Raw genomic sequence first — 57,671 nt, 5'->3', positions numbered from 1 at the left:
CGACAGCGCGGCACCGGCCATGAACGTCGACGACCCCCGACCGTCAACGACTAGCAACGACACGTAGGCATCGGCCTGGAAGAAGCACCACGTGAGCAGGCCCTTCACCGCGACGGTGGCCGGCACGCCCGCGGCGAAGCGAACCGTGCCCGCAGGTACCAAGCCCACGAAGGCCCAACCGGCCGCCACCGGCCCCATCGTCGCCAACACCACCGCCGCAGCCATCGGAACCCCTGTGGCCACCACGAAAAGCGCGCCCACCCCCGACACCAGCACGGCCACCCGGGCCACCCGAGCCGCGGTGGAGGTGCCGCCTGCGGAGGCGTCGACCGTCGGCGAACTGACCGGCGCACCGTCGGCCAGGCCACTAGAGGTTTGAGAGGATCCAACCGCCCGGGGCACCCGCGACAGGGGCCTCACACACATGGCCGCAGCCACCGCCACGAACGGCAACAACCCGAAGAACACCCATCGCCACGACAAGGCGTGTTCCACCCAGGCCGCCACCGCCGGGCCCAACAGGCCGGGAACAACCCAGGCCGTGGACATCATGGCGAAGATCCGCGGTCGTTCCTCACTGGTGAACGCCCGTGCGATGGCGGCATAGGAGGCAGCCGGGACGGCTCCCGCACCCAGGCCTTGAAGCACCCGGCCCACCACCAGAACCTCCATGGAGCCAGCGGCACCGGCCACCACAAGGCCAACGGCGAACAGCCCAAGTCCACCGCCGTAGGGCACCACCAAACCCCGGCGGTCCGCCGCCGGTCCCCCCACCACGATGCCCACCAGGCTGGCCAGGAAAAACCCGCTGAACACCCAGCCGTACAGGTCGTAGCCACCCAGGTCGGCGCGCACCTGGGGCATGACGGTGGCCACGGCCAAGGACTCCAACGCCACCAAGGTGACGGTGAGCAGAAGCCCAGCCGTCAACGCTCGACGCTCAGAGGAGTCTCGAACTCCTTTCATCACCGATCCCGCGGAATGATCAGAATCGACGCCGCGGCCCGAAGCCGCCCCGTGCCCGTCACCCGCGTCAATTGCGCCCACGGCCTCGGGGGAGGAGGGAGGCTCGTCGGCTTGGCGCACCAGCGCAGCCTACGGATCGACGGGCGTGGGTCGAACGGCCCTGATCTCGAGCCGTATGGAGAACGTCGCCCTCCAGCCGGTAGCTTGTCCAGTCCCCAGAGGCGGGACGCATCACCAGCCCGCCCATTGCAGCGCCCGGAGGCCTTCAACTCATGACCACCTCGCTCACCGTCGCCAAGCATCGTTCCAACCTCGACAAGCTCCGCGCCGAGACAGAGGCAGGCATCATGGCCCTCCAGGCCGCCTACGACGAGCTCGACCCCGAAGAGGTGGCCAGCGACGTGGGCGCCGGCGAAGACGAAGGCGGCTCCGAAGGAGACCTGACCCGCTTCGAACGGGACCGGATACGCGCCCGTATCGCCGAGGAGCAGGCCTTCCTCGAGGTCATCGACGCCGCTCAGGAACGCACCCACTCCAAGAAGTGGAAGAACTGCACCCGCTGCGGCAACCCCATTGGCGACCCGCGCCTCGAGGCGCTGCCCGCCACCGACCTCTGCGTCACCTGCAAGGCCGACCGCGGCACCTGGTGAACAATCCGGCGCCCGGCTCGGGCATCGTGGTCGTTCGACGCAGCTACCCGGTGGTGGTGGGCGACCAGCCCGGCGTGGTGGTCGAGATCGATGCCACCGGTGAACCTCGAGCCCTGGCCGTACAGCAGGCGGGACTGCACCCATTGGCCCCGGGTCACCGACTCGGATATGGCTACGACGTGACGCCGTGGGGACTCGGTGCGTGGGTTGGCGATCGTCGCGTCCAGCTTCGTGTCTGGCCGGTGGAAGCTGACGGCCACGGAGACATCGTCGAAGAAGCCGACCCCGATGACCCCGACTCCGAGGTGCTGGTCTTGCACTTCCACCCCGAGGTAGACCGGGATGCCCTGGTCCAACTGGTCGAGACCGGTCGCCTGTTCGTCGCCGGTCCCGATGCCGGACCGGTGCCCCTGGTTCTCGACCTAGACCGAGACCTAGTGGCTGAAGTGGTGGCCCAGGTGTCGCCCCACCCCTAGGACCCGAGCGGATAGGTCCGGTCGTCGTCGCTACAGGTCAGCTGCCGTGGGCGTGGTCGCACAACTGGGTCTCGCCCTCGGCCACCTGACCTCCAGCCACGCCCTCCAACGCCGCGAACGGCCCACACCGATGGGGGCTGATCCAGACGTGGATCATGGGGGTGGGCTGGAACTTCTTTAGCGGCGGTTGACACTGACCCCCGACGCTGGTCACCCCCGCCACCCGGGGCGCCACCGGGTCGTCGGTGAAGCACAGGTCGTCATGGATGTGCCACTGGGTGAGCGCACCACCCACATCTGGGACCTGGTCGAGTGTGGCCCCCTGCTTCATCATGAACATGGCCGACACCAGCCTGCGGGACCCTCCCGGCCCGGCCTCATAGACAAGCGATTCGGGATAGTCGGGGTTCAAGATGTGGTCGTCGTTGATGTAGTTCCAGTTGATGAAGTGCTCGTGTCCGGTGAAGCCATCACCGATCGAGCGGAACCCGTCTGCCTCGGCCACGGCGGCGTCGGCGTAGCGGGGCAGGCGATCCAAGGTGATGGCGATCAAGTTCTCAGCTCGCGCCTGTTGGGCCGGCGTCACGCCCGGGGTTCCCGACAGGTCGATGGGAAGGGTCGGGTCATAGGGCTTCGGTACGGCGGCGATGTGGGTCCCGTCATCGCCGTGGGCTTCGCTGTCAGCGTGGGTTGCACCGTCGGCATGGGCCGTCGACTCGTCGTGAGCCTCGGACGATCCATGGGTGCCGGCGTGGGAATGGCCTCCTGCGGTGACCATGGCCACAATCGCCACCGCCAGAACGCCGGCGCCCACCCCCGCCAGCATCGACGATCCCGGGCCCTGGGATCTGACTCCCGAAAGACCTGACATCAGATGGCGAAGGGCGATCACCGTCGCGGTGAGGGCCAATGCCGCGGCGGCGGCGTCTGCGAACTGGATCGCCTCGGACTCGCCCAGCCCATCGACGAAGGAGATCCCTGAGGTCTTGGCCAGAACCCAGCCGCTCACCGCGGCCGCACCCAGGATCGCACCGCTGACGCAGACGGCGCGTCCCGATGCCACCAGCGCCACCGCTCCCCAGGCCAACTGGAGCGCGGCCAGCACGGCGAAAGTGCGGGCCGTAGCAGCGTGGTCGCCATGCACTCCAATGGCGGTGGCGTGTATCGCACCTGCCCCCAACGATCCCAGCCCGGCTACGGCCAAGGCACCGAAGCGCACCTTGGACTCCGATGAGGTCGAGACCCCCGCGGCTATCGGCATGTCGGTGGTGGCGACCATGTTCTGACCCCTAGATATCCCCTGAACGAATAGCCAGGCTACCGCTGAACGCTCACCGGTTTCAGGCGGTCGGTCCGCCCGCCCCGGGATCGGACCCATGTACCGGTGCTGGCACTCAGCCTCGATCCACCGATCGATGGCCCAGGCTCAGTCGCTGTCAGGTTCGGCCAACAGTCCAGCAGCGGCGGCCAGAGCCGAGGCCAGCAGGGCCGAACGGCGTACCACCAGCTCGAAGGCATGTTCAGCCTGGGACCCCTGGCCTTGAAGAGGGGGCGAGCCGAGCGACCGGAGCAGTATCCCGGGGTCGGTAGCGGCGGCGATCGGTTCTGGGTCTGGGAGCTGGGGAACGGGGCGCCAAAGGTCACCCGACCGGGGCCGTACCTGTTGACGTCGCCGCTTGTTGCGGCGCGATCCGCCCCCTCCCCCGCCCGCGGACTGGGCTGGCTGGTTCGGCTGGGCTTGTTGGTTCACTCGTCGTCCTCCGTGAGGAGCTCGTCGGTGCGCAGCCCGAGAGCGGCGCGGAGCTGGGTGGCGTCCAGGTCGGCCAGCGAGGAGGACTTGGGCAGCACCAGATCGGCGATGTGGCGTTTGCCGGCCACCACCTCCTCGACCCGCTCGTCGACGGTTCCGGGGCAGACCAGACGGTGTGAGATGACGGTCTTGGTCTGGCCGATGCGCCAAGCCCGGTCTCGGGCCTGATCCTCCACCGCTGGGTTCCACCAGCGGTCGTAGAGAACCACATGGTTGGCGGCGGTGAGGTTGAGGCCCGTGCCGCCGGCCTTGAGCGACAGGACCAGGGCGCCGGCCCCGCTCCCCTGCTGGAAATCCTCGACCATGCGATCTCTGGTCCCGCGGGCCAGACCACCGTGGTAGCAGGACACGGCTACGCCGGTGACGTCGGTGAGGTGGGCGGCCAGCCTCACACCCCACTCGGCGAAGTGGGTGAAGATCAAGATCTTCTCCCCGGCGGCGAACACCGTGTCGACGATCTCCTCGAGCCGGTTCAGCTTGCCCGACCGCCCTGCCAGCGGGCGATCGTCGTCCTTCTCGTAGGCGGACGGGTGGTTGCAGATCCGCTTGAGGGCAGTGATGGCAGCCAGGATCGCGCCCTGCTTGGGCTCGCCTCCCACCTTGGTGGCATCCACCACCAAGCTGTCGAGCACCGCCTGGTAGAGGCCGATCTGCTCGGGGGTCATCAGGCAGTGGTCGAGCTCATCGATACGGTCGGGAAGCTCAGCGGCCACGTCGGGCTCGCTCTTCGTGCGGCGGAACACCAGCAGGCCATTGAGAGCTTTCAGCGCGGCCTCGCCCTCACCCGACAGTTGGGCGATGAACTGGGGCCGAGGACCGACCAGGCTCGGGTTGCAGAAGTCGAGGATGGCCCACAGGTCGCCCAGACCGTTTTCGATGGGGGTCCCGGTCAGGGCGATACGGCTCCGGGCTGGCAGGCGACGGAGCTGTTGGGCCGTCTCGTTGGCCGGGTTCTTGATTACCTGGGCCTCGTCGAGCACGACCCGGGCCCACTCGATCTCGGCGAGCTGGTCCACGTCTCGCACCGCGGTGCCATAGGTGGTGATCACCACGTCGGCCCGCTCGATGGACCGCTTCAGAGCCGCCCCGCTGGCCCGGCCCGCGCCGTGGTGGACCACGACGTTCAGAGCTGGGGTGAACTTGGCCGCCTCAGCGGCCCAGTTGCCGACCACAGCCGGCGGGGCCACCACCAAGGCGGTACCGGATCCGGACCGAGCGCTGCGCCCCAGGTGAGCGAGCATGGTGGGCGTCTTGCCCAGGCCCATGTCCAAAGCGAGGCATCCGCCCAACTCGGCCACGTCGAGGAAGCCGAGCCAGGCCAGGGCTTCGGCCTGATAGGCCCGTAGCTCACCGGAGAACCCCTCGGGACTGGTGGGAAGGTCGGTGGGCAGCGATGACGCCGACGCCAACAGGTTGGATGCCCAGCTCGTGCCGTCGACCTGGAGACCACCGGCCAGAGATGTGCCTTCCAACCCCACGGAATGGCGGAGGATCTCGGCCCCGGTCAGACGGGTCTTGTTGGCCCGCTCGGCGAGGGCGGCGGCCGCCTCCTTCAAGTCGACCTTGTCGAGCTCCACCCATCGACCGTGCGACATGACCAGTGGCCTGGCCTCCTCGGCCAAGCGCGCGATGTCGGCCGCGCTCAGTTCGACATCATCGAACAGGACCGACCACCGCACGTTGGAGAGCTGCTGGGCACCCACCACGGTGTCTCCGGTCGGTTCGGTGAACATGCGAAGACCGGCGGCGGGCTTGCGACGCGACAACGCCGGAACCCGAACCTCGAATCCGGCGGCCTCCAGGGCCTGACCGGTGATGGTCATGAACTCCCAGGCCTCGTCCTGGCTCAGATAGACCTGTCCTCGACGCATGGCCCCGGGACGCAACAGCGCGGGCACCACCCGCTCCGCTCGCACCAGCTCGTCGACCAAGGCCTTGGTGGCCTTGCCGTCAGCGATAGCGGCCTCGATGGGAAGGAGCCCACCTTCTGCGCCTGGGCCCAACACCGACAAGAACCAGGGGTTGCCAGAATCGGGTGGGTCGAGCTGAAGTACGAGGCGGGGGGTGAATGTCCCCAGGACCGGCCTGGCCCAGCGATCGAGTCGCTTGGAGATCTCGGCACCAGCGGCCAGGGGGGCCACGAACGCGGATCCGTCCACTCGGGTCACCACGGCCTCGGCCACCTGGGCGGTGCTCTGGACGTTGGGCGGCGGGGCGGGAAGCTCCAGACGGCTGGCGGCCTCGTGGACGACGGCGTCGACTACCGACCCGATCACGTCCATGGTCACCACCCGCGGGTCCTGCTTGGTGTTGGGCAGGGCCGTGACCGGACCGGGCATCGCGTGGGTGAGTCGTTCGACCACGTCCTCGGGAAGCAGCGCCGGAACCCAACGGACCGACAGATCTAGCCCACGCCCGTCGTTGCGCTTGTGGGCGGGCAGGGTGGGAACCACTGCCCCCCTGGCCACCAATCGGACCGCGGCGATGGCGGCGCGGCCCAGCCACGCCACGCTGGCACCCACGCCTTCTCGACCCAGGCCACCTCCGACGGCCACCAGCCATCCCAGGGCTTCACCGACCGGGATGGCCAGCGCGGCGGCACGCTCGCCTGATGGCAGTGGAACGGCCGGGAACGGCGTCCACCCCACGGCCGGCCCGCCGATGGCCTCCAGCCGATCCGACAGCTCTTCGGCCGATGCCGGCGATGCCCCCGGTCCGGCCGCCCACACCACGATGTTCCCGCCACCCCATGACGCCTGGAGCCTCACCTCACCGGTTGGGTCTGCAGCCGCGATGGCAGCCACCACCGAGGAGCTGTCTCCCACCTTCGTGAGCAGGTCGTAGGCCGCTTCAAGCCGGGCCAACTCGCCTTCGAAGTCGGCCACGACCTGGAGACGTTCGGGGCCGGTGAGCTTGCGAACCGCGTCGAGACGATCCTCGGTGTCCTCGAGCAGGTCCTCGAGGGCATAGCGCCACCGGCGCGGGTCGGCCTCCAGAGCCGCGAGCTGGTCGGATGTGGCTGAGCCAGTCGCAGCGGCCCATGCCGCTGCTTCCAGAGCTGTTGGGTGAGACATTCGGTGCGGCACTCCCTGCGCCGTCGGCCGCCACCGAGGTGGCGGAGCTGTCATCCGTGTACCGGCATCGCGGAACGACCCTCGGACCGGGCCACCCCCACCGTCACCGCAGACGGGACGCCGTACCGAGATCATACCCTCATGGCCGAGGCGTCCCGCACATCGACGCCCCTCCTTGACGACCGTCTGCGCACAGAGGCCCACCTACAGCGAATGGCGAAGGTGAACGTTGACGACTCGCACCCACGGGCAGACACTCACCGGTAGGGATACCGCATCGACAAGGGGAACAGTCGTCGGCAACCCGGAGGGAACGAGTCCAGGCCACGGCCTGCCCACCTCCAAGGAGCCACCATGTACCTGTTCACCAGAAGCGTCCGCCTACGACCTGGCCCCACGAGAGATGCAGCCGCGTGGGCCGGGGAGGTGACCGAAGCGGTCAGGCACACGACCGACCTCCACGTCCAGCTGTGGTCGCGCACCTTCTCACCCCAGCTCGGCACGCTGGCGTGGACCACTGCCGTCGAGGACCTCACCCAACTTGAGGCCGCCGATGACAAGTTGATGGCCGACGAGGCATACCAGGACTTGGTACAGCGCGGGGCGGCCTACGTCGAACACCTACCCGACGATTCCCTGGCCATGTACCTGACGGGCCTGCCCGATCCGACGGCCACCGTCGAGTACGCCGCGGTGGTTACTTCGGTATGTGCCGTCGGGTGTACGGCCAAGGGCGCCGAGCTTGGCGTTCGAATCGCCGAGGAGGCGGGTCGAATCGGGGGCAACCCGTGCAGCTTCCTGATCGGAGCATCAGGCAACTACGGCGCGGTGGCGTGGATCACCCCGTTCCCGAGCCTCGCCGAGATGCAACGGTCAGAGCAGAGCGTCTACGCCGACGCCGATTTCGTCAAGATCGTCGACGAGGAAGCGGCTGGCATCTACTCCGGTGACCTGGGTGCCACCGTCCAGCACTACTACCGCAAGATCATGTAGCCAGGATCCGCCCTATCCACCTGCTCCAGCTCGTCACTCAGCCGAACACCATCGGTGAATCCAGGTGTAGGTGGCGAGCGGAGAGGCGAGCCTGTGGCCAGGCGGGCGGTACCCGGTCCCCCGAAACGCCCCTGGCCAGGGCAGACACAGGGGCCCGGGGTCAAGTGACCCCGGGCCCCTGTGCCGTCACGAGATCTCTGGAGCAGCCAGAAAAGGCAGGGCTGCTCCAGACAGATCAGCTACAGCCGCTGGTGCTGCCACAGCTCGGGCAGGCATGGCAGGATCCCGCCCGTTGCATCTGGACGCCGCACTGCATGCAGTATGGGGCATCGGAGTGAGCGGCCGAAGGCTTGACCTGTGGGGGTGTGGCCGTGACCGGGATCGGGTTGGTGACCCCGGCCCGGTCCAACAGGCTGCCCTGCGCCGGGCCACCGTCGTCGGCCAGCGAGATGGCCAGCTCGTTCGCCGACGGGATCGACTTGGGGTCCGGGGCCATGTCGGTGCCCTGGCGGTTCTCGACCACGGTCTCCTCCACCCCGGGAAGGGTGGGCTGGGTGCGCTCGGACACGGTGAGGATTCCGAGTTCCTGACGTTCCTCGAGGGTCAGGTAGTCGACCGCCAGGCGACGGAAGATGTAATCGAGCAGTGACGAGGCGATCCTCAGCTCGGGATCGTCGGTCATCCCCGCCGGCTCGAATCGGGTGTTGGCGAAGGCCTCGACCAGGGTGCGCAGCGGCACGCCGTACTGAAGGGCGTAGCTGATGCTGATCGACAGCGAGTCCATGACGCCGGCCAGGGTGGAACCCTGCTTGGCCACCTTGAGGAACACCTCGCCGGGGCGACCGTCGTCGTACTCGCCCACGGTGACGAAGCCCTTGCAGTCGGCCACCCGGAACTCGAAGGTTCGCGACGTCCGGTTGCGGGGCAGCTTCTCGCGGGTCGGGGTCTTGACGACCTTCTCCACGATCTTCTCCACGATGACCTCTCGTTCGACCACCTGAGGCGCGGCCGCGACGGGTGCCTCGGCGTCGTCCTTCTTGGCGGTGGCGAGAGGTTGGGCCACCTTGCAGTTGTCGCGGTAGATGGCGACGGCCTTCACGCCCAGCTTCCAGGCGTCGATGTGGAGCTGCTCGACATCTTCGACCGAAACGTCTTGGGGCATGTTCACGGTCTTGGAGATGGCCCCCGAGATGAAGGGCTGCACTGCCGCCATCATGCGCACGTGACCCATGTAGTGGATGGTGTTGTCACCCATGGAGCATGCGAACACCGAGATGTGCTCTGCGGCGAGGTGGGGGGCTCCCAGGATGCTCTTCTCGGTATCGATGTAGGCCACGATGTCGGCCACCTGCTCCTCGGTGTAGCCGAGGCGGGCCAGGGCCCTGGGAATGGTCTGGTTGACGATGGTCATGGTGCCGCCACCGACCAGTTTCTTCAGCTTCACCAGACCGAGGTCGGGTTCGATGCCAGTGGTGTCGCAGTCCATCATCAGACCGATGGTGCCGGTGGGCGCCAGTACCGAGGCCTGGGAGTTGCGGACACCGAACTGTTCGCCCAGCTCGCACGCCTCGTCCCAGCTCTGCTGAGCAGCCGAGAGCAGCTCGGCGGGAACAAGCTCTTCGTCGATGTGGGCGGCGGCATCGCGGTGGAGGTCCAACACGCCGAGCATGTGCTCACGGTTGTCGGCGTATCCGGCGAAGGGCCCCATGCGGCTGGCGGTGCGGGCCGAAGTGGCGTAGGCGTGCCCGGTCATGAGGGCGGTGATGGCCGCGGCCCAGGCCCGACCGTCATCTGAGTCATAGGCGTGACCGAGTGCCATGAGCAGGGCGCCGATGTTGGCGTATCCGATGCCGAGCTGGCGGAACTTGCGGGACGTGTCACCGATCGGGTCGGTCGGGTAATCGGCCCGGCCCACGAGGATTTCCTGGGCGGTGAAGATCACCGCCACCGCAGCCTTGAAGCCCTCGACGTCGAAGGTGTCGGTGTCATCGAGGAACTTGAGCAAGTTGAGGCTGGCCAGGTTGCAAGCCGAGTTGTCCAGGTGCATGTACTCCGAGCACGGGTTCGAACCATTGATGCGCCCGGTGTTGTGGGCGGTGTGCCATTTGTTGATGGTGGTGTCGAACTGCATGCCCGGGTCGGCGCACTCCCAGGTGGCCTGGGAGATCTGGCGCATGAGGTCGCGTGCCGGCATGGTCTTGACTACCGAACCGTCGGTGACGGCACGCAGGTGCCAGGGGGCGTCGTCTACGACGGCCTGCATGAAGTCGTCGGTGACGCGAACCGAGTTGTTGGCGTTCTGGTACTGGATCGAGTGGCTGTCCTTGCCGTCGAGATCCATGTCGAACCCGGCGTCGGCCAGGGCCCGAGCCTTCTTCTCCTCACGGGACTTGCACCAGATGAACTCTTCGATGTCGGGATGGTCGACGTCGAGGATCACCATCTTGGCCGCACGTCGAGTCTTGCCACCCGACTTGATGGTGCCGGCCGAGGAATCTGCTCCTCGCATGAAGCTGACCGGTCCCGACGCGGTGCCACCCCCCTTGAGCAGCTCCACCGATGAGCGAATGCGGGACAGGTTGACGCCGGCACCCGAACCACCCTTGAAGATCACTCCCTCTTCCCGGTACCAATTCAGGATCGAGTCCATGTGGTCGTCGACCGACAAGATGAAGCAAGCCGATGCCTGCTGGGGAACACCGGCCACACCGATGTTGAACCAGACCGGGGAGTTGAAGGCGGCCTTCTGGTGGACCAGCAGGTGCTTGAGCTCGGCCCGGAAGGTCTCGGCCTCCCGGTCGTCGATGAAGTAGCCACCCTCGATACCCCAGCGGGTGATGGTGTCGGCCACCCGGTCGATCACCTGGCGCAGGGAGACCTCGCGTTCGGGTGTGCCCAGGGTGCCGCGGAAGTACTTCTGGGCCACGATGTTGGTGGCGTTGAGCGACCAGTCCACCGGGAACTCGACACCCAGCTGCTCGAACGCGACCGAACCGTCCTTGTAGTTGGTGATACGGGCGTCTCGCCGCTCCCACGTCACCTCGTCGTAAGGGTGCACACCCTCGGTGGTGAAGTGGCGGGCGATGCCGATACCGGTCTGCTCGGGGGCCATGGCCATGGGGGCGCTCCTGGGTGGAAGGTTGGTCGGGAGGGGTGGCCTGGGACTCCGGGGCCACGGTGCCCTGGAAACTGTCTGACCACAACCACTTGTGGTCGGTGCGTCCCCTGATGCGCCGACACCACAAGATGTAGAGGCAAACTACAGCACGGGAATTACACCGCTGTCAACGTGCTCGGACGGATTTTCCGCCGATCACGGGCCCGTTCCCCCGCCGACCACGCCGGGGCGAGGATTTCGACAGTCGCAGCGGGCGCCGGCTCTGGGTCAGGTCGAAGGGAGCGTTGCCGTGGGTCCACGGACTCGGGGGTTGCTCCCTTAGATCTACCGCCCCACCCCCTCGGGACCGTGGTCCCTCGGCGGTGAAGCGCCCCACACCTCTGTTCCGACACCGTCTCCGGCGCCCGCTGTGGCCGCCGTTCAACCTACGTCCACTTCCTTGTGGATCGTAAGGGGAACAACCCTGTGAATTTCGCGGGGATTTGTCCACCGTTCGTCCACATGCCGGTGGAAACGCAGTGAGACGCGTGGCGGGAAGGTCCGGTCGCCGTCGCTGCGGGCCTAGGAGGCGAGCCAACGACGACCGGAGACCACAGGCGTGTTCTCCCAACCGCCCCCGATCGGCTCCGGTAGGGTTGCTAGCCGTGCCGACCGCAGCCAACGCCGCCGTCCCGCGGGCCATGGAAGACGGACTCGACGACCCCGTTCTGACCGCCCTCGGGCTTCTAGTCGAGACCAGCGGCGGGCTTCTGTCGATCCTCGGCCCCGAACTGGAATCCTTCGGCTTTTCGGTATCGGCCTTCGAGGTCGTGCTCCGCCTGGCCCGCTCCCCCGGCCATCGCCTGCGCATGTCCGAGCTGACCGCCCAGTGCACCGTCACCAGCAGTGGGCTGACCCGGGTAGTTGACCGTCTCGAAAGAAGTGGTCTCGTGGTACGCCAACCCTGTCCGTCGGATCGGCGATGGTCGTACGCGGTCGTCACCGAGCAAGGGCTCGAACAGCTGGCCAAGGTGCTGCCAACTCACACCGCCACCATTCGGCGGTACTACACCGATCTGCTCGAACCAGCCGAGCTGGAAGCCTTCGTGGCAACCCTGCGAAAGATCCGGGCCGTGGTCTCGCCGGGCAGCGACCCCGCCATCACCGCCCTCTCGGCGCCCTGAGGCAAACCCCGCCGAGGCATGCCCAGGGTCTACCCCGCCGCCGTCAACCTCACCGGGATCCCGTTCAGCACCGCGTTCCCCGACGGTACGTCGACCACCTGGTCATCGGTCAGCACGTTGGAGTTGACGCCGGCGTGGCGCGCCGCCACCGACAATCGACTACCGGCCAGCCCGTGGCCCCACCCGTGAGGCAGGCTCACCACCCCGGGCCTGACCGCGTCGGTGACCTCCACCACCACATCCACGCTCCCGGTCCGTGCCGTGACCGTGGCTAGGCCTCCCGGGCTCAGCGACCACCTCTCGGCGTCATCGGGGTGGACGTGCAAGGTGCACCTCGGCCGCCCCTTCACCAAGACCTCCACGTTGTGCATCCAGGAGTTGTTGGAACGCAGGTCACGTCGGCCAACCAGCACCACCTCGGCTACAGGCCGATGGAGAACCGACGCCAGACGATTCAGGTCAGCCAGCAACCGCTCCTCATCGAGCTCGATCAGCCCCGACGCCGTCCGTAGCACCTCGGGAAGCCGAGACTGAAGCGGCCCCAGATCCACGCCATGGGGGTTGGCGATCAAGGCGTCGAGGCTCAGAGGCACCACGCCGGGCGCGACCTCTCCTTCCACCGATCCGAACCCGTCGCCATAGGGGCCCGTACGCAACAACAGATCCAGCACCCGCTCCGGGCCCCGCCGAGGCTCTAGCGCTGCCATCAGCTCGGCCGGCGACCGGCCGTACACCGATGACGACACATCGCCGACCGCGGATCCCACCAGGGTCGCCACCACCAGATCGTCCACCACCGACGGATCGGAATCAGCACCCATACCCTGGGCGATCAGGGCCAGACGGGCCAGAATCTCCCATTCGTCGGGCTGATCGTCATCCAAGGGCAGTACCGGCGGCGAGTAGTTGGCCACGTTGCGCACTGCGAGCTGGAGCAGCGCCAGGTCGTAGTGGCCCTTCTGGAGAGGACTGGGGGGAGGGAGCACGACATCGGCATGGCGTGTCGTCTCGTTCAGGTAGATGTCGACGGCGACGTAGGCATCCAGTCCGGCCATGGCCCGGTCGAGGCGAGCCGAGTTGGGCGTCGACAGCACCGGGTTGCCCGCCACCGTGAACATCGCCCTTATCTGACCCGGCCCGGGCGTATCCATCTCTTCGGCCAGGCACGCCACCGGCAACTCACCCAGGGTTTCGGCCAAACCCCTTACCCGGCTCTGGTGGCGACCGATCCTCACTCCGCGCCCGACTCCGGGACGACCCCTGGTGTTGGACGCTCCCGCCGCGGCCTTGGTGAACATGGCCCCACCCGGTCGGTCGAGGTTGCCGGTTACGATGTTCAACACGTCGACCAGCCAGCTCGCCACGGTGCCGAACTCGGCGGTGGTAGTTCCCATCCGGCCGTACACCACCGCGGTCGGAGCTTCGGCCAGCTCGGTTGCCAACTGCACGATCGCCGCCGCTTCCAACCCGACTGCGGCGCTCACGGACTCGGGGGTGAACGGGGCCAGCGCCTCGATAACGGTGTCTAGACCCCGGACCAAAGGACCGAGGTGGTCCCCGGGATCGACCAGACCCCGATTGGCCAGAGCGGTCACGACCGCGGCCAACAAGAGAGCGTCGGTGCCGGGACGAATCGAGAGGTGAACGTCGGCGGCCTCAGCGGTGCGGGTACGGCGAGGGTCGACCACCACAAGTCGACCGCCACGGGCCCGCATGGCCTCGATGCGCCCAGGCCAGTCGGGGGCGGTGGCCAGGCTTCCATTCGATGCGAAGGGATTGGCCCCGAGCATCACCAACAGGTCGGTCCGATCGATGTCGGGTACGGCAACGGTCAACCCGCCCCCGTACAACCACGCCGAAGCCAGCTCCTTGGGTCTCTGGTCGACCGTGCTGGCCGAGAACACGTTGCGGGTCCCAAGGGCCTTGAGGAACGGTTTGAGGAACACCAACGCCGACAGGTTGTGTGCGTTGGGGTTTCCCAGGTACACGCCGACCGCTTCTCGGCCGTGATCGGCGATGACCTTGTTCCACAGTCGTTCGACCTCGGCGAAGGCCTCTTCCCAGCTCGCCTCCACCAGTTGGCCGCCTTGCCTGATCAACGGGCGACGCAATCGATCGGGGTCATCGTGGATCTGCCGCAGGGTCGACCCCTTCGGGCAGATGAAGCCGTGGCTGAACACGTCATCGACATCGCCCCGGATGCGGGTGACGACTCCGTCGTCCACGGCTACTTCCAGCCCGCAACCGGCCTCGCACAGCGGGCAGGTGCGGAAGTGGGTGGATCTGGTGGCCGGCTCGGTCATGAGTTCATGTTGCACCCCTTTGGCTCTGAGTGCTCGCCATCTGACCTACCGTCGGCGGATGCGTCAGATCCTGCCCACGGCTGCTGAGGTTGACGTGGCCACCGCCCACGCCGAGGCGTCCCGCCCGTCGCCGCGCCACCGCCCCTGGCTGATGCTCAACGTGGTGTCCAGCGTCGACGGTGCCACCGCCGTAGGTGGGGTGTCGGGCCCGCTGGGATCAGCCGCCGACCGGGCGGTGTTCTCGGCGCTGAGGGCGGTGGCCGACGTGGTGCTGGCCGGGGCCGGAACCGTGCGGGCTGAACGCTATCGACCGCCCCAAACCTCAGGTCACCATCAATCTCAACGCCAGGCCCGGGGACAGCGGACCAAACCACGGGTGGCGGTGGTGAGTGCCTCGCTGGATCTCGACATCGAGTTGGACCTCTTCGGCGATCCCCAGGAACGCCCCCTGGTGATCACCACCAGCGATGCTCCCGCCGACCGCCTCGCCCGCCTCGGCGAGGTCTCCGATCTGATCCTGGCCGGCACCGGACGAGTGGATCTCTCGGCCGCGCTCACCACCCTCTCCGAGCATGGGTCGGTCGTGCTCTGTGAGGGTGGATCGTCACTGAACGGTCAACTCCTGGCGTTGGACCTGGTGGACGAGGTGAACCTCACGCTGTCTCCGGTCATGGCTGGCGGCACCAGCCCCCGTTTGGCCGCGGCGCCGGTAGAGGTTCTCCGGCCGCTGACGCTGGCACACCTGTGGGAGGCCGAGGGGATGCTCTTGGCCCGCTACATCATGGATCGGGACCACCCCTGACCGACCACCAAGTCTGGATCCGAGCGGAGTGCGCCGGTGGTCGTCCTACTGACCGAGCCCCTTGGGTCGGGTGGCTTTGGTCAGCGGCGTCGACCGGGTCAGCTCCGTCAGTTCGCGTTCGAAGTCAGCGAGGTCCTCGAACTCCTTGTAGACGCTGGCGAATCGAACAGCCGCCACCGCATCGAGGCCACGCAGAAGATCGAGTACAGCCCTACCGACCACCTCGGTGCTGACCTCGCTGCCTTCAAGCCGGACCGACTCCTCGACGGCAAGCGCCAGGTCGTCCAGCTGGTAGCGCTCCACCGGACGGGCCTTGGTGGCAGCTTCTAGACCCGAGATCACCTTGGCCCGATCGAAGGGCTCTCGGTCACCAGAACGCTTCACCACGGTGAGTGGAACCTCCTCGAGACGCTCGAAGGTGGTGAACCGACGCTGACAGGCCAGACACGACCGTCGGCGTCGAATCGAGGTGCCGTCTTCTGACTGACGCGAGTCGACCACCTTGTCGTCGAATCCACCACATCCCGGACAGCGCACGCACCGACGCTACCAACCAGACCCCCTGTGCCCGAGACCGCCCCCCGACCCTTCCCGAGCTGATCAGGAAGGTATGAGGATCTCCATCCCGGGCCGGAGCTGGGCCTGAGAGTTGAGCACCTGTATCTGGTGGACCAGTGAGCGAACATCTCCGTGCGGTTGCAGCTCACGGGCGATGCTCCAGTAGGAGTCACCGGCTTTGACCACGAGGGAGCTGTCTCCCTTGACCGCTGAGCCCGCGGTGCCGCCGGCTCGAGACGGGGTTGCACCTGTGGGAGACGCCGGCAGCGCACCACTGGCCAGGACCACGGTCAACCCGATGGCCAAGGCGATGATGGCCACCATTGCCATCACCGCCGAGGGTGACAGCCACGACCCGACGCCGCCTCGCGCCGGAACGACACCATCTACCAAACCTGGCACCGAGCTCAGGTGGCGTGGCGAGGGCCGTGCTCCGACGATCAGGGTGGGTTCGAAGGAGCGAGGTTCGATGATCGCAGCCATGGGATCGATTCTCCGTGGGAGGGGTGACAACCTGGACGACACTGAGACGGTGGAGGTGAGCGATGCAGAACATCGCCACCACGGCCGGAACGTCCGTTCGGCGAACGTTCGTTCGGTACACCCCAATAGACCACGAACGGCTGTTCGATGTCAAGAACAACTGTTCGGCCTTGCCCCAGGGGGCCGGCACATCGATCTCGATCGAACAGATGTTTGCCCGAACACGCGCGCGGTGCTACCGTTCAAGCACCACCGATCCGTCCGGCTCGGAGGCCCGTCCCACCGGAGGCAACCGCAATGACCGATCACGTGCTCACCGCCCGCCAGCGCCAGATCCTCGATTGCATAGACACTTCCATGCGTGAGCGGGGCTATCCCCCTTCGGTCCGAGAGATCGGTGAGAGCGTGGGTCTCGGCTCTCCTTCCACGGTCCACTCCCACCTCTCCACCCTTCAACGCCTTGGTTACCTCCGTCGAGACCCAGCCAAGCCACGGGCTATCGAGGTTCGCTTCGACCCTTCCAGCGGTGCGGTGGTGGAGCGTCGTCCGGTTCGACACGTTCCCCTTGTGGGCGAGGTTGCTGCCGGCACCGATGTACTGGCCCAAGAGAACGTCGAAGAGGTCATGCCGGTCCCGGCCGACCTCACCGGAGACGGCGACCTCTTCATGCTCAGGGTCCGTGGAGACTCAATGGTCGATGCCGGGATCCTGGACGGAGACTTCGTGATCGTCCGGTCTCAGGCCACCGCCAGCAACGGCGAGATCGTCGTGGCCGGTATCCCTGGAGAAGAAGCCACGGTCAAGACCTACGAGCGCAGCGGAGACAAGGTCGTCCTGATCCCCCACAACGAACGGCTCAAGCCCATGGAGTTCAACCCAGACGAGGTCCAGGTCTTCGGTCGGGTCGTCACGGTCATGCGTCGCCTCTGATCCACCGCGCTGGGCGAGGCCGCAGATCACGCGATCATCGTGACCGTGGCATCTCGTCTCACGATCCTGGTCCTGGTGGTCTCGGCGCTCGGATCGTCGTTGGTGACTGACGGGGGCGTTCGGGTCGATGCCTCGCCCTCTGTCTCGGTGGCCACAAAAGAGTGGCCTCCACTCGTGGTCAACGATCCTGCGGTCACCTCGGGAATGGCCTGGCACCTCGACGCCACCAATGCAAGGGCGGCGTGGAGGGCCAGCCTCGGCGGTGGCGTCACGGTGGCGGTGATCGATACCGGGGTCGACCACGCCCATCCCGACCTGCTCGGTCAGGTCGAGGACCGGGCCACCTGTCTCGACACCGGCGGTGACCGCAACAAGTGCCGAGCGGGGGGATCCGATCCTGACGGGCACGGAACCCACGTGGCTGGCCTAATCGCGGCACGGGCTGACAACGGCGAGGGCTCGGCTGGTGTTGCTCCCCGGGCCCGCCTCATCTCGGTCAGGGCCGCGGTGTCCAAGTGTAAAGCCGCCGACTGCCTGGCCTCGGCCGACCCGTCCGATCTGGCCGCCTCGATCGACTGGGCGGTTGCCCACCATGCAGACATCATCAACCTGTCGATCGATCCCGGCCGGCGAACCTCCTCGATCGTGGCCGATGTCTTGAATCGGGCCTGGGACGCCGGGGCAGCAGTGGTGATGGCCGCCGGAAACTCCTCGGAGGGGCCCGTGCTCTTTGCCACCGGCGCGGCGTTGCTGGTCACCGCCACGGACCGTGCCGGCAACCTTGCCCCATATGCCCCAAACCTGGACAGCGCCAACGTGGCCTTGGCCGCTCCGGGCGGGCGCCAAGGAGACACGCCCTACACCTGCCACCTAGATGGCCGACCTATCGGCGTCCTCTCCACCTACGCCCGCTCCCGCGGGGACAGATCTGGCTACGCCTGCCTTTCGGGCACGTCGATGGCAACAGCTCAGGTATCGGGGGGCCTGGCCCTCCTTCTATCCATGGGCTACTCACGAGACGACGCTCTGGAGCGCCTGGTGGACACGGCCCGCCCTGCACCTGGTCTGGCCGACGGGTTGATCGACCTCGCCGCCGCCGTGGCCGAACCCCATCCGCTGGGAGTCAACTACCGCCACGACAGCCTAGACAACGGTGCCGCCCAGGTCATCGCCGACCAGGTCCCAGTCGTGGGGCCATTCGCCCGCGAGACCACCGGGTCAGGACGAGATGTAGCCCTCTGGCCGTTCCTCCTCGGCGGAGCCGCCCTGGCTGGAGCGCTGGCCGAGATGGTTATGCGGACCAGCCGGAGAGACCGGCGCCGGCCGGCCCGGGACACCCCGGACCGACCGACGGCCTGAAAGCCTGCTGGTTGGTTCAGGCAGGTCAGAGCTTGGACAGGGCCTCGTCGTAACGGGACTTGTCTCGGGCCTCGCCCAGGCTCTCGGTGGCGAAGGCATCGACCACCACGCCGTTCTTGTCGATGAGGAAGGTGCCACGGTTGGCACAACCCACTGCCTCGTTGAACACGCCATAGGCCTGGGCAACAGCACCGTGCGGCCAGAAGTCAGACAGAACCGGGAAGGTCCAGCCCTTCTCCGCGGCCCACACCTTCTGGGATGGCTGGGTATCACAGGACACCGCTATCAGCTGGACGTCTGCGGAGTCGTACTGGGCGACGTCGTCTCGCAACTCGCACAGCTCGCCTTCGCACACGCCGGTGAAGGTGAACGGGTAGAACACGAGGGCCACTGCCTTCTTGCCCCGATAGTCCGACAACGAGATGGTTTCGCCGGTCTGATCCCGGAGGGAGAATTCGGGAGCGGTCTGGCCGATTTCGATGGTCATGGGTGCGAGCTTCCTCGAGAGTTGGTTGTGAACGGTTGGGAGGCAAGCGGGCAGCCGGGCCGATCCACGAACACGGCCGGGCCGGAGCCTTGCTCAGCAAAGCCTCCAGTCAACCGTGAGCAGGACGAGGCGTGACCGAATCCGCTAGACGCCTGAGTGTACGGAGCGCGACCAGCCCTCAGGCGCGCCCGTCGGTGAGGGCAGCGCGGCATCGCCAGACGACCTCATCGAGGTCGAGACCCAACTGGTGGCGGATCACCGCCGTCACCTGCCGGCGACCATCCCAGATGGTGAGGTACTCATAGACCACAACTGCGGTCGGGTCGTTGCGCCGGGCCGGGTCACTGGCGGCGGTGTGGTCTTCGACCCGCACCCAATCCCAGCCCATCATCGCCTCAGGTCCACCGCCCTGGGCTGAGGCCTCGACTCGGCGGGCTTCGATCCAACCGGGTTCGCTCCCCCGTTCCCGCCACCGATCCCGCCACGTCTCCTCCAATGCCGCGGGTCCATGGGTACCCCACGCCCCGCGGTGAGCATCGGCCACGCCAGGTTTGTCATCGGCGTAGACGTCGGTCCGGAGTACCAGCAGGGTGCCGGCATCACGGTGTCTCCAGGCCCGGCCTTCGTCCAGACCTGTGGGATGTCGACTCACCCTCGCCTGTTCCACCACGTCGGACGCGGGGCCGTGGCCAAGCGGTCGGAGGCGTTCGACGTTGTTGACCATCGATGCCGGGATCCAGCCCCGACCCAGGTCCTTGCGGGTCAACACCTCGCGTTCAGCCGAGGCCTGGTCACTCGGAACCCACCACTGGTGTTCACCTGGTGGTCCGCTCCGGCGACGGGGAAGCGGATCCCGACGCCACATTCCCATGGTCAGGTCCCGGTGGTGAGCAGGTCTAGCAAAGCTCGGTGACAGCTCTCGATCGGAGCTCGGGCAACGCGCTCCTCGGCGGTGTGGGCAATGGTGGCGTCGCCGGGGCCGAAGTTGGCCGCCGGGATGCCGTGTTCGGCGAAGCGAGCGACGTCGGTCCAGCCCAGCTTGGCTCGCACCTGGAGTCGGTTGCGGTCGACCAATGCCCGCAGCACCGGATGATCCAAAGACGGCGCCGCGGCCGGTGCCACGTCGACCACTTCGAAGGAGTCGTGGTCCTCGAGCACGGGGGCCAGCAGATCACGAAGCTCGGCCTCGGCTTCGAGCGGGGTGCGGTCGGGCGCGAAACGGTGGTTGAGAGTGACCGACGCCCGGTCGGGAACGACGTTGGCGCTGACCCCTCCCTCCACCGCGACCGCTTGAAGGGCATCGCGGAACTCACACCCGTCTATGACCGGGGTTCGCACCGGCCGGGACTCGACGAGGGCCAGCAGGTGGCCGAGGCGGTGGATGGCGTTGCGTCCCATCCACGGGCGAGCCGTGTGGGCGCGTTTGCCGGTCAGGGTTGCCACCATCCGAAGCGTCCCCTGACAGCCGGCCTCGACGAGGGCATCGGTTGGTTCCCCGAGCAACGCCACGTCGGCCGCCAACAGGTCGGGACGGTCCCGGAACAGGTGGCCGAGACCGTTGTGGACGGCCGCCACCTCCTCGCCGACGTAGAACACGTAGGTGACGTCGACGGCCGGATCGAGGACGGTTCGGGCCAAGTCGACCATCACCGCCAGCCCGGCCTTCATGTCGGTCGCTCCCAGTCCCCACAGCACGTCGCCTTCGATGTGTGGGGTTTGGTTGTCGTTGGCGGGGACCGTGTCGGTGTGGCCGGCCAGCAGGATTCGGGTGGAGCGACCGAGGTTGGTGCGCGCCACCAGGTTGAGGCCCACCCGTTCGAGGGTCAGGCCGGGCACGGTCGACAACTCCCCTTGAAGCCAGTCGACCAGGGGGGCCTCGTGATGGCTCTCAGAGGGAATCGCCACCAGGTCACGGGTGAGCGCCAACAGGTCGGTGGAGCCGGGCATGGCCGTGAAGTTCGTCACCCGACCAGCCTCGCGTGGGACAGACGGTCAGCCAGGTCCCGGAGCACGTCGGTGGGCTGGACCATGGCTAGGCGAACATGGGATGCCGCGGCATCTCCGTAGAACTCGCCGGGGCTGACCAGGGCACCGCACTGTTCGGCCAGACGTCGGGCCAAGCCCCAGGAATCACCGGCCGGAGCCGGTACCCACAGGTAGAAGGCACCGTCGGGATCGGTCACCTCCAGGCCCGTCGAGCGCAAGGCATCACCCACCAACGACAGTCGTTCCCGGTACCGGTCGCGTTGCTGTTCGACGTGGACATCATCTGACCACGCCACTGCGCCGGCGGCCTGCTCGGGCCCCGATGGCATGAAGCCGGCGTGCTTGCGCACCTCCGACAGGTAATGAACGAGTTCGGCGTCTCCGGCGTAGAAGCCGATCCGGGCGCCGGCCAGGTTCGACCGCTTGGACAACGAGTGCACGGCCAGCACTCCGGTGGTTCCGTGTTGGAGGATGGAGCGAGGTGGGCCGGCCCAGGTGAACTCCACGTAGCACTCATCTGATACCACCGGTACGCCGCGTTCTCTGCCCCACTGCGCCGCCGCGCCCAGGTCGTCCAGGCCTCCGGCCGGGTTGCCCGGCGTGTTCACCCACAGGCACAGCGCCCGGGCCGCATCGGTGTCGGCGATGGAGTCGAGGCGGATCCGCCACCGGTCATCGACCGGGACGGGCACGGCCCGACAGCCAGCCAGGGTGGCGCCCATGGCGTAGGTGGGGTAGCTCACCGCCGGGTACAAGACGGTGTCCCGATCGGGTTGGCGAAGACGAAGCCAGTGCGGGAGCCCCGCCACAACCTCTTTGGTTCCGATGCATGCCGCCACCTCGCTGTCGGCGACGGTCACGCCCAGCCGACGTTCCAGCCAGCCCGCTGCCGCCGCCCGATAGGCCGCGGTGCCGACCGAGGGCGGATAGGAGCGGGCCGCGGCTGGGTCCGCCAGCGCCGCCAGCACCGCCGGCGGTGGCGGGTCTATAGGGGTACCCACCGACAGGTCGACCAGGCCACCCGGTGCGGCTTCGGCTGCGGTCTTGAGAGGGGTCAGCCGGTCGTAGGGATAGGGAGGCGGCGAGAAGCCTGACATGGCAGATCGGCTCAGTCGTTCTGGTGGAGCGCAGCGTTGAGCTTGCCCCACTCGACGGTGTGGCTGAGCACCTCGACGGCCCCGGTGGTGGAGTTGCGGCGGAACAACAGGTCGTCTCGGCCTGACAGGTCAGCCGCCTTGACCACCGATCCATCGGGCAGAGAGACCCGCGTTCCCGCCGTCACGTACAGGCCGGCCTCCACGGTGCACCGGTCACCCAAGGAGATTCCCACGCCACCGTTGGCACCGATCAGGCACCCCTCGCCTACCGAGATCACCTCTTTGCCGCCGCCCGAGAGCGTCCCCATGATCGATGCACCACCGCCGATGTCGCTACCGTCGCCCACCACCACACCCGCGCTGATACGGCCCTCCACCATGGAGGCACCCAGGGTTCCGGCGTTGAAGTTGCAGAACCCCTCGTGCATGACTGTGGTGCCTTCGGCCAGGTGGGCACCGAGGCGGACCCGGTCGGCATCGGCGATTCGTACGCCGGTGGGAACCACGTAATCGACCATGCGTGGGAACTTGTCGACGCCATAGACCGTGACCGGCCGTCCCGCGGCCCGGAGTCGAAGCCGGACCTGTTCGAACCCTTCCACCGCGCACGGCCCCTGATTGGTCCAAACCACGTTGGCCAACAACCCGAACACGCCGTCCAGGTTGGTGCCGTGGGGGCGGATCAGACGATGCGACAGCAGGTGGAGGCGCAGGTAGGCGTCATGGGCGTCGACTGGTGCCGAGGACAGATCGTCGATGAAGGTGACCACGGCTCGGGTCTCCACCTGTCGCTCCGGATCGACTCCCGCCATTGCGGCCAGGCCCACCCCGTGCGCCGCAATCAGAGCTTCCGAGGACAGTAGATGGGTGGCGGACCCGCCGTTGTGTCCGACCTTGTCTCCGTGTTCGGCCACGCCTCGGGCAACCCCCCGGTGGACCTCGGCGTACCAGGTGTCCAGCACGCGTCCATCGGCGGCGACGGTGGCCAGGCCCAGTCCCCAGGCCCCGGCGCCAGGTTCGATGTCGGTCTCAAGTGCGGAGGTCACGTCGTTCACGGCCGACAGGGTACAAGCGCGGGTCGCGGCGGCTTCAGGCCACGACCCAGGGGGCCAGTCGGGCGGCGGCCGCATCGTCGAGACGGGCCGTCAACGCCATTCCACCTTCCACCGCTTCCTCGGCCAGTACCTCACCTTCACGGTGAGCTTCGGCGATCAGGTCCCCCCGATCGAAGGGGATCAACAAGTCGACCTCGGTGGTGGTGGCCCTGAGTCGCTCGGCCACCGCCACCAACAATTGCTCGACACCCTCGCCGGTGTAGGCGGAGATGCCCACCGAGCCGGGGTTCCGGTCCACCAGGCGGGCCACCTCATCGGATCGGTCGGACTTGTTGAAGCACAACAGTTCGGCCACGTCTCCGGCCCCGATCTCGGCCAGCACCTCCCGCACGGCCCTTATGTGACCCATGGGGTCGGGCCCAGCCCCGTCCACCACGTGCACCAACAGGTCCGCTTCGGCGGCCACTCGCAGCGTCGAGCGAAACGACTCCACCAGCTGGTGGGGCAGCTTGCGCACGAAACCGACGGTGTCGCTGAGCAAAACTGCTTCCCCGCCCGGCAGTTGGAGCCGGCGGGTGGTGGCATCGAGCGTGGCGAACAGACGGTCCTCCACCAAGACACCGGCACCGCTGAGCCGGTTCAGCAGGGTGGACTTGCCGGCGTTGGTGTAGCCGACGATGGCCACCTGGCTAGCCCGGCTGCGTGAGCGCGCCTTGTGCTGGACATCTCGGTGCGCCGATATGGAGCGGAGGTCGGCCTCCAGCTTGTGTATCCGGCGGGTGATCCGTCTCCGGTCGGTTTCGAGTTGGGTCTCACCGGGGCCACGGCTACCGACGCGAGCGCCACCCCCTGCCGACATGCCACCAGCCTGCTGGGACAGACCCTTGCCCTTGCCTCGTAGCCGGGGTTGGAGGTAGCGGAGCTGAGCCAGCTCGACCTGGGCCCGACCTTCGACGCTGGATGCATTCTGGGCGAAGATGTCGAGGATCACCGCGGTCCGATCCAGTGCCGTGCGGCCCAGGATCTTCTCCAGGTTTCGCTGTTGGGCCGGAGTCAGTTCGTCGTCGAAGACGACGGTGTCGCAGTCGAGGGACTCAGACAGCGCCTTGAGGTCCTCTACCTTGCCCTTGCCCAGGTAGGTGGCGGGATCAGGGGCACCCCGGCGTTGCACCACCCGACCGACAACATCGGCGCCGGCGGTGTCTACCAGCAGGGCCAGTTCGGCGAGATCGGCGTCGGTCTGTTCGGCATCGGCACCCCCGAGGGTGACGCCGACGATGATGATGCGCTCCCGGAAGGTGCGATCGATGAGGGCTCGATTCTCGCCTCCGTAGTCACCAAAGGCACCACGGTGGCTGCCCAACTCCTCATCCATGTCGGTGTCGGCTGTGGTTTCGTCCCACTCGTCGTCGTCCCAGCCGTAGGGGTCACCCGGGTCGGTGATCCACTCGATCCCCTCGGACTCGGTGCCGGTCCAGCTCTCGGCCATCGGGTCGATGTCGAGGCCGTCCCCGTCGGTGACCGAGGTCGATTCGGGTTGGTCGGCTGGTGTCATCGCTCGACCTCGATGCTTCCTATGTAGGTGGCTGGACCATGAAGCGTCATCGATGGCCCGACGTCAACGGTCACATCTCCGCCAGGCATGTGAACGGTCACCTTCGGGCCGGTCAAGCCCCAATCGTGGGCGGCTCGGGCCACCGCGGTGGCTCCGGTTCCACACGCCTCGGTGACCCCGGCTCCCCGTTCCCACACCCGCATCGTCATGGCATCTTCCTCGCCGGGGGTGGGAGCCACGAAGTGCACGTTCATGCCCGCCGAATAGGCGGCCTCGTGGGTGGAACCTGCCGCCACCAAGTCGATGGCGTCGGGGTCGTCGACCAGGATCACCAGATGGGGGTTGCCGAGGTCGAAGGTGGCTTGACGGGCTCCGTCCAAACCCAAGGCTGTGGCCGATGCCGGGGGCAAGTCGCCAGCGGACAGTTCGATGGCGTGATCGGCCTGTGGGCCCGGACCAGCCGGGCCCATGTCGACGCTGGCTTCGATGGTGGCAGGATCCCCGGCAGGGTCCGGTCGGTGATGCACGGTCCGGACGCCAGCGTCGGTGGCGACGGTCACCACCCCTTCGGACCCGAGCCCGGCCATGACCGCGGCCTGAGCCAGACAGCGGATCCCGTTCCCACTCATCTCAGCAATCGAGCCATCGGCATTCACCAGGGTCATGACCACGTCCACCGCCCCATCGCCTCCGCCGTCATCGACACCAGGAGAGGTGAGACCGATCAACAGACCATCGGCCCCGATGCCTCGACGTCGGTCGCACCACCTCTGGGCGCGCTCGATCCAGGCCTGCCCGTCGAAGGCCGAGGTGGAATCGTCGGTGAGCACGACCAGGAAGTCGTTGCCCAGCCCGTGGTGCTTGGTGAGGTGGAACGCCATGGTCCCCTAAGTGTCGCAGCCCAGACCCCTGGGACAACCCTTGATTCCACAATCGCGCCGCCACAACCCGTCCCACGCTATGGAGCGTTGTGAGCGAGGGCACGACGGTGGCGGGTAGCACCGCGGCTTCACGGCGTTCGCTCCGCCCCATCAGAGAAGCCCGACATTTGGTCATCGGCGTGTGACATCGGACGCAGGACTCAAACGGTCACTACCATGGGCCGGAGAATGCCGTGGGGGGGACGACAAGGGTGGAACTGCCGTGAGATTCTCCGTTCACAAGCCGCTACTCGGTCTGGCTGTGGTGGCCGCGGCCACCGCGGGGTTGACCTCGTGCAAGTTCGGAGTGACCGAGCCTGCCTCTCGAGTGCACGACACATCCGCGGTACTCAACGGTCGCGCTTACAGCGAAGAGGCCGGGACCACCCGCTGGTGGTTCGAGTACGGCCCAACGCCGGCGCTGGGATCGTCGACGCCCGAAGTCCAGACGCACGTGAACGCCGATAACGCTGTGCCGGTGAGCAGCCTTGTCGACGGCCTGAACGAGGGGACCACCTACTACTACCGGACATGCGCCGGACCGGTGGGAGGGTCGGCCAACTGTGCCACCACCTACCAACTGACCACCGGGACCGGACGGGACTCGGTGACGGGGACGGGAATCGTCGAGGAGATCCCCCAACTCGGCTACGTCAAAGGCGTCTACACCGATGTGTCCAGCGATCCGTCAGGCGGGCTCATCGACGGAATGGTCCAGGCCATGCCCGGGGTCGCCTACTTCCGGGTCCCAGACGAAGGTCCCATCACCTGCATGCGCGTCGTCGGCAACCAGGCGGTGATCGGCTTCATCGCCGATGCGACCGAGTACGACCCCGAGATCCCCTTGGTGCCGAGGATCATCTTCGTAGAAGACAACGGCGCCACCGGCGACAGAGTATCGACCACGACCATCGGTGCACCCGTTGACGTCTGCCCCGAACCGTCGGAGTATGCGGCCACCGGCCAGGTCACAACCCGTGGAAACATCGTCGTCCACGACCACCCTGCTACCTGATCTGGCCACCGCTTTCGGGCCTCGGCGCAGAGCCAACCGGCCCTCGGCCCATCTCACGACTCGACCCAATCGGTAGGGCCGTCGTCGCTGCCAGGGTCACCTGAACGCGGGTGATGCCTCGGTTCAGCTCACGTGACGCCAGTGAGATTCGACCAGGTCGATCATCTCGCCGATGACAACGTGGGGATCGGTCGCTGCGTCGAGCCATCTGATGCGGGGATCACGCCGGAACCAGGCCCGCTGCCGTCGAGCAAAGGCCCGGGTACGGCGTATGGCCTCATCCACGGCCTGCTCGATCGTGGGCGTGCTGTCACCGTTGTCGGCGGCGGTCAGGTGGGCCAGGAGTTCTCGGTAGCCGAGGGCCTGACCGGCGGTGCGACTCAAGGGCGGACCCGATCTCAGCCCCTCTACCTCGGCGAGGAACCCATCGGTCATCTGCTGGTGGTAGCGCTGCTCGATCCGATCTGCCACCACTGGCTGTGGCAGGCGAATGCCGACCAGGTGGACCGGCGTGTCGGCGTAGGCATCCAGCCCGGGCCCGAACGAGGAGAACGGTCGACCACTGCCGATGCACACCTCCAGGGCCCTGATCACCCGGCGGCGGTTGGTGGGTTCCATACGTGCCGCGGCAGGGGTCGACCAGCGCTAACCGCTGGTGCAGAGCCACCGTCTCCGCCTCGGCGTCAGGTGTGGAATCGAGTTCGGCCGCAACTTCTGGGAACCGACCGGGGATCTCGAATCCGTCGATCACTGCCCGCAGGTAGAGGCCGGTTCCCCCCACCAGCAACGCCCGCCGACCACGAGCCGAGATGTCGGCGAGTGCGTCGGCCACCGCCCGCTGGAACGAATGGACCTCATATGGCTCCCACGGGTCCACCACGTCGATGACATGGTGGACGACCTCGGCCTGATCGGCCTGAGTCGGCTTGGCCGTGCCGATGTCCATTCCCCGGTACACCTGCATCGAGTCGACCGACACCAGTTCCACATCACCGAACCGTCTCGCCACCTCCATGGCCAGAGCCGACTTGCCCGACGCCGTGGTACCGACCAGTGCGATGGGGCGCATCCCGTCTGGGACGACCATCGGCTCAGCCGGCCACCACTGCAATACGGGTGCGGTGGGTGGCCGCTGCGGTCACACCGACCAGCTCACCTCTCAAGAAGTGAGGGGCCGCCCCGGTCACGGTCACCTCGGCGTAGGAGCCGACACGGATCGGCGCTACCCCGGCGAAGTGGACGAGCTTGTTCTGGCGGGTGCGGCCGGTGAGGACCGAGGGGTCCTTACGGGATGGCCCTTCGACCACCACCTCCTCCACCCGTCCGATCCGTGCCTCGTGCTTGGCCAGAGCCGAACGCTCCAGCACCACCTTCAGCCGGTCGAACCGGTCTGCGACCACGTCGGGATCGACGAACTGATCGACCATCTCGGCCGCCTCGGTACCAGGGCGAGGCGAATAGATGAAGGTGTACGCCGAGTCGTACTCGGCGGCCGCGGCCACAGCCAGCGTCTGGTCGAAATCGTCCTCGGTCTCGCCCGGAAACCCGACGATCAGGTCGGTGGTGACCGCTAGGCCTGGAATGGCTGCTCGAGCGTCGGCAACCCGCTCCAGATAGCGCTCGGCGGTGTAGCCACGGTGCATCGCGGCCAACACCCGGTTGCTGCCCGACTGGAGCGGCAGGTGGAGGTGTTCGCACACCTCTGGGGTCTCAGCCATGGCTGCAATGGTCTCGGGCCGGAGATCCTTGGGGTGCGGGCTGGTGAATCGAACCCGACGAATCCCTTCCACCGCTCCGACCGACCGCAGCAGGTCAGCGAACAGCGGGCGCACTTTCACCGACTGGTCTCCGGCCTGACGGGCAGCGAGGGTGAGGTCTCGGCCGTAGGAGTTCACGTTCTGACCCAACAACGTGACCTCGGTGACGCCATCCCCAGCCAGGTCACGCACCTCATCGACCAGCCGCTCGTAGGGCCGGGAGATCTCCTCGCCTCGTACCGCGGGGACGATGCAAAAGGCGCACGAGTTGTCGCAGCCGATCTGGATGGTGACCCAGGCGGCGTGGCCGAGCTCACGCCGGGCCGGCATGGCCGACGGGAACAGTTCGGCGTCATCGGCGACGGTCGCTTCGAGAATCTCGGTGAGAGGTCCTTCCTTGCGAGCCCGGCGAAGAAGCTCGGCGGCCCGGTGAACGTTGTGGGTCCCGAACACCAGGTCCACATACGGTGCCCGCTCGCGGATCGAGGTCTGGTCCTTTTGAGCCAGGCAGCCGCTGACAACGATCTCCAGACCAGGCCGCTGGTCCTTCAACGACTTGAGGTGGCCGAGCGTGCCGTAGAGCTTGTTGTCGGCGTTCTCACGGATGCAGCACGTGTTCAACACGATCACGTCGGCATCGTCCTGATCGGCTGCGGCCACCAGCCCGTCGGCCTCGAACAGTCCCGCGATCCGCTCGGAGTCGTGCTCGTTCATCTGACATCCGAACGTACGGATGAGGTAGCGGCGAGGTTCGCCCTGGATGTCAGACGGTGCGGTCATGGCCCCGGAAGTCTAGGAGGAGGACCTTGCCGAGCTTCAGCCTCAGCCCCAGCCACATGGTTGACTAGTTCCATGACCGGTGGGGAGGCCGATGACGAGCGAGGTCGGCGCGGCCTGTTGGTGGTTTCGGGCATCACCGCCCTGGCAGTGATCGGGCTGATGGTGTTCTTGTTGTGGCCCCGAAAGCCCGGTCATGTTCTGGTGGTGGGTGACTCGGTCACCTACATGAGCTTCGAGGAACTTCGGGCCGATTTCGATCCCGACACCGATCTGGAGGTGTACGCCAGACCCGGTTGGCGTTCCACCGACCTCTTACCGCTGGTGGTGAAGGCCGTCGATGACCGAGCCGAGGCGGGCAAGCCGCTGGACCGGGCGATCTTCCTGGTCGGATACAACGATGTGTGGCGAGATCAGATCGACCACGACGACCTCGAGACCATGGTGAAGGAGTCGGCCCGGTACCGGTGTGCGATCTGGTTGACCCTGCCCACCCGACCAGGGGGCAAGGCTCCCGCCAGCCGGGACTTCGATCCGGATCTGGCCGAGGAATGGAACGACCGCCTAGCCCGACTGGTGGGAAAACATCGGTCTCTTCACCTGGTAACCGCCTGGCAGAGCTCCATCGAGGATGCACCAGTGTCCCGATACCTGGAACCTGACGGCATCCATCCCAACCCCGAGGGGCAGAAGCTCATGGCCGGGATCATGCATGACGGTCTCATGTCTGCCTGCCGCCGTTCGTGACCCCGACCTGACCTCCCAAAACGCCATGTGCGCCCGGCCCCAGCGGTCCGAGCGCACATGACGGGTGTGGTTGGAACTTCGGCCGGCTCAGCCGAGGGGAACGATCGAGCCAGCCGCTGGGTTCCTGCCGACCCGGGCCTGGACGCCCGGGTCAGATCTCTGGTTTTGCTCGAAAGCGGCGAGAGACCGGCTCGGGTTCAGTCCAGCGTGATCGGCAGATCGTCAGGATCTACCTCGGTGTCGTCGTCGATCTCCCCGTCTACCGAGTCGATACCGACCTGCTGGCGGATCCGTTCGGAGATCTCGACCATGACCTCGGGGTTCTCGAGAAGGAACGCCTTGGCGTTCTCTCGGCCCTGTCCGAGCTGCTCGCCCTCGTAGGTGTACCAGGCACCGGACTTCTTGACGAGCCCGAGATCGACGCCGATGTCGAGCGCCGAACCCTCACGGCTGATGCCCTTGCCGTACATGATGTCGAACTCGGCCTGGCGGAACGGCGGGGCCACCTTGTTCTTGACGACCTTCACTCGGGTGCGGTTGCCAACGACCTCTACACCATCCTTGATGGACTCGATACGGCGGATGTCGAGCCGGACCGACGAATAGAACTTGAGCGCCCGCCCACCCGGCGTGGTCTCGGGTGAGTTGTGCACCATGACCCCGTCTACGAAGTAGTTGTGGTTGCCCTCTACCTCGATGTCGAAGCGGTGCGAGGCGCGACCGGCAGCAACGTTGCGAATGCTGGTGATGGGCAACGGGACCAGCGCGTCCTTTGGCTCCGAGAACACCGGTTCCACACCGAAGCGACCCTGGTACTTGGGCAACAGCTTGAATGCCATGGACGGGTGGACGAAGGGAGCGATGAGCGCATGGAGCTTCGCGGTCTCGTCCTTTGCGAAGGTGAGTACGGCCGTTCCACGAGCTCCCAGCTCGCTGAGCGTGGCTCGAATGCCCCAGGTGTCGGCAAGGTGGTCACGCAGCCGCACCTGGCTGGCCGGGTCGAAAGCCTCGACGCAGATCTCCGAGCGCCCGGAACCTTCTTCGGTGCGGGCCTGCACGCCCTTGGCCCCCATGGTGAAGCCACCGTTGTCCATGTACCAAAGCGCCAGAGACAACGGCGTGAGTGCCTTGAGGTAGTCGTGACTCAGGAACTTCTTGCCACCGACGTAGACAGACTTGCGGAGCTCCGCTAGTTCGGCGAGAGGCGCCATGTCGTGGAACACGGCACCCTGGGCTTTGGTGGAACGGGAGGTTCCGATGTTGGCGAAGAGCGATCCCTTCCAGTCCGAGTACTCGGCCTGGGCCGCGCCGTGCCCCCACCCGAAGCGCGCGCCGTGTCCGCTGCGAGTGGGCGAAAGGGCGCCGTCACCCATCAAGCTGCCGACGATCACCTGCCACTGGAAGTCTGACAGGCGATGGGTGACGTTCTGGAGGACGTTGTCGCCCACGATCAACTCACCGGCTTCACGCCATCCGCCGGGCGTGCGGACCAGGTGGTTGGGGGTACAGGCGAACTGTGCCCGCCCGTTGCCGGACGGCTTGGCCACCGAGAAGCGAAGGAACGATTCGGTGCGGCCGTTGTCGAACCAGTTGACCACCTTGCGGGGCACGATCCGAGTCGGTGACCGGGTCGTAGGACATCACCTCGACGTCCATCTTCTGGTTGACGATCTTGCCGATCTTCTCCTGCGTTCCGTCGGCCAGCGTGACCCGGGTACCGTAGGAGAAGCACCCGAACATCACTCCGATCTTCTCTCGGAGTTGGTTGATGAAGATGCAGATGGTGTCGGTCTTGTTGAGGTTGGCGGTGAGCTTGCGCAGCGCCTGGGACATGAGCCGGGCCTGGAGCCCGACGTGGCTGTCTCCCATCTCGCCTTCGATCTCGGCCCGGGGGGTGAGGGCGGCGACCGAGTCGATCACCACCACATCCAAGGCCCCGGAACGGACCAACATGTCTGCGATCTCGAGGGCCTGTTCGCCGGTGTCGGGCTGGGAGATGTAGAGAGAGTCGATGTCGACCCCCAGCGCCTTGGCGTAGATGGGATCCATGGCGTGCTCGGCGTCCACGTAGGCACAGATTCCGCCGTTGCGCTGAGCCTCGGCCACCACGTGCATGGCCAAGGTGGACTTGCCCGATGACTCGGGGCCGTAGATCTCGACAACCCGACCCCGGGGAAGACCACCAACGCCGAGCGCCAAGTCCAGCGCCAATGCCCCGGTGGGGATGGTGCCGATGGCCATGGAGCCCTTCTCGCCCATCTTCATGACCGAGCCCTTGCCGAACTGCTTCTCGATGCCGGCCAGTGCCAGTTCGAGTGCCTTCTCCTTGTCCTGAGCCATCTGTTCGTTCCTTTCGTGTTGCCACGGGGGCGGGTGCTGGGTGGCTGCCCGGTGGCAGCGTTCGTGCTGAGACCGTACGGAGGGGGTCTGACAACGAAGCCGTGACCACTTCCGGTCCAACGGCCCAGGCGACCCCGGAACAACAGCGATGGTATTTCGAACGTTCGTTCGATGCAAGGACCACGTCGACATTTCGTGGATGCCAGATTCCCGGTTCCAGAGGGTCTCCCCCACGGCGGGAGCGAACGAGGGCAAGCATCCCGATGGCCCGAAGCGCTACCCAGCACCGGCCCGGAACAGTCGAGGCCAGGGCGACCGACCACTCCGACGCCTGGTCAGGTCACCCAACGACCGAGGCGCTGGATGGGCCGTAGGGATCAGACCGCTGATATGGCGAGGAATACGGCGCCGAGGACCACGAGCGAGGCGCCATAGAAGCGCTCCAGCCGGGCTACGTCAGCTCGCAGAGCGACCCGCGCCCCCAGGCCCGACAGCGGGATCGAACCGATGGCGAACAGGACGACAACGGCAAGGTCAAGGTGTCCCATGGCCATGTGGACCATCGTTCCGGGGATGGCCAGCACCGATGCCGTCGCCAAGGATGTGCCGAGGGCGGGCCTGATCCCCAGACCGAGGACGGCCACGAACAGTGGGGCGAGCAAGAACCCACCGCTGTTGGCGAGCAGACCAGCGGCAACGCCGGTCACCAATGCGACGGCGATGGTCCGGTTCCTGTCGGCCCCCTCGTCGACATCGTTGTCGCTCTGTTTGGCGGTAGAGGTCCGCAGCATCCGCAGACCGATCACGATGATCACAAGGTCGGTCAGCAGCACCAGTGAACCGGCGTCGATCCAGCGAGTGGCAAACGCTCCGAGGATCGTGGCCGGAACGCCGGCGATCAAGGACCAGCGCAGAACCGTCCTGTCGATGTGGCCGTGTTCGCGATAGCGGTTCGCAGCCACCATCGCACCGGGCACGGTGGCAGGAAGAGGAGCAGCCAAGGCAACGATCGGTGGCAGCCCCAACGCCACCAGTGCCGGCGTGGCGATGGCCGATCCACCCTTGCCCAGCAACCCGCCCAGGAAGCCGATCACTCCACCGATGGCGACGATTCCGACGACGGTGATCAGGGTCAGCTCGGGCACAGACCCATGCAACCCGGGATCGACCCACAAGTCCAACAAATGCTTCGGATATGCTCCATAAGTAGATGTTATGGAAAGCCGGAGGCACCGCGCTGTGGGTGCTCGAAGCGGGCCCAATAGCGGGAGCAGAAGGATGGACCTGAGACAGGCCCAATACGTGATCGCAGTGGTGGACCACGGGAGCTTCACCGCCGCCGCAGCATCGATACCGGTTACCCAGCCCGCGCTCTCTCAGTCGATCTCCACCCTCGAAAGGGATCTGGGCGCCCCCTTGTTCCACCGACTGGGCCGGTCGGTCAGGCTCACGCCTGCCGGTGAGGCCTTTGTTGCTCCGGCCCGTCAGATGTTGCGAGATGCCGAAGTAGCCCGAAGCGCGGTCACCGCGGTCGCTGGATTGGCGGCTGGTCGCCTGGACCTGGTGTCGCTGCCGACCCTGGTCGTGGAACCGTTAGTCGACCTGGTCGGGCACTTCCGACGGGCCAGCCCGGGGGTGCTCGTGCGGATCAGAGAGCCGGAGAACCCGGCGGACCTCCTCGGTCAAGTCCGCTCCGGAGAAGCCGAACTGGGCTTGGGCGACGAGGTCCCCGACGAGGATCAACTCGAGGGTCACAGCATTGGGAGGCAACGGATGCTCGCTGTCCTCCCACCTGGCACCGACCTGGGCGGTTCCGCGTCTCTGCCAGCGACCCGGCTGGCCGCCTTTCCGCTCATCACCACCCCCCGTGGAACCTCGACCCGCCGTCTGCTCGCCACGGCCCTACGACCGTGATCCCAGTGCAGATCCTGCGATCGGTGTCGTCACCGAGCATCGTGAGGCGATCATCCCCCTGGTCATGGCTGGCGCAGGTGCCGCCGTGTTGCCCGAACCTCTCGCTCGTGACGCAGCGGTTCTGGGGGCCACCGTCGCTCCCCTCTCCCCGCGGGTCGACCGTGACGTGGTGCTCGTCCACCGGCGGGGCGCCATGTCTCCGGCAGCCCAAGCCTTCCGGGCTCTCGCCCTGGGGAACAAGAACCGGGCGAACGAGTAGCCCACAGGAGGCCCCACCAGTCACCACCGACGACTCCCGACCGATCGAACAAAGGCCGAACATCGAAAGGCATCAGAACCCAGATGGGACTCGGGGGCGGCTCGACGCGGAGCCCGCGGGTACGGTCCGACCATGACGACCACACGCTCGGGCGAGATGACACCCACCCAGACGGTCACGGCGCTTCTCGCCGCGCTGGAAGACCTCGACGTAGATGCCGCGCTGACGTTCTGTTCGCCTGACGTGGTGTACCAGAACGTTCCGCTGAAGCCCGCCCGCGGTCAGCGTGAGGTAGGTAAGGTCCTAAGGTCGATGATGAAGTTCGCCAACGGCTTTCGTGTCGACTACATCAACCTCGCCGCCAACGGCCCCGTGGTCCTGACAGAACGTACCGACGTGATCAGCGCGGGACCGGTTGCTGCGGGGTTCTGGGTGTGTGGAACCTTCGAGGTCCACGACGGACTCATTACATTGTGGCGCGACCGCTTCGACTGGGTCGACTTCACCACCTCGTTCGTGCGAGGCGGTGTGAAGGCCGTGGTCCGCAAGGTGCGACCAGGCTGAGCGGACGCCCCAGACGGCGATGGCCACTGTGCCCGACACCAGAGCGCCGATCACCTGACAGACAGGAGCCTGGTCCGCAGGGCGTTCATGGCGGTGATCACGCTGAACTGGCGGACCTCGGCTCGACCGCCGGGTAGCTTCACCTCGAACGCCTCGGCGCCCTTCGGTCCATCGAGGTCGCCCAGGTCGAGCCCGACGTAGACCGTGCCGGGAGCGAGCCCCCCTTGTGGGTCGGGTCCCGCAACCCCCGTAACCGCCACCGCCACGTCGGAGCCCAGCACCCGCCGGGCACCGGTGGCCATGGCCATGGCTGCTTCAGCGGTGACCACCGGACCTTCCGGTACGCCCAACACCGAGAACTTCACATCTGAGGCGTAGGACACGATCGAGCCACGGAACACGTCGGATGCGCCGGGTACGTCACAGATCCGGGCTCCCATGAGCCCACCGGTGAGCGACTCAGCCAGCCCCAGGGTCAGTCCTCGCTCGCGCAAGGCGACCAGAACCGCATGCTCGATGGTCTCGTCGTCCACCCCGAACACGAGCTCCCCCAGTTCGGCGCGGACCCGTTCCTCCTCGACCGCCAGGACCGCCAACGCCGCACTCCGGTCTGGCCCCTTGGCGGTGAGACGCACCTTGATGCCCTCGATCCCACTGGCCAAGTAGGCCAGGGTGACAGAGCCGGATCGGTCGAGGTCGGCCACCACCGGAGCCAGCCGTTCGGCCAGACCCGACTCGCTCTCACCCCAGGTGCGCAGGGTGCGGCTGACGATGGTGGAGGTGACTCCGGCCCGGCGCACCAGGTCGACCAGCACGGCCTCGCCGATCAGGATCTTCATCTCCCGGGGCACGCCGGGTACGGCGTAGATCACCTTCTCGGATCCGGGCCGGTCCGGTTCGCCGGTACCCGGCACCGGGCAGATCAGACCAGGTGCAGTTCCAGGCTGGGGGTCAGCAATGGCGACGGCCCCGCGCGGTACCTCCGCCTGGCGGAAGTTGTTGGCGGGCATGCGCCGCCCCCGCGACGTGAACATGGCCTCGATCCGGGCCGCCGTGTCCTCGTCGAGCTCCAGATCCACGCCCATCACCTCGGCGATGGCATCTCGGGTGATGTCGTCGTGGGTGGGGCCGAGCCCTCCACACACGATCACCGCATCGCTGCGGTCCAGAGCCAGCTTCAACGACGACACGAGCCGGGCGTGGTTGTCGCCGACCTTGGTCTGAAAGAACGAGTCGATGCCGGCCAGCGCCAACTGCTCACCGATCCACGAAGAGTTCGTGTCGACGATCTGGCCAAGCAGTAGCTCGGTCCCCACGGCCACCACCTCACAGCGCATCAGCGCACCCTAGGCCGGTGGGGCAACGTGCCCATCGCCAACGATGAGGGGGGATCTCACCACCGGGGTCGCGTCATCGGCGAACCGGGACGAAGGAACAGGAGATCTGAGCCTCCCGCGACCACCAGACCACCTTCCCAAGTAGCAACCTTGTGGCGCTTGGTCACCGAGTGCGGGATCGGCTGCGAGCCGATGAGGCGGAACCGACGGGCATCGAACTGGTCTATCGAGTCACCGTCCACCGTGAAGATCGTCTGCCCCACACGCGTCGATGCCCCGGGCCCGATACGAGCCAGCGGGAAGCCGGCCAGTGGATCGATGATCTGACCGTCGGTCGCGTGGATGACCTCACCCGACACCGAGAGATCGACATAGAAGCTCTGCCACATAGCGGGCGTCTCTGTGACCACACGGATCCCATCGGGATCCACTCTGAGCGCATAGAAGCCGAACGCGGTCGTCTCATTGTTGGCGCCGTACACCGTGTCGGCCTGAGGGCCGAGCTCGATCCGGTTCGGTCCTGTGTGCGATGGAGTGGAGATCGGCAGCCTTCGGCCGTCGGAGAACACCGTCACCCCCATGTGCCGGGGCGAGAGGTTGGACTTGAGGCTCACCACCAGCCGACGTCCTGGACCGGGCATGGCCACCATGTCCTCGGCGAACAGCGGCCAACGCCCGCCGGTGAGGGGAATGGTTCCGATGCGCTCGAGGGTCTCAGGGTTCACCTCGGCGATCTCAGTAGCGCCGTCCAGCGCTACGTAGAGCCTGGATCGGTCACTTGACATAGCCAATGCGGTGGGTGCGGAGCCGACGTCGCCCGAGTTGATGATCCGACCTGACCGCGGATCGACTGCCACAACCTGATTCCGGTAGTTCGAGCTCTGGGAGGAGACGGTCACGAACACACGGCGACCACGCTCATCCACCAGGACGTCCCGGCTGGGGAGCGGCAGGGAGCGAATCGAGAATCCGATTCCAGGCGGTGCAGGTGGCTGTGTGAACGGACGGGGACGGAGACCGGGAACCATGAGCTGGATCCCGTCGGAGGTCAGGGCCGCAACACCGCCCGAGACCGCCACCAACGCCTTGGGGACACCGGAGATAGCAGGGAATGTCTGCCCGGCCAGTTCGGATCCGTCGACGCTCGAGAACCTCCGGATGGTCTGACCATCGAGGTATGCCACCGACCCATCGGACAGAGCCGACACCGGACCGGAGACGGGTAGTTGGCGCACCACAGAACCGGCCTCGGGATCGACCACCATGCCGTTGGTCCCGTACAGGTGGTCACCGACCGCCTCGATGTCAGTCCCGAGATTCTTCCAACCAAGCCGGACCAGAAGCTGGGTCACACCGGTGTGGTCCACGACCAGCGGGTAGATGCCATATGCAGTCGTCCCGGTGTTCAGACCGAACAATCCCCCCGACGCGGTTGCCTCGATGCGCACCGCTCCCGTGTGATCCCGGCTCATGGCGGGTCGGCGAACACCGTGCTGGTAGGCGGCCACTCCTCGCAGAGCGGGGCTTCGGTTCAGATGGAACAAGCTCCCGAGCACCACCGACTCATCACCTGGGAGGACCTCGAGATCTTGGGCGTAGGCCTGCCCGTTCCAGGTGGCGGCATCGGTAGCAAAGGTGCGCCTGACCGCGAACCGGTTCAGGTCCACCTCGACGATGGCCGGAGAGCCAAGCAACGCCACATAGGCCCGTTGCCCCGACGGTGCAACCACCACCGACGACGGGTTGGAGCCAACGTGAACATGGCGAAGGATCCGTCCGGTGCTGGACTCGATCTCGACGAGCTCGTTGCCCAGCGCGGAATCCTCAGGCGGAACGGTGGCCAGGAACGAATGGCCGCCTGGCACCGCGGCGATCTGGTTGGCCCTCAGCGGCAGCGAGCGGTGCGTCCAAGTCAACCCACCCGGAACTGCTGCCGCGCTGGGCTCGGTGATGCAAACGAGGGCTGACAACAAGCCGACCGCCACCAACACCATGCGTGACTTCATGGTTGATCTCATGCCACTTTCCCTACCCCTCGATGACGTCGCCGCGACGTTAGCTAAGCCTGGATCCGCCGAAAGCCAGAGCCTTCCGGCGGAGTTTGGTAGCCGGCCTGACGGCCGACGTCTTCGCTGCTGCGACCGGCAAAGCCGATCTCCGCAGGTCAGGGGCTCCGCCACAAAGGGCTCTGCCCCCAAACCCCCGCCCAGTCCTGTGACTTCAGCTCGTCAGACAGCCGAGCACTAACGGTGGCCGCACAGAGAACCCGTTTCGCCTGGGTGACCATGGAGAATCGAGCACAACCCAAGCTCGATCGGTGGATCCAGGCTAAGCGGGTGGGAGTCTCAGGCGGCGGGAGCGGAGCGGTGACCGAGGGTGGTGGCCGCCGAACGGCCGTCGACCAGGTACTGCGCGCCCGACACCACGGTGAGGACCACAGCCACCCACAGGACCGTGGTGGCGGCCATCTCGGCGTCGGCGGTGATGGGCAGCAGCGCCAAGGCCACCGCAAACTCCTGGACCACGGTCTTGACCTTGCCGAGGGTGCGGGCCGGTACCGCCAACCCCTGGCGGCCGAGTTGGGTGCGGAACAGGCTGATGGCCACCTCTCGCACCGCGATGATGGCAACCGGAACCACCCAGAACCGTTCGGCAGCCACCAGGGCGAACAGCGCTCCCAACACCAAGACCTTGTCTGCGAGCGGGTCGAGGAACGCCCCGGACCGGGTGGTCCCATGGCGGCGGGCGAGGTGGCCATCTATGCCGTCGGTGAAGGCGAGCATGGTCCAGAAGGCGAAAGCGGCCCAGCTCGATGGATTCTCGACGATCATCACCAACAGCAGCGGTGACAGGACCAGACGCAGCACCGTGATCACGTTGGCCGGGGTCAGCAGGGCACCGGGGCCGTACCGTTCATCGAGGGGCACGAGTTTGGTGTCGTGGTGATGGTTGGGGTTGCTCGACATTGGTGGCGGAGTTCTCGAGATGTTCAGCCGGCCTGGAGGTCCGGGCCCATGGCTGAGGTGACGGTGAGGGTGGTGATGGAACCCACAGGCAGGTGATCGGGAACCGAGATGATGCCATCAATCTCGGGGGCTTCACGGTGACTGCGTCCTATCCCGGGGGCGTCCACGAGCACTTCGACCTCTGAACCGATCAGAACGTCACGTTTTTTCTGGGTTATCTCGTCTTGCAGTTCCCGCAGCTCGGCCAGGCGTTCCTCGACCAGGTCTCGTGGTACCTGGCCGTCCAGCCCGGCGGCGTGAGTTCCATCTTCGGGTGAGTAGGCGAAGAACCCGCACCAGTCGACCTGGGCTTCTTGCACGAAGGCCAGGAGCTGGTCGTGGTCATCTTCGGTCTCGCCGGGGTACCCGACGATGAAGTTGGAACGGAAGGCGGCAGCCGGTTCCCGTCGTCGGATGTCGGCGATTCTGGTCAGGTACCGCTCCCCGTTGCCCCACCGACGCATCCGGCGCACCAGCGGGGCCGACACGTGCTGGAGGGACAGGTCGAAGTACGGGACCCCGGTGGCACAGATCGTGTCGATCAACGCATCGGTCAGGTCCGACGGGTAGAGGTAGAGCAGTCGCGTGCGGTCGACCCGCTCTGACACCTCACTCACCAGCCTCACGATGGACCGCTCCCCCACGCCTTGGTCGCGCCCGTAGGCGGCCAGGTCCTGGGCCACCAGCACGATCTCTCGCACCTGGAGTTGGTCGACCTCATCCAAGACGGCGTCCAGCGAACGGGACCGCTGGGGACCCCGGAAACTGGGGTTGGCACAAAAGCCACAGGCCCGGTCGCAGCCTTCGGCCACCTTCACGTAGGCCCAAGGTCGTGACGATCGGGGTCGGGGCAGGTTCAAGAGGTCGAAGGACGGGACCGCCTGGTTGGATCTGGGTCCGATCGAGACCGGGGTGGAGCTGCTACTCGCCCGGCCTGTGGCGGTGAACACTTCGCCGAAGCCAGCCACCACATCTACCTCGGGAAGGGCCTCGGCCAGTTCGTCTCGGTAGCGCTCGGCCATGCACCCGGTGACCACCAGTCGGGCGCCATCGGCCTTCAGGTCGGCCAGGCCCAGCACGGTGTCGATCGACTCCTGACGAGCTTCTTCGATGAACGCGCAGGTGTTGACCACCACCAGGTCGGCGCCGGTGGCGTCGTCGGTGGTCTCGTAGCCCTCCGAGCTCAGTTGGCCCAGCAACTTGTCTGAATCGACCTCGTTCTTGGGGCAGCCGAGGGTGACGAGGTGTACGCGCGACATGGGGTCACCACGCTACCGGTGGTCTCGCCCAGCCTGGCCATCGCTGTGTGGCAACCATGCCGGGCGAGGCCCGGTACCCGAGGCCCGGTACCTCGACGTCCGCTCCGCCATGTACGGCGCCGACGCGTATCGTCGCCTCTGCATGTCGAACTCCTACAACGACTCCGTGAGCGAACTGCGAACCGACCCTCTCACCGGGATCCAGGTCCAGGTCACGGGCAGCCGACAGAAGCGCCCGAACCTTCCCACCACCGGCCCGACCGGTTGCCCGTTCTGCGTGGGCGGCACCGAATCGCCCGAGCCGTACCGGGTCCGGGTCTTCCCCAACCGTTGGCCTTCGTTTCCCGACGACCGCTGCGAGGTGGTTCTCTACTCCCCCGACCACCAGTCCCGCCTGTCCACAATGGGCGACGCAGCAGCGGCAGAGGTGGTCGAGCTGTGGACGCAGCGCACCGCGTCGCTGGGCTCCCGTCCCGACATCTCCTATGTGTTGGTGTTCGAGAACAACGGGCCCGACGTGGGAGCCACCATCGCCCACCCCCACGGGCAGATCTACGCCTACCCCGATGTGCCTCCGTTGCCGGCCACCGAGCTCTCCCGGCTGGCCGATGGTCACCGGCTCCTGGAAGATCATCTCGAGCTGGTGGTGGTGGAGCGTGATGGCTGGCGGGCCTGGGTGCCGTCGGCTCCGATCTACCCGTTCGGCCTGCGGGTGGCCCCGCTGGAACGTCGACCCGACCTGATGTCGCTGACCAGCTCGGAACGACGTGCGATGGCCTCGGTTCTGGCCGAGACCCTGGGTCGGCTGGAGGGGGTGTTCGACCCGCCCATGCCGTACATGTTCTGGATCCACCAGCGTCCCACCGACGGTGGAGACTGGCCCGCGGCGTGGATGCACGTGGAGATCGCCGGCCCTCACCGAGCCCCGGGAGTCATGCGCTACGTGGCCGGGGCCGAACTGGGCAGCGGGTCCTACCTGAACCCTGTCGTCCCGGCCGATGCCGCCGCCACGTTGAGGGCCGTGCCGTGGAGGTGACCGCCGTCGCCCCGGGGCGGGTCAACCTGATTGGCGACTACACCGATATCGCCGGAGGGCTCGTCTTGCCCATGGCTGTCGACTTGGCCACCACGGTGACCGGGCGACGCGGTGGCACCGAGATCTACCTGACCAGTGCCGATCAGCCCGAACCGGCCCGCGTGGTCCTATCGGTCGAAGATCCCGCTGGCGCTGAGCCCCGCTGGGCCCGCTACGTGGCTGGGGTAGTTGCCCAACTGAGACCGGCTTTCGGGTTCACCGGCCAGATCACCACCACCCTGCCGGTGGGGGCCGGGCTGTCATCCAGTGCCGCATTGGAGGTGTCGGTGGCGTTGGCCCTCGGTTTCGACGGTACGCCTCTGGAGCTGGCCCGCCTCACCCAGCGAGCCGAGCAGGAGGCGTCGGGGGTGCCGTGCGGGATCATGGACCAACTCGCGTCAGCGGCAGGTGTGGACGGTCACGCCCTGCTTATCGACTGCCACACCCTCGAGGTCGACCCGGTTGGTGTCCCTGATGACGTCGAGGTCAGGGTGATCCACTCCGGTCAAGAGCGAGAGCTGGCGTCGTCGGCCTACGCCGAACGCATCGCCTCGGTCCGTGCTGCCGAGGAGGTGGTGGGGCCACTGCGCCTGATCTCCGATGTAGGCGACCTGGGCCCGCTGGCGTCGATGGCCGACGGCTTGCTGACCCGCCGAGCCCGCCACGTGGTCACCGAGAACGCCCGGGTCCGCCGAGCCGTCGAAGCGCTGCGAGCCGGCGACCTGGCCGAGATGGGGCGGGCCATGATCGACAGCCATCGTTCGCTGCGTGAAGACTTCGAGGTGTCGACTCCGGTGCTCGATGCACTGGTGGACCGCCTGACCGCCACCCCCGGTGTGTACGGAGCCCGTCTCACCGGCGCCGGTTTCGGGGGATGCGTTGTGGCCTTGGCCGAGCCGGGTGCGCTCCGCGACGGCTGGGCGGTGAGAGCTTCGGCCGGAGCCAGGATCGTGGCCTGACCTCGCCGCCACCATTCACATGCGGTCGAGTAGCTCGGCCTTCTTGCGCTGGAACTCAGCATCGCTGAGCACGCCACGCTGGTGCAGCTCGGCGAGCTGGTCGATCTGTTCGGGAATGCTCGGTGCCCCACCTTGGACCTGGGTGGGGTCGGCACCGGGACCGGTCCGGATGCGGTCGAACTTGCGGTTCTCGTTGGCTTCGATCTGTCGGTAGATCTCGTTCTTGACAACGTCGGGTCTACGGATGTCGGTGAGGTGCTGGCTTCCCTGTTCACCGGCTGATTCGATGCCGAGGTCGCCAGCCTTGATCATTCGTTCGAACACGCTCTGGTTGAAGATCACCGTGTTCACCCGGTCCAGAGGGATCTCCATGCCCTTCTTGGCGATGAACCCCTCTGAGGTGATGATCCGGTCGGTGGTGAGAACGAAGTTGGTGGTGTACCACTTGACCCATTCGAACAGCAGCCACAAGCCGGTGAACAGCACCGCTGCTAGCCGCACCCAGTTGAGGAACGTCTCCGCCGTCTCCCCCATGACCGCCCAGGTCACCAGGCTGCCGATCACGGCCACAGCGAAGGCGGCGGCCGCGGGAGCGAGGAAGACGATGTGAGGGCGGAGGTCGAGGACCAGCTTCTCTCCGTCGTTGAGCAGTTTTTCTGAGAAGGCCACGTTCGGCACCCTAGATCCAGTTCTGACCTCAGCGGCGGAGGGAGCCGTACCATGCCGGAGTGGACGTGGATCGGCTGCTCGACGGGTTGGACCCGGCTCAGCGTCTGGCCGTGACCAGCCCGGCCCAACCGTTGGCCATCCTGGCTGGCCCCGGTTCGGGAAAGACACGGGTGTTGACCCGTCGAATCGCCCACCGCTGCGCGGCTGGTTCGGCCGATCCCCGCCACGTGATGGCCGTCACGTTCACCCGCAAGGCCGCACTCGAGCTGGATCAGCGTCTGGCCCGGCTGGGCCTGCGAGACCTACCGGCGGCCGGAACGTTTCATGCGCTGGCCTATGCCCAGCTCCGCGTCGCCTGGGCGGGAGACAACCGTGCCGCTCCCACCCTCTTGGACCGCAAGAGCCGCATCCTCAGCCAGGTGCTGGGTTCGACCCGCCAGGTCCGTCCCATCGACGTGGCCGGTGAGATCGAGTGGGCCAAGGCCCGTCTGGTAGCCCCCGAGGCCTATGAGGCCGCAGTGAACGCAGTGGGTCGCCGCCCTCCGGGTGATGCGTCTCGCATCGCCGGTTGGTACCGCGGCTACGAGGACCTGAAGCGCAAGAAGGCTCTGGTCGACTTCGATGATCTCCTGTTGTTGACTGCGGCCCGCCTCGAGCGGGACCCAACCTTTGCGGCCGCTCAACGTTGGCGGTTCCGGCATCTGTTCGTGGACGAGTACCAAGACGTGAACCCCCTCCAGGAACGCCTGCTGCGGGCGTGGTTGGGTGAGCGGCCCGACCTGTGCGTCGTCGGGGATCCCGATCAGGCCATCTATTCGTGGAACGGGGCCGATGCGTCGTTCCTCGTGGACTTCGCGGGTCACCACCCCGGGGCCGAGGTGGTTCGCCTCGACCGCTCCTACCGCTCCAGTCCTCAGGTGTTGGCCGTAGCCTCCACCCTCCGCGCCAACGACGACCTCGGCGGGACCATCGGATACCTGAGCACCAATGTGGATGGTCCAGTTCCGGTGATCGTGGGCTACCAGTCAGACCGCGATGAGGCCGCTGGCGTTGCCCGTTCGATCCGTGAGCTTCGCCGCCCGGGGCGGACGTGGGCGTCCCAGGCCGTGCTGGTGCGCACCCATGCCCAGACCGCTCTGTTCGAGGAGGCGTTCCGGCGGGCGTCCATCCCCTACCGCGTCCGGGGTGGGACTCGGCTGCTAGATGACCCGCACGTGCAGCGCCTGCTCGAAGGTTTCCAACGCCGACGCGATCCTCTGGTCACGGTCCTAGACGACCTCGAGGCCACCACCATCGAGCAGCGGGATTCACTGGTAGGCGCAGGTGGGTCCCAGGCTCAAGTGGTGGAGCGCCAAGAGCAGCTCATCCGGCTTGGACGGGAGTTGCTGGCCGCCGATCCGGGAGCTCCGGCCGAGGCCCTGTCCGGGTGGCTGCGCACGATGCTGGTCAGCGACACCCCCGATTCGGGAGATGCGGTCACCATCGCTTCGTTCCACGCCGCCAAGGGCCTGGAATGGGACGTGGTTCACGTCGCTGGATGCGAAGTGGGCTACCTGCCCATCACCCATGCCCGCACCGCTGCAGCTCGGGCCGAAGAGGAGCGACTCCTGTACGTGGCTGTGACTCGGGCCGCCGAGGTGTTGCGGTTCAGTTGGGCGCGTCAGCGGACCTTTACCACCGATCCGGTGGAGCGGGCTCCGTCGCCGTTGTTGTCCAAGGTCCGCGCCACGATCACCAGGCTGGAGCGCGAAGCCCAAGTCGCTTCGGGCACCACCGGTGCCGTGGACACCGCTCGTTTGGCTCTCGATCCGCCCGACGAGCACGGGACCACAGACGACCCGACCCACGCCATCGCCGAAGAGCTTCGACGCTGGCGGGCCGCCCAAGCCCGCAAGGCCGGGGTCAGACCAACCGTCGTTTTGTCCGAACGAGGGCTCGACGCTGTCGCCCGGCACCAGCCCCAGACCATGGAGGACCTGGCCGGCCTGGCTGGCCTCGGCCCGTTCACCCGAGCCGACCACGGTGAGCGTCTGCTATCCATCGTGGCCCAGCACCTTGATGCCGACGACCAGACCAACCTTCGACCCCTCCCCGGAGCTAGGCCCGCATGAACTTCCGACTGGTGCAGCATTTCGAGTCAGATGCCGAATCGGTGAACCGCGCCTATGCCGATCCGGACCTGTACCCGACCCTGGTCGGGCTACCCAAGCTGGGCGGCATAGAGGTGGTGGGTGCCGATGGTGACCCGGCTCACCATCTGGAGGTGAGGTTCCGCTTCACCGGCGATCTGCCCTCGGCGGTAACCGCGGTCGTGGCGCCGGACCGTCTTACCTGGGTCCAGGAGTCGATTCACGACCATGCCGCCCGCTCGGCCCGGTTCCGGCTCCTCCCCGACCACTACCCCGATCGGCTCCGGTGTCGCGGCAACTTCCAGGTTGACGAGGTCGACGGTGGCAGCCGTCGAACGATCACCGGCGAGCTTCAGGTGCGGGCACCGTTGGTGGCCAGCCGCGTCGAGCAGGCGATCGTGTCGGGCCTAGAGGAATACCTGATGGCCGAGGCTCCCGCCCTCGACGCCTGGATCCGGGGCCCGGGCTGACAGTCACTGGCCTTGCTGCGCCCGTTCCCGTTCCGCGATCAGTTCCAGGAATGTGCCGGGGTTGAGCGAGATGAAGATCCCCTCGGCTCGGGCCGTGATGGTGTCTCCTGCGTAGCAGAGGCCTTCGGTGAAGATCTTGCGCCGCTCGACGCCCACCATCCGGCCCTCGAAACGCAGTTCGGTGTGCAGTGGTGTGGGGGCCTCGTAGCGGATCTTGAGGGTCCCGGTCATGCCTGGCGCCCCCGATAGGGACTGTGCCGCGCCGAGCACCTCGTCGAAGAGAGCAGCCACGAACCCGCCGTGTACGCATCCGGGTGGACCTTCGTACGCCTTGGGCATAGTGACGGTGGCCACCACCACCCCGTCTTGCTCGGTGAGCGACATCGGCGGTGCGATCGGGTTGGCGATGCCGAGTATCGGGCTGTGATCGAACATGGGGTCTGGAGTCGACCCGGTGATCGACGTCTCGCCGAAGCCGTAGGACAGGTCCTGGTCGTAGCCAGCGAACAGCGCAGCTAGCTTTTCGAGTTGGGCGGCGGCCTCGCTGACCACGTCGTCGGGAGCGCTAGTCCCGGCCAGCCGGGAGGTGAGAAGCCGTGAGGCATCGGCCATGCGCTTGAGTCCGGCCCGACGCGGCGACAGCTCGACTGACCCTGAGCGGAGGCGGCGGGTGACGTAGGCCAACCGTTCAGGGTCGGTCTCGTCGACTGGCCGAGGTTTCCAGTCGGTGATCGCGGCTAGCAGTTCGGCCCGGGTCGGTTCTTTGCCGGGCTGGTCGGGTTCGTTGGTTTCGGCCATGTTCCTGAGATGGTTCGGGGGTGGGGTCGTTCAGTCGCTGAGGTCGACGATCACCGGCGCGTGGTCTGAGGGCTGTTGTCCCTTCCGAGCGTTACGGTCGATGGTGGCGAAGGTGACCCGGTCGGCCACCGGCTGGGTACCCAAGACGAGGTCGATCCTCATGCCCTCGTGCTTGTGGAAACGGCCAGCGCGGTAGTCCCACCAGCTGTAGAGGCCAGGCTCGGGATGGATGAGGCGAAAGGTGTCGACCATCCCCCACTCGATGATGGCGGCGAGGGCTTCCCGCTCGGCTTCGCTGGTGTGGGTGGCTTCGCTGAATTGGGACGGGTCCCACACGTCCTGATCGGTGGGGGCGATGTTGAAGTCGCCGGCGACCACCACGGCTTCGGTGGCGGACTCGGCGGCGGCCAGACGGTCCCTGAGCCGAGCCAGCCAGCTCAGCTTGTAGCGGTAGTGGTCGTGGTCCAAGGCGCGACCGTTTGGCACGTAGGCGCTGGCGACCCTGACGCCTCCGCAGGTGGCCCACACCAGGCGGGCCTCAGGGTCGGTGTCGTCGGGACCGAATCCATGGACCACATCGTCGAGGCCGACGCGCGACAGGATCGCCACGCCGTTCCAGCGGCCCTCGCCATGGTGCACGGAGTCATAGCCCAAGGCCTGGAAGGCCAGGCCGGGAAAGGCGCCGTCGGCCAGCTTGGTCTCCTGGAGACAGACGACATCGGGAGCCAGGTCGACCAGCCAAGCCTCGACCCTGTCCATGCGGGCGTTCAGCGAGTTGACGTTCCACGTGGCGATTCGCACGATCCGACCCTAGCGGTCGGGAGAGATCCGGTCGTCGGCGCCGCGACCAGCGTGCGCACACTCTCCACCAAGACGACACCAGCGGGTCAGACCCAACCGTCTGACCCGCTGGGCGTCAGCCCGAAGAGGAGCGAAGGCTCAGCGAGCCTTCTTGGCCGGAGCCTTCTTGGCCGGAGCAGCTTTCTTGGCCGGAGCCTTCTTGGCCGGAGCCTTCTTGGCCGGAGCCTTCTTCGCCGGAGCAGCCTTCTTGGCCGGAGCCTTCTTCGCCGGAGCAGCCTTCTTCGCCGGAGCAGCCTTCTTCGCCGGAGCAGCCTTCTTAGCCGGAGCCGCCTTCTTCGCCGGAGCAGCCTTCTTCGCCGGAGCAGCCTTCTTCGCCGGAGCAGCCTTCTTAGCCGGAGCCGCCTTCTTAGCCGGAGCCGCCTTCTTCGCCGGAGCCGCCTTCTTCGCCGGAGCAGCCTTCTTCGCCGGAGCAGCCTTCTTCGCCGGAGCAGCCTTCTTCGCCGGAGCAGCCTTCTTGGCGGGGGCGGCCTTCTTGGCCGGAGCGGCCTTCTTCGCCGGAGCCTTCTTGGCTGGGGACTTCTTCGCAGGGGCCTTCTTGGTCGCTGCCATGCTGGGTGCCTCCTGGGCGTTGGTTGATTCCCCTTCGGGGGTTCCGTCATGTTGACGGTCTGAAGCCGAGGAAACCGCAGCGTCGGGCACAACCACACCAGGAAGTGCGACGTCGATACCCCGACGTGGGGAATCGAAGGCGGTGACGATGAAGGAACGAACCTCGCCGACCGTCAGCACCTCGCGGGCCTTGGTCGGCGCGGGGTTACCCATCGCCCTCAGCGGGATGTAGCACAGGGCGCCACCAGCGGTGACGGCATAGGCGCCATGCGACGAGAACCGTTCCACGGTGGCCTCCACCTCAGAACCCACCGGATGCTCGGTGACGAATTGGAGGAACGGGATCGGTTCGTTGATGGGTTCGGCTGGCTTGGACGCGCTGGTGCGCTTGCGCCTGCGGGACGAACCCTTGGACTCGTTGGCCGGCTCGGACCGGCCGATGGTGGAGGCCCGAGACGCCCGGCCTGCCGCGGCCGCGGGACCAGCGTTGCCCTTGCCGGTGACCCCTCTGGCTGCCTTCAGCACGCTCTCACGATCAGGCACCGGTGGTGGGCCTAGCGCCACTCCACTCACGGTGGGGCCATCGGTCCGGTTGGACCGACCTGATCGGCGGCCGCCTTTGGCGTCCCTGGTGGCCTTGCGGCTGGTCGGTCCCCGCACCGGTGTCCGCATCACGAACACCCATCCGACTGCTGGCACCGGCTTGCCGCCGATGAGACGGCCCTCCTCGAACAGCCACTCGTAGTTGCCGTGGAACTCCTGGAAGGAGTCGTTCGAGAAGATGGTGGCCCCGGTCTTGTCAGCGATCTGGAGCACGAAGGCGTCTCCTCGGCCAATGGCACCCGCGGGGGGTGTCACCAGTTCGCCGTTAACGATGCCGGCGTCGAAGGCGTCCTTCTCGTCGGGGCTGATGCGGTGACCGAAGGTGGCATCTACCACCACGGTGAGCTTGAGGTCTTCGCCATACTCGGAGAGGAAGGACCGCACCGCCTCGTCTAGCTGAGCCAGACTCGGCGCCGTCCTTCCCTCGGTGGCGATGTTGGATCCGTCGACAACGACGTGGGTCATGGTCATTTGGTTCATCAGTCAAGCAGCTTGAGCTGCATCGACGAGGGATTGTGGTGTTGACGATGTCCAGTTCAAGGTTCAGGGCTACTTCGCTTCGGCCCAACTGGCCCCGAAGGACAGGTTCACCTCGAGGGGAACGCGGAGGTTCGCCGCGCCGTGCATGACCGCGAGGGTCAGCTCCGACACGACCTCCTTTTCCGCCGGCGGTACCTCCACGATGACCTCGTCGTGCACCTGGAGGACGAGACGGCTTTCCAAGGCACGGGCACGCAGTTCGGCATCGAGGCGGACCAGTGCCACCTTGAAGATGTCGGCGGCCAGACCCTGAATGCCAGCGTTCATGGCTTGGCGCTCACCGGCCTGACGGATGCCTCGGTTGGTCGATGCCAGCTCGGGGATGGGGCGACGCCGACCGAAGAGGGTTTCGGTGTAGCCACGCTCCCGTGCCTCGGTCACCGTTCGTTCCATGTAGGCCTTCACCGCGGGGAAGGCGGCAAAGTAGGCGTCGAGGATCTCGGCCGCCTCGCTTCGGGAGATGTTGAGGCGCGTGGCCAGGCCATAGGCCTCCATCCCGTAGGCCAGCCCGTAGGACACCATCTTGGCCTTGGCCCGCTGGCCACCGTCGACATCTTGGGGTGCCACGTGGAAGACACGGGCGGCGGTGGCGGTGTGGATGTCATCGCCGGCCTCGAACGCCGCGATCAAACCCGGATCCTCAGCTAGGTGGGCGATGCAGCGCAGCTCGATCTGGTTGTAGTCGGCCACCAGCAGCTCGCAACCGGGTGCGGGCACGAAGGCGCGTCGGAACGCCTTGCCTTCTTCGGATCTCACCGGGATGTTGTGGAGGTTCGGCGCGTCCGAGGAGAGCCGCCCGGTTCGGGCCACGGTCTGGTTGAAGGTGGCGTGGATGCGCCCGTCGTCGGCCACCTCGGCCAGCAGACCTTCGCCGTATGTCGAGCGCAGCTTCTCCACCTCCCGGTACCGCAGGAGGTGGTCGATGATCGGATGCTGGCCCGCCAGCTTCTCCAGCGACGCAGCGTCGGTGGAGTAGCCGGTCTTGGTCTTCTTGGTCGGGGTCAGGCCGAGCTTGTCGAACAGGATCGTGCGGAGCTGAGGCGTCGAGTTGACGTTGAAGGTCTCGCCGGCGTCGTGTTGGATCTGGGCGGCCAGTTCCTTCACCTCGGCGGTGAAACGGTCGTTCAGCGCCGTCAGCTCGGCTCGGTCGACTCCGACACCGACGTGCTCCATCCGGGCCAGGACCGGGACGAGGGGCGTCTCGATGTCATCGTTGAGCGTCCGCAATCCCTGAGCGGCGAGTGCGTCGGTGATCGGGCTGACCAGACGGTCGACAGCCAGTGCCTGCCTGCAGTGCACCAGGGCCTGGTCGGTCGCTCCGCCGGTCAGGTCCAGCTGGCCCTCGGGGGCCGCAGAGCCGGCCGGAAGCTCCAAACGGGCGTAGCGGACCAGCACGTCCCCGATGGCGTAGCGGGTCTCGGCGGGGTCGAGGAGGTATGCAGCCAGGATCGTGTCCATGGCCAGGTCGGGCAAAGGTCGCTGCGGCGCTTCGTCGAGCAGGCGACGCAAGAGAGGTTTGGCGCCGTGGGCGGCCAGCCGACGGGCGGCCAACAGCGCGTCGAAAGCAGAAGCGGTCTCGGCATCGGCCAACATCGGGCCGGGGATCCACGCCACATCCCCAGACTCGGAATCCAACACCGCGGCGAAACCGGCCAACGGGCTTCGCCCTTCTTGTCCCTCCCAGGCCACCGCCACCGCCAGCGGAGCCTCCGACCCGGGATCGATCAGACGGCGGAGCAGTTCGGCTGCGTGTCGGGTGGTCTCGGCCACCACCGGTTCGGCTTCGATCACCTCGTTGCCGCTCGGCGGCGCGCCCAGGTCCTGCTCGAGGGCTTCGGCCAGACGGTCATATAGAGAGCGGAACTCCAAGAAGTCGAACAGGGACCGCAGTTCCTCGGTGTCTGGAACCGGATACCCCAAGTCATCGAGGCCCACGGGAAGCTCCACGTCTCGAACCAGCGCCATCAGGTCGGCGTTGCGTCGGGCCTGGGATTCGTTCTCCTCCAGGTTCTGGCGGAGCTTGGGTGTCTGGTCTGCGGTGTGACTGAAGATGCCGTCAAGGCCGCCGTAGGAGTTGACGAGTTTGGCTGCGGTCTTCTCGCCCACGCCGGGCACGCCCGGGAGGTTGTCTGATGCGTCTCCCCGGAGCGCGGCGTACTGGACGTAGTCGCGGGGGTGAACGCCGGTGCGTTCCTCGATGCCAGCCTCGTCGTATAAGGCGTAGTCGGACACGCCGCGCTTGTTGTAGAGGACCTTCACGTGAGGGTCCTCCACCAGTTGGTAGGCGTCTCGGTCACCGGTGACGATGATCACGTCGTCGCCACGGTCGCGGGCCATGGTGGCCAAGGTGGCGATGATGTCGTCTGCTTCTATGCCGGCCTTGTCGATGGCCGTGACCCCCAACGTGTCGACCACCTGGCGAACCAGGGCCATCTGCTGGCGCAAGATGTCGGGCGCGGCCTCACGTTGCGCCTTGTAGTCGGGGTTCTGGACGTGGCGGAATGTCGGCTCGGGCCGGTCGAAGGCCACGGCGATGGCATCGGGGCGGTGATCGCGCACCAGGTTGATGAACATCGACGTGAACCCGTACACCGCGTTGGTCACCTGGCCCGACGCGGTCACCAAGTCGGTGGGTAGGGCGTGGAACGCCCGGTAGGTGAGCGAGTTCCCGTCGATCAGCATGAACCTCATATGGCCCCGATCGTAGGAGTCACCAGACCGGCCCCGCGCGGCCCGGACCAACCCGGCGAATCAAGGGGACCAGGGACCTACAGGTACTCGCAGAGGTATGCGGTAGGACCGGCCACCTTGAGGTCGAAGCCGCTGGAACCCTCGACCTCGAACACGGTGCCGGCTGGGTGGTGATCCCAGGTGTCGCTGCCAGGCTGACGGACCACCAGCTCTCCGTGAATGACGGTGACGCGCTCGGGAGCGTCGGTGCCGAAGTGGTAGTCACCGGGCAACATCACGCCGGCGGTGAAGCGGTTCCCATCCTCGAAGCCGAGGCTCTGAACGGATCCGTCGAAGTAGGTGTTGTGTGAAAGCGACATGGACTCAGGTTCCCACACGTCGGGCGTTGCAGTGACGAACTCGAGCGATCCACTTCGGATCTGGCCCGCTGCTGGACACAGTTGGTTAGGCCTTGCTGCCCAGATCCCCTGGCCATTCCGTGTTGATGGGCCGGGCTGGCCTCCTGGGCCCATTAGTACCATCCGCCTCGTGACAACCTTGCCCCGAACAGCCGCTGTTCAGACGGGGTCAGGCGTAGCCGGCGACGGCTTGGTCGGAGGCGGTGGCGAGGTAGGGCCGGTGCTGATCGGCCGCGATGACATCCTGGTCCGTGCTCGCCAGGCACTCACCCGCAGGGGCGTGGTCATCTGTGGGACGGCCGGAAGTGGCCTAACTTCACTGGCCCGTGCGCTGGCCCCCGATTCTGTGTGGGTGCTTGCCACAGAGTCCACCGCAACGGTGCCTCTTTGGGCGGCCCGCGGTCTTCTTCCTCCCATCGCAGGAGGTTCGGAGGGAGGCCCCGCCCGAGCCTCGACCTCGAATCACGAGGTCTCGGCCAGAAGTCCCGTTTCGTCATCCGATCTCGAACGGGTCGAGGCGGCTCTCCGCCTTCACCTAGCTCGCCAGCGAAGGCCACTAGTGGCTGTGGTCGATGATCTGGACCACCTAGATTCCGCCTCCTCATCGGTGATCTTGCGCCTGGTAACCGATGGCCAGGTCCGTCTCATCGGGCTTCGTAAATCGTCTCGCCCAGCTCCCGAGGACGTCTCAGTGCTGTGGCGCGAGGCAGGCTTGGACCGCATCGACCTACCCCCGTTGAACGCAGATGACAGCGCCGCTGTGGTCACCAACGTCATCGGCGGGCCCGTCGATGGCCGAACCCTCAAGTACCTCGTCGACCTTGCGGCAGGAAATCCTTTCCTGGCCAGCGAGCTGGTTCGAGGGTCGATTGGTGCCGGGACGCTCCAGGAACGACATGGCCTGTGGACACTCACAGGCGAAGCCGGGCTCACCCCGGAAATTGCTGACCGAGCCAAGATCGAGCTCGATTGTCTGCCAGCCGACCTAAGGAGCGCAGCAGAGGTCCTGGCGATGGCCGGCGCCATTCCGATTGGCATGGCTCTGGTTCTGCCCGGTGCGATCCCGCTGGAGGCCCTGGAACGACTGGGACTGGCGGAGATCTTCGGACAGGGAGATCAAGCCAAGGCCAGGCTCGCCAGCCCGGTTCTCGCTCTACATCTCTGCACGACTCTCCCAACGGCGAGCCGGATCCGAATGGCAGCTGAACTAGCCGACGCGGCGCGTATCTCCGGAGCGGCAGAACCAGGCGGTCCGCTGGAACTGGCGGCCATCGAATGGGACCTGACCGCCCACCGTCGCGGTGATGCCAAGCGTCTTCTGGCCGGAGCTCGCATGGCACTGGATCAGGGCGACCCATCCCGGGCCGAGCGCCTGGCCCGCGCCTCTGCTGCTGTGGAGTCCAGTACCGAGGCGATACTTCTGGAGTCGTGGTGCGCCGATGAGCGCGGTGACCCAGTTGCAGCCTCCGAGACGCTCGCTCGTCACGTTCCCGACTCTGACGAAGCCCTGGTGGCAGTGACCATTCGCCGAGCCGAGCAGGCGTTCTGGACCCACCACGACGCTCAGGCCGCGTATGCGCTTCTGGACTCGGCTCAGACCGCGGCAAAACCATGGCCGCTGGCTCTCGACGCCGAGAAGGCGGTGTTCCAAGTGCTCGAAGGTCGGATCGACATGTCCCTCGCCATGTCGCTTCCACTCGTCGATCATCCCGAGCCATTGGTTGCCAGTGCGGCAAGCCTGGCCGCAGCACTGTCGTTGGCCATGACTGATCGGGCGGACGAGGCGGCCGACATGGCCAATCGGGCGATGGAGGCACTGTCCGCCCCATCCCCTTCTCTTTACCTAGATCCTGGCGTGCACGTCATTTCGCTCGGCTGGTCGTTGTTGAACGCCGGCCGCTTGATCGACGCTGACGAGCTCACCTCAGCCATCTACCAGCACACCCTCACCCGACCCGGCCGTCAGGCTCAGGGGTGGGCAGCGCTGCTGCGAAGTCGGGTGCTGCTGGCCCGGGGCCGCCCAGCCGAGGCAAGGACCGTGGCGCTCGAGGCGGAGCAGATCTGGGCATCAGCGCAAATGGCGGGACTGGCTCGTTGGTGCACGACTGCCGCCGCCCTAGCTTCCGCCTCCATGGGTGATAGGGCCGCCCTGGCCCATGATCTGAGCCGTCTGGAAAGCCACCCTTGCGGACCGTTCGGCCTCTTCGAGCCTGAAGTCGACCGCGCTCGGGCCTGGCAGCTCAACCTGTCCGGGCGTCATGACGAGGCCAGGGTGATGTTGAAGGACCTTGCCACGTCAGCGTCGGCGTCAGGCCGTCATGCCCAGGCGGCCGAGATGGCTCACGATCTGGTCCGTATGGGCGCACCCTCCGCGGCAGTGCCGATCCTCCAAGCAATCCCCGTACGCTCGCGGCTTTCCCAAGTCCGGCTTGCGTTGGCACACGGTTTGGTCCATTCGCCAGGAGACCTCGACATACTCGCTGATGACCTCGATGCGATTGGGGCCACTGGGTGGGGGCTCGAGGTTCGGTGTTTGGCGGCGCTGGCCACTCCCAATCGTGTCCACAAAGTCCGAGCCCAGGCCATTGCCGCGACAGAGCAGACGGGACTCGCCACCCCACCGCTGGTGAGCCTGGAAAAGGCCGCCAACGCTGACGGCCTGACCCCACGAGAGCAGGAGGTCGTGGCTCTCGTTTGTAATGGCCTCAGCAACCGGGAGGTCGCTGAGGCCCTTGTGGTCTCGGTGCGGACGGTGGAGAACCACCTCCACCGGGCGTACACGAAGATGGGCGTGTCATCTCGGACTGACCTGGTGCCGTAGGTGGAGGTGTCGAGGGTGCTGAGTAGCGTGATCGCACAACTTGAGTGCTGCTCCACTCATGATCGGAGCCTTGGCGTCGGGCATATTTCGGTCCATGCAAACCAGATCCTCGCTGTCTTTCCGTCCGGTCCGGCTCTCGTTCGCTGCCCTAGCCACCACCGCATTGCTGGTGTCCGGGTGCGGGAGTGGCAACGATGAAAAAGATGACGCCTCGGCCACCACCGTTATGGGGGCTGCGTCGCAGACAGATGAGTCTGGGTCGGCTAGGAACGAAGCCGCCAACGACGGTTCCACGCAGGATTCCGATGGGTCACAGGAGGACGAGGTATCGGACCTCGATGTGTGCTCTGAGATCACCGGAGCCCAGGTCGGTGAAATCCTCGGGGTGACGATCGTGAACGCTCAACCCAATTCTGCCTGGACAACACCGAACTGCAGCTACGCCATCGAGATGGACGGGTTTCCCGAGGGTGCCACCGTGGCCAACATCCAGTGGAACGCACGTCCTTTCCTGGCTGGTCAAAGGGAGATCCAGGAGGACGCCACCGAAGTTGCCGGCCTCAACGACGCGATCCTGATCACCACCGGCAGCCCAATGCTGATCCTGGCTGGGGCCAGCGGAGACTTCGTGGTGACCGGCGGCGTGGAGCTCTCAGTTGGCGGAGAAGTGGCAACGGTCGAACAATTGACTGCCATTGCCAAACTGGCCCAGGAGATCTGACTCCGCGGACTCCAAGCCAAGGACCCAAGCGGATAGGTACATGTCGCCCTCGCCTTGTCGGTCTCGACCCGAAAGGGTCCGGACCGCGGGGCGTGGCGGGTGGGCCCGGCCGACCAACCGGTCGGGCCCATCTCCTGTCGCACCCCGCAGGGCTCAAGCGGGTTGGAGGTCTCCGTCGAGGACTCGCTGGGCGATGTCTCGCATGGTGGAGCGTTCCTTCATGGCCGTCTTTTGGATGAAGGCGAAGGCATCGGCTTCCGACAACCCGTTGTTGTCCATCAGTTGACCCTTGGCCCGATCGACGGTCTTGCGGGTCTCCAACTGCTCTTCCAGCGAGGTGGCCTGCTCGTGCAAGGCCTTGAGCTCACGGAATCGACCTACGGCCACCTCGATGGCCGGGAACAGGTCTGACTTCTGGAACGGCTTCACCAGGTATGCCAACGCTCCGGCGTCACGGGCACGCTCGATGAGGTCTCGCTGAGAGAAGGCGGTGAGGATGAGTACCGCCGACCAACGCTCCCCCGCTATCTCGCGGGCGGCGGATAGGCCATCGAGCCCAGGCATCTTGATGTCGAGGATGGCCACGTCGGGGCGGTGCTCTCTAACGAGTTCCACCGCCTCGTCACCGCGGCCGGTCTCGGCCACCACCTCGTAGCCCTCTTCTTCCAGGGTTTCCTTGAGGTCGAGGCGGATGATGGCCTCGTCTTCTGCGATCACTACACGGGTGGGCACCGTTGCTCTCCAGTGTTGGGGGTGTTCAGGTTCGTTCGACCGTAGACGGTCATGGCGACGGGGCCGTGGTCATGAGCCGGTCGAGTAGTTCGTTCTGGGTTTGGTCCAGTTCAGCCAACTCTGCCACGAGGCTGTCTCGGTGGCGACTCATGGCATCGGCGTGGCGTTGGGCCTCGTGGTGATCATGCCCAGCCAAGGGAGTCTCTGACACCAATGCCCTGATTCGGGCCTCGTCGGCTTCATCGACGAGGTGGGCAAGCTGTTCTTCCACCACCGACAGCTCGCGTCCGACCTGCTTCATCCGCTCGGAGACATCTCGGAGGCGACGTTCGATCAGGGTTCGGCCCACACGGCGAGTGTACGGGACCTGGCGGGTAGGGCACGCCCTTGTCAACCAAACGGATGCGGCGACCCCGGGCCGGTCCCTTTGCGTCTGCGGCCAGGCGTCGAGGGGGTGAGCCGATCGGCGAACCGATGGGCGACTCGCCTCATCGAGCACGGCGTGGCATCGACCGCGGCCGCTTCGGTGGGCGGGCAGCATGGGGAGGTGAAGTCACTCGACCCCGCCCTGAGTGGAACTGATTGGGCTGGCGTGCAGCCTCGGTTCTTCGACGGTTTCGGGCGGGAAAGGACCGTGGATGCCGATGTGATCGAGGCGATGCACGTGGCCATGGGGATCGAAGGGCCGCCGGTCCCGCCGGCCACGATCGTGATGATCGCGGGATCACCCCCGAGGTCGGTTCCGGGCGGATCGATGGTGGTGCTCGAGGACGGATCGGAGGTCGAGCGCGCCGGCGGGCACCCGAATCCAACGGTTCGTGGCGACGGTTCCTGGCAACTTCCCGTAGATCTACCCGTCGGGTACCACCGGTTGGTGGATGAACAGGGGGTGGGTC

48 protein-coding genes and 2 pseudogenes (2 of these 50 cut by a window edge) are annotated in these 57,671 nt (G+C 66.6%); 19 read left to right on the top strand and 31 right to left on the bottom strand.

What is annotated here, in order from left to right:
* Window positions 1-966, bottom strand: the 5' portion of a protein-coding gene (locus tag IPG97_02930; GenBank protein MBK6855533.1) for an MFS transporter. 465 nt of this gene lie to the left of the window's left edge; 966 of the gene's 1,431 nt are visible here — the first part of the coding sequence; it begins with the start codon at window positions 964-966; the stop codon falls past the left edge of the window.
* Between the two features lie 272 nt (window positions 967-1,238).
* Here IPG97_02930 and IPG97_02925 point away from each other — a divergent pair, with 272 nt between their 5' ends.
* Window positions 1,239-1,616 carry a TraR/DksA C4-type zinc finger protein gene (locus IPG97_02925; protein MBK6855532.1) on the top strand — a complete coding sequence of 126 codons (378 nt, stop codon included), beginning with the start codon at window positions 1,239-1,241 and terminating at the stop codon, window positions 1,614-1,616.
* Window positions 1,613-2,092: a hypothetical protein gene (locus tag IPG97_02920; GenBank protein MBK6855531.1), complete on the top strand. Its 480-nt coding sequence runs from the start codon at window positions 1,613-1,615 to the stop codon at window positions 2,090-2,092. Before IPG97_02925 ends, IPG97_02920 begins: the two co-directional genes overlap by 4 nt.
* A 37-nt stretch (window positions 2,093-2,129) precedes the next feature.
* Here IPG97_02920 and IPG97_02915 read toward each other — a convergent pair whose 3' ends face one another.
* From IPG97_02915 to IPG97_02905, 3 genes are all read right to left on the bottom strand, one after another.
* Window positions 2,130-3,371, bottom strand: a complete 1,242-nt coding sequence (locus IPG97_02915) for a hypothetical protein (GenBank protein ID MBK6855530.1) — start codon at window positions 3,369-3,371, stop codon at window positions 2,130-2,132.
* A 147-nt stretch (window positions 3,372-3,518) separates the two neighbouring features.
* Window positions 3,519-3,842 carry a hypothetical protein gene (locus tag IPG97_02910; GenBank protein MBK6855529.1) on the bottom strand — a complete coding sequence of 108 codons (324 nt, stop codon included), beginning with the start codon at window positions 3,840-3,842 and terminating at the stop codon, window positions 3,519-3,521.
* Window positions 3,839-6,976 (bottom strand): DEAD/DEAH box helicase, encoded by a 3,138-nt coding sequence (locus IPG97_02905; protein MBK6855528.1) that lies wholly within the window; start codon window positions 6,974-6,976, stop codon window positions 3,839-3,841. Before IPG97_02905 ends, IPG97_02910 begins: the two co-directional genes overlap by 4 nt.
* A 354-nt stretch (window positions 6,977-7,330) precedes the next feature.
* Here IPG97_02905 and IPG97_02900 point away from each other — a divergent pair, with 354 nt between their 5' ends.
* Window positions 7,331-7,969 (top strand): hypothetical protein, encoded by a 639-nt coding sequence (locus IPG97_02900; protein MBK6855527.1) that lies wholly within the window; start codon window positions 7,331-7,333, stop codon window positions 7,967-7,969.
* 235 nt (window positions 7,970-8,204) lie between these two features.
* Here the strand turns inward: IPG97_02900 and IPG97_02895 are convergent, their stop codons facing one another.
* Window positions 8,205-11,087: a vitamin B12-dependent ribonucleotide reductase gene (locus IPG97_02895; GenBank protein ID MBK6855526.1), complete on the bottom strand. Its 2,883-nt coding sequence runs from the start codon at window positions 11,085-11,087 to the stop codon at window positions 8,205-8,207.
* A 680-nt stretch (window positions 11,088-11,767) separates the two neighbouring features.
* On the opposite strand from IPG97_02895, the gene IPG97_02890 reads away from it, so the two are divergent.
* Complete coding sequence (locus IPG97_02890) at window positions 11,768-12,250, top strand: MarR family transcriptional regulator (protein ID MBK6855525.1); 483 nt, start codon at window positions 11,768-11,770, stop codon at window positions 12,248-12,250.
* 29 nt (window positions 12,251-12,279) lie between these two features.
* Here the strand turns inward: IPG97_02890 and IPG97_02885 are convergent, their stop codons facing one another.
* Window positions 12,280-14,553, bottom strand: coding sequence for a molybdopterin-dependent oxidoreductase (locus IPG97_02885; GenBank protein ID MBK6855524.1), 2,274 nt, complete (start codon window positions 14,551-14,553; stop codon window positions 12,280-12,282).
* 58 nt (window positions 14,554-14,611) lie between these two features.
* Between IPG97_02885 and IPG97_02880 the strand changes: the two genes are divergently transcribed.
* Complete coding sequence (locus IPG97_02880) at window positions 14,612-15,355, top strand: pyrimidine reductase family protein (protein MBK6855523.1); 744 nt, start codon at window positions 14,612-14,614, stop codon at window positions 15,353-15,355.
* 45 nt (window positions 15,356-15,400) lie between these two features.
* On the opposite strand, the gene nrdR is transcribed toward IPG97_02880, so the two are convergent.
* Together nrdR and IPG97_02870 are read right to left on the bottom strand one after the other, a co-directional pair.
* A complete protein-coding gene (gene nrdR / locus IPG97_02875) occupies window positions 15,401-15,892 on the bottom strand; it encodes a transcriptional repressor NrdR (protein MBK6855522.1) in 492 nt (163 codons plus the stop codon).
* Between the two features lie 63 nt (window positions 15,893-15,955).
* Entirely contained in the window at window positions 15,956-16,396 is a 441-nt protein-coding gene (locus IPG97_02870) for a LysM peptidoglycan-binding domain-containing protein (GenBank protein ID MBK6855521.1), read from the bottom strand.
* Window positions 16,397-16,693: 297 nt separating this feature from the next.
* Here IPG97_02870 and lexA point away from each other — a divergent pair, with 297 nt between their 5' ends.
* Both lexA and IPG97_02860 read left to right on the top strand, forming a co-directional pair.
* Complete coding sequence (gene lexA / locus IPG97_02865) at window positions 16,694-17,326, top strand: transcriptional repressor LexA (protein MBK6855520.1); 633 nt, start codon at window positions 16,694-16,696, stop codon at window positions 17,324-17,326.
* Window positions 17,327-17,371: 45 nt separating this feature from the next.
* On the top strand, window positions 17,372-18,685 hold the full coding sequence (locus IPG97_02860; protein ID MBK6855519.1) for a S8 family serine peptidase: 1,314 nt from the start codon (window positions 17,372-17,374) through the stop codon (window positions 18,683-18,685).
* A gap of 25 nt (window positions 18,686-18,710) precedes the next feature.
* On the opposite strand, the gene IPG97_02855 is transcribed toward IPG97_02860, so the two are convergent.
* From IPG97_02855 to dapF, 7 genes are all read right to left on the bottom strand, one after another.
* Window positions 18,711-19,172, bottom strand: coding sequence for a peroxiredoxin (locus tag IPG97_02855; protein MBK6855518.1), 462 nt, complete (start codon window positions 19,170-19,172; stop codon window positions 18,711-18,713).
* A gap of 178 nt (window positions 19,173-19,350) precedes the next feature.
* Window positions 19,351-19,938 (bottom strand): hypothetical protein, encoded by a 588-nt coding sequence (locus tag IPG97_02850; GenBank protein MBK6855517.1) that lies wholly within the window; start codon window positions 19,936-19,938, stop codon window positions 19,351-19,353.
* Window positions 19,939-20,045: 107 nt separating this feature from the next.
* A complete protein-coding gene (locus IPG97_02845) occupies window positions 20,046-21,119 on the bottom strand; it encodes a succinyl-diaminopimelate desuccinylase (GenBank protein MBK6855516.1) in 1,074 nt (357 codons plus the stop codon).
* A gap of 14 nt (window positions 21,120-21,133) precedes the next feature.
* Window positions 21,134-22,255 (bottom strand): aminotransferase class I/II-fold pyridoxal phosphate-dependent enzyme, encoded by a 1,122-nt coding sequence (locus IPG97_02840; GenBank protein ID MBK6855515.1) that lies wholly within the window; start codon window positions 22,253-22,255, stop codon window positions 21,134-21,136.
* Window positions 22,256-22,266: 11 nt separating this feature from the next.
* A complete protein-coding gene (gene dapD / locus IPG97_02835; protein ID MBK6855514.1) occupies window positions 22,267-23,385 on the bottom strand; it encodes a 2,3,4,5-tetrahydropyridine-2,6-dicarboxylate N-succinyltransferase in 1,119 nt (372 codons plus the stop codon).
* Window positions 23,345-24,799: a GTPase HflX gene (hflX, locus tag IPG97_02830; protein MBK6855513.1), complete on the bottom strand. Its 1,455-nt coding sequence runs from the start codon at window positions 24,797-24,799 to the stop codon at window positions 23,345-23,347. Before hflX ends, dapD begins: the two co-directional genes overlap by 41 nt.
* 62 nt (window positions 24,800-24,861) lie before the next feature.
* Entirely contained in the window at window positions 24,862-25,746 is an 885-nt protein-coding gene (gene dapF, locus IPG97_02825) for a diaminopimelate epimerase (protein ID MBK6855512.1), read from the bottom strand.
* A gap of 262 nt (window positions 25,747-26,008) precedes the next feature.
* On the opposite strand from dapF, the gene IPG97_02820 reads away from it, so the two are divergent.
* Complete coding sequence (locus IPG97_02820) at window positions 26,009-26,800, top strand: hypothetical protein (GenBank protein ID MBK6855511.1); 792 nt, start codon at window positions 26,009-26,011, stop codon at window positions 26,798-26,800.
* 123 nt (window positions 26,801-26,923) lie between these two features.
* On the opposite strand, the pseudogene miaA reads toward IPG97_02820, so the two are convergent.
* A pseudogene (miaA, locus tag IPG97_02815) lies at window positions 26,924-27,869 on the bottom strand (tRNA (adenosine(37)-N6)-dimethylallyltransferase MiaA).
* 22 nt (window positions 27,870-27,891) lie between these two features.
* Window positions 27,892-29,337: a tRNA (N6-isopentenyl adenosine(37)-C2)-methylthiotransferase MiaB gene (gene miaB / locus IPG97_02810; protein ID MBK6855510.1), complete on the bottom strand. Its 1,446-nt coding sequence runs from the start codon at window positions 29,335-29,337 to the stop codon at window positions 27,892-27,894.
* A gap of 72 nt (window positions 29,338-29,409) precedes the next feature.
* On the opposite strand from miaB, the gene IPG97_02805 reads away from it, so the two are divergent.
* Window positions 29,410-30,081, top strand: coding sequence for an SGNH/GDSL hydrolase family protein (locus IPG97_02805; GenBank protein MBK6855509.1), 672 nt, complete (start codon window positions 29,410-29,412; stop codon window positions 30,079-30,081).
* 197 nt (window positions 30,082-30,278) lie between these two features.
* Here the strand turns inward: IPG97_02805 and recA are convergent.
* Both recA and IPG97_02795 read right to left on the bottom strand, forming a co-directional pair.
* Window positions 30,279-32,421: pseudogene (recA, locus tag IPG97_02800) on the bottom strand (recombinase RecA).
* 377 nt (window positions 32,422-32,798) lie between these two features.
* Window positions 32,799-33,566 (bottom strand): sulfite exporter TauE/SafE family protein, encoded by a 768-nt coding sequence (locus IPG97_02795; protein ID MBK6855508.1) that lies wholly within the window; start codon window positions 33,564-33,566, stop codon window positions 32,799-32,801.
* Window positions 33,567-33,699: 133 nt separating this feature from the next.
* Between IPG97_02795 and IPG97_02790 the strand changes: the two genes are divergently transcribed.
* The 3 genes from IPG97_02790 (at window position 33,700) to IPG97_02780 (ending at window position 35,158) form a co-directional block, all read left to right on the top strand.
* Window positions 33,700-34,335, top strand: a complete 636-nt coding sequence (locus IPG97_02790) for a LysR family transcriptional regulator (protein ID MBK6855507.1) — start codon at window positions 33,700-33,702, stop codon at window positions 34,333-34,335.
* A complete protein-coding gene (locus IPG97_02785; protein MBK6855506.1) occupies window positions 34,289-34,594 on the top strand; it encodes a LysR family transcriptional regulator substrate-binding protein in 306 nt (101 codons plus the stop codon). The genes IPG97_02790 and IPG97_02785 overlap by 47 nt, the downstream gene beginning before the upstream one ends.
* A gap of 156 nt (window positions 34,595-34,750) precedes the next feature.
* Entirely contained in the window at window positions 34,751-35,158 is a 408-nt protein-coding gene (locus IPG97_02780) for a nuclear transport factor 2 family protein (protein MBK6855505.1), read from the top strand.
* Between the two features lie 50 nt (window positions 35,159-35,208).
* Here IPG97_02780 and IPG97_02775 read toward each other — a convergent pair whose 3' ends face one another.
* From IPG97_02775 to rimO, 4 genes are all read right to left on the bottom strand, one after another.
* Window positions 35,209-36,495, bottom strand: coding sequence for a CinA family nicotinamide mononucleotide deamidase-related protein (locus IPG97_02775; GenBank protein MBK6855504.1), 1,287 nt, complete (start codon window positions 36,493-36,495; stop codon window positions 35,209-35,211).
* 56 nt (window positions 36,496-36,551) lie between these two features.
* A complete protein-coding gene (locus IPG97_02770; protein MBK6855503.1) occupies window positions 36,552-38,501 on the bottom strand; it encodes a hypothetical protein in 1,950 nt (649 codons plus the stop codon).
* Between the two features lie 339 nt (window positions 38,502-38,840).
* The gene (gene pgsA, locus IPG97_02765; protein MBK6855502.1) at window positions 38,841-39,422 is read right to left on the bottom strand and encodes a CDP-diacylglycerol--glycerol-3-phosphate 3-phosphatidyltransferase; all 582 of its coding nucleotides are present in this window, start codon (window positions 39,420-39,422) and stop codon (window positions 38,841-38,843) included.
* 62 nt (window positions 39,423-39,484) lie between these two features.
* Window positions 39,485-40,759: a 30S ribosomal protein S12 methylthiotransferase RimO gene (gene rimO / locus IPG97_02760; GenBank protein MBK6855501.1), complete on the bottom strand. Its 1,275-nt coding sequence runs from the start codon at window positions 40,757-40,759 to the stop codon at window positions 39,485-39,487.
* On the opposite strand from rimO, the gene IPG97_02755 reads away from it, so the two are divergent.
* Both IPG97_02755 and IPG97_02750 read left to right on the top strand, forming a co-directional pair.
* Window positions 40,758-41,795, top strand: a complete 1,038-nt coding sequence (locus IPG97_02755) for a galactose-1-phosphate uridylyltransferase (protein MBK6855500.1) — start codon at window positions 40,758-40,760, stop codon at window positions 41,793-41,795. The genes rimO and IPG97_02755 overlap by 2 nt on opposite strands.
* Entirely contained in the window at window positions 41,792-42,793 is a 1,002-nt protein-coding gene (locus tag IPG97_02750; GenBank protein MBK6855499.1) for a galactokinase, read from the top strand. Before IPG97_02755 ends, IPG97_02750 begins: the two co-directional genes overlap by 4 nt.
* Before the next feature lie 15 nt (window positions 42,794-42,808).
* Here the strand turns inward: IPG97_02750 and IPG97_02745 are convergent, their stop codons facing one another.
* Window positions 42,809-43,462: a PH domain-containing protein gene (locus IPG97_02745; protein MBK6855498.1), complete on the bottom strand. Its 654-nt coding sequence runs from the start codon at window positions 43,460-43,462 to the stop codon at window positions 42,809-42,811.
* Window positions 43,463-43,521: 59 nt separating this feature from the next.
* On the opposite strand from IPG97_02745, the gene IPG97_02740 reads away from it, so the two are divergent.
* Window positions 43,522-45,573, top strand: coding sequence for an ATP-dependent DNA helicase UvrD2 (locus IPG97_02740; GenBank protein ID MBK6855497.1), 2,052 nt, complete (start codon window positions 43,522-43,524; stop codon window positions 45,571-45,573).
* Window positions 45,570-46,061 (top strand): DUF2505 family protein, encoded by a 492-nt coding sequence (locus IPG97_02735; protein MBK6855496.1) that lies wholly within the window; start codon window positions 45,570-45,572, stop codon window positions 46,059-46,061. Before IPG97_02740 ends, IPG97_02735 begins: the two co-directional genes overlap by 4 nt.
* Before the next feature lie 3 nt (window positions 46,062-46,064).
* Here IPG97_02735 and IPG97_02730 read toward each other — a convergent pair whose 3' ends face one another.
* From IPG97_02730 to IPG97_02710, 5 genes are all read right to left on the bottom strand, one after another.
* The gene (locus IPG97_02730; GenBank protein ID MBK6855495.1) at window positions 46,065-46,859 is read right to left on the bottom strand and encodes a PaaI family thioesterase; all 795 of its coding nucleotides are present in this window, start codon (window positions 46,857-46,859) and stop codon (window positions 46,065-46,067) included.
* A 30-nt stretch (window positions 46,860-46,889) separates the two neighbouring features.
* Window positions 46,890-47,660 carry an exodeoxyribonuclease III gene (gene xth / locus IPG97_02725; protein ID MBK6855494.1) on the bottom strand — a complete coding sequence of 257 codons (771 nt, stop codon included), beginning with the start codon at window positions 47,658-47,660 and terminating at the stop codon, window positions 46,890-46,892.
* 138 nt (window positions 47,661-47,798) lie between these two features.
* Window positions 47,799-49,337 (bottom strand): hypothetical protein, encoded by a 1,539-nt coding sequence (locus IPG97_02720; protein MBK6855493.1) that lies wholly within the window; start codon window positions 49,335-49,337, stop codon window positions 47,799-47,801.
* Window positions 49,338-49,421: 84 nt separating this feature from the next.
* Window positions 49,422-52,103 (bottom strand): DNA polymerase I, encoded by a 2,682-nt coding sequence (gene polA, locus IPG97_02715; GenBank protein MBK6855492.1) that lies wholly within the window; start codon window positions 52,101-52,103, stop codon window positions 49,422-49,424.
* Between the two features lie 77 nt (window positions 52,104-52,180).
* Window positions 52,181-52,462 carry a pyrimidine/purine nucleoside phosphorylase gene (locus tag IPG97_02710; protein ID MBK6855491.1) on the bottom strand — a complete coding sequence of 94 codons (282 nt, stop codon included), beginning with the start codon at window positions 52,460-52,462 and terminating at the stop codon, window positions 52,181-52,183.
* 169 nt (window positions 52,463-52,631) lie between these two features.
* Here IPG97_02710 and IPG97_02705 point away from each other — a divergent pair, with 169 nt between their 5' ends.
* Window positions 52,632-55,322 carry an AAA family ATPase gene (locus IPG97_02705; GenBank protein MBK6855490.1) on the top strand — a complete coding sequence of 897 codons (2,691 nt, stop codon included), beginning with the start codon at window positions 52,632-52,634 and terminating at the stop codon, window positions 55,320-55,322.
* A gap of 385 nt (window positions 55,323-55,707) precedes the next feature.
* Window positions 55,708-56,043, top strand: coding sequence for a hypothetical protein (locus tag IPG97_02700; protein ID MBK6855489.1), 336 nt, complete (start codon window positions 55,708-55,710; stop codon window positions 56,041-56,043).
* Window positions 56,044-56,196: 153 nt separating this feature from the next.
* Here IPG97_02700 and IPG97_02695 read toward each other — a convergent pair whose 3' ends face one another.
* Complete coding sequence (locus IPG97_02695) at window positions 56,197-56,775, bottom strand: response regulator (protein MBK6855488.1); 579 nt, start codon at window positions 56,773-56,775, stop codon at window positions 56,197-56,199.
* A 49-nt stretch (window positions 56,776-56,824) separates the two neighbouring features.
* Window positions 56,825-57,124, bottom strand: a complete 300-nt coding sequence (locus IPG97_02690; protein MBK6855487.1) for a hypothetical protein — start codon at window positions 57,122-57,124, stop codon at window positions 56,825-56,827.
* A 198-nt stretch (window positions 57,125-57,322) separates the two neighbouring features.
* Between IPG97_02690 and malQ the strand changes: the two genes are divergently transcribed.
* Window positions 57,323-57,671: the 5' portion of a 4-alpha-glucanotransferase gene (gene malQ / locus IPG97_02685; protein ID MBK6855486.1), read on the top strand. 1,592 nt of this gene lie beyond the right edge of the window; the window shows 349 of its 1,941 coding nt (coding positions 1-349); its start codon is at window positions 57,323-57,325; its stop codon lies beyond the right edge, outside the window.

This window comes from Microthrixaceae bacterium, assembly GCA_016702505.1.
GTDB lineage: Bacteria > Actinomycetota > Acidimicrobiia > Acidimicrobiales > Iamiaceae > Aquihabitans.
Note: the sequence above shows the minus strand (reverse complement) of the source record. Positions and strands in the feature narration are given on the sequence as shown.

Excerpts from the sequence above, each read along its gene's own strand:
- hflX (MBK6855513.1), bottom strand. The coding sequence starts at position 24,799 with ATGGCCGAGAGCTGGACCGGCACCGAGTCCGAGGGGATCGAGTGGATC.
- polA (MBK6855492.1), bottom strand. The coding sequence starts at position 52,103 with ATGAGGTTCATGCTGATCGACGGGAACTCGCTCACCTACCGGGCGTTC.
- IPG97_02755 (MBK6855500.1), top strand. The coding sequence starts at position 40,758 with ATGGGGTCACCACGCTACCGGTGGTCTCGCCCAGCCTGGCCATCGCTG.
- IPG97_02805 (MBK6855509.1), top strand. The coding sequence starts at position 29,410 with ATGACCGGTGGGGAGGCCGATGACGAGCGAGGTCGGCGCGGCCTGTTG.
- IPG97_02925 (MBK6855532.1), top strand. The coding sequence starts at position 1,239 with ATGACCACCTCGCTCACCGTCGCCAAGCATCGTTCCAACCTCGACAAG.
- IPG97_02840 (MBK6855515.1), bottom strand. The coding sequence starts at position 22,255 with ATGTCAGGCTTCTCGCCGCCTCCCTATCCCTACGACCGGCTGACCCCT.
- IPG97_02790 (MBK6855507.1), top strand. The coding sequence starts at position 33,700 with ATGGACCTGAGACAGGCCCAATACGTGATCGCAGTGGTGGACCACGGG.
- rimO (MBK6855501.1), bottom strand. The coding sequence starts at position 40,759 with ATGTCGCGCGTACACCTCGTCACCCTCGGCTGCCCCAAGAACGAGGTC.
- IPG97_02770 (MBK6855503.1), bottom strand. The coding sequence starts at position 38,501 with ATGAAGTCACGCATGGTGTTGGTGGCGGTCGGCTTGTTGTCAGCCCTC.
- IPG97_02855 (MBK6855518.1), bottom strand. The coding sequence starts at position 19,172 with ATGACCATCGAAATCGGCCAGACCGCTCCCGAATTCTCCCTCCGGGAT.
- dapF (MBK6855512.1), bottom strand. The coding sequence starts at position 25,746 with ATGGCGTTCCACCTCACCAAGCACCACGGGCTGGGCAACGACTTCCTG.
- IPG97_02895 (MBK6855526.1), bottom strand. The coding sequence starts at position 11,087 with ATGGCCATGGCCCCCGAGCAGACCGGTATCGGCATCGCCCGCCACTTC.
- IPG97_02720 (MBK6855493.1), bottom strand. The coding sequence starts at position 49,337 with ATGACCCACGTCGTTGTCGACGGATCCAACATCGCCACCGAGGGAAGG.
- IPG97_02880 (MBK6855523.1), top strand. The coding sequence starts at position 14,612 with ATGCGTCAGATCCTGCCCACGGCTGCTGAGGTTGACGTGGCCACCGCC.
- IPG97_02915 (MBK6855530.1), bottom strand. The coding sequence starts at position 3,371 with ATGGTCGCCACCACCGACATGCCGATAGCCGCGGGGGTCTCGACCTCA.
- IPG97_02870 (MBK6855521.1), bottom strand. The coding sequence starts at position 16,396 with ATGGCTGCGATCATCGAACCTCGCTCCTTCGAACCCACCCTGATCGTC.
- IPG97_02710 (MBK6855491.1), bottom strand. The coding sequence starts at position 52,462 with ATGTCGCTTTCACACAACACCTACTTCGACGGATCCGTTCAGAGCCTC.
- IPG97_02730 (MBK6855495.1), bottom strand. The coding sequence starts at position 46,859 with ATGGCCGAAACCAACGAACCCGACCAGCCCGGCAAAGAACCGACCCGG.
- miaB (MBK6855510.1), bottom strand. The coding sequence starts at position 29,337 with ATGACCGCACCGTCTGACATCCAGGGCGAACCTCGCCGCTACCTCATC.
- IPG97_02735 (MBK6855496.1), top strand. The coding sequence starts at position 45,570 with ATGAACTTCCGACTGGTGCAGCATTTCGAGTCAGATGCCGAATCGGTG.
- IPG97_02780 (MBK6855505.1), top strand. The coding sequence starts at position 34,751 with ATGACACCCACCCAGACGGTCACGGCGCTTCTCGCCGCGCTGGAAGAC.
- IPG97_02885 (MBK6855524.1), bottom strand. The coding sequence starts at position 14,553 with ATGACCGAGCCGGCCACCAGATCCACCCACTTCCGCACCTGCCCGCTG.
- IPG97_02890 (MBK6855525.1), top strand. The coding sequence starts at position 11,768 with ATGGAAGACGGACTCGACGACCCCGTTCTGACCGCCCTCGGGCTTCTA.
- IPG97_02775 (MBK6855504.1), bottom strand. The coding sequence starts at position 36,495 with ATGCGCTGTGAGGTGGTGGCCGTGGGGACCGAGCTACTGCTTGGCCAG.
- IPG97_02845 (MBK6855516.1), bottom strand. The coding sequence starts at position 21,119 with ATGCCCGGCTCCACCGACCTGTTGGCGCTCACCCGTGACCTGGTGGCG.
- IPG97_02900 (MBK6855527.1), top strand. The coding sequence starts at position 7,331 with ATGTACCTGTTCACCAGAAGCGTCCGCCTACGACCTGGCCCCACGAGA.
- lexA (MBK6855520.1), top strand. The coding sequence starts at position 16,694 with ATGACCGATCACGTGCTCACCGCCCGCCAGCGCCAGATCCTCGATTGC.
- dapD (MBK6855514.1), bottom strand. The coding sequence starts at position 23,385 with ATGCGGCCGCCGCCCGACTGGCCCCCTGGGTCGTGGCCTGAAGCCGCC.
- IPG97_02905 (MBK6855528.1), bottom strand. The coding sequence starts at position 6,976 with ATGTCTCACCCAACAGCTCTGGAAGCAGCGGCATGGGCCGCTGCGACT.